The 56,907-nt window shown below is 67.7% G+C and carries 51 protein-coding genes (2 of these 51 only partly in view); 29 read left to right on the plus strand and 22 right to left on the minus strand.

From position 1 onward, the window contains the following. On the plus strand, window positions 1–1,744 hold the 3' portion of the coding sequence (locus tag K7711_RS14655) for an ATP-dependent DNA ligase (protein WP_222969750.1). The gene continues 512 nt to the left of window position 1, outside the view; only the last 1,744 of its 2,256 coding nucleotides appear in the window; its start codon lies beyond the left edge, outside the window; it ends in the stop codon at window positions 1,742–1,744. Here the strand turns inward: K7711_RS14655 and K7711_RS14660 are convergent, their stop codons facing one another. Then, window positions 1,745–2,389, minus strand: a complete 645-nt coding sequence (locus tag K7711_RS14660) for a cysteine hydrolase family protein (RefSeq protein ID WP_222969752.1) — start codon at window positions 2,387–2,389, stop codon at window positions 1,745–1,747. Window positions 2,390–2,583: 194 nt separating this feature from the next. On the opposite strand from K7711_RS14660, the gene K7711_RS14665 reads away from it, so the two are divergent. Next, complete coding sequence (locus tag K7711_RS14665; protein ID WP_222969754.1) at window positions 2,584–3,828, plus strand: lipase family protein; 1,245 nt, start codon at window positions 2,584–2,586, stop codon at window positions 3,826–3,828. 9 nt (window positions 3,829–3,837) lie between these two features. On the opposite strand, the gene K7711_RS14670 is transcribed toward K7711_RS14665, so the two are convergent. From K7711_RS14670 to K7711_RS14685, 4 genes are all read right to left on the minus strand, one after another. Next, window positions 3,838–4,470, minus strand: coding sequence for a DUF8020 domain-containing protein (locus K7711_RS14670; protein ID WP_222969756.1), 633 nt, complete (start codon window positions 4,468–4,470; stop codon window positions 3,838–3,840). Window positions 4,471–4,746: 276 nt separating this feature from the next. Continuing rightward, the gene (locus tag K7711_RS14675; protein ID WP_222969758.1) at window positions 4,747–5,484 is read right to left on the minus strand and encodes an energy-coupling factor transporter transmembrane component T family protein; all 738 of its coding nucleotides are present in this window, start codon (window positions 5,482–5,484) and stop codon (window positions 4,747–4,749) included. Window positions 5,485–5,533: 49 nt separating this feature from the next. Further along, a complete protein-coding gene (locus K7711_RS14680; protein WP_222969760.1) occupies window positions 5,534–7,663 on the minus strand; it encodes a DUF2232 domain-containing protein in 2,130 nt (709 codons plus the stop codon). Between the two features lie 149 nt (window positions 7,664–7,812). Then, window positions 7,813–9,276: a flavin-containing monooxygenase gene (locus tag K7711_RS14685; RefSeq protein ID WP_222969762.1), complete on the minus strand. Its 1,464-nt coding sequence runs from the start codon at window positions 9,274–9,276 to the stop codon at window positions 7,813–7,815. An 86-nt stretch (window positions 9,277–9,362) separates the two neighbouring features. Between K7711_RS14685 and K7711_RS14690 the strand changes: the two genes are divergently transcribed. After that, window positions 9,363–10,424: an AraC family transcriptional regulator gene (locus tag K7711_RS14690; protein WP_222969764.1), complete on the plus strand. Its 1,062-nt coding sequence runs from the start codon at window positions 9,363–9,365 to the stop codon at window positions 10,422–10,424. Window positions 10,425–10,432: 8 nt separating this feature from the next. Here the strand turns inward: K7711_RS14690 and K7711_RS14695 are convergent, their stop codons facing one another. The 6 genes from K7711_RS14695 to K7711_RS14720 all read right to left on the minus strand — a co-directional run bounded on the left by K7711_RS14695 (window position 10,433) and on the right by K7711_RS14720 (window position 17,429). Continuing rightward, window positions 10,433–11,209, minus strand: a complete 777-nt coding sequence (locus K7711_RS14695; protein ID WP_222969766.1) for a metallophosphoesterase — start codon at window positions 11,207–11,209, stop codon at window positions 10,433–10,435. A gap of 156 nt (window positions 11,210–11,365) precedes the next feature. Then, the gene (locus tag K7711_RS14700; RefSeq protein WP_222969768.1) at window positions 11,366–12,136 is read right to left on the minus strand and encodes an RluA family pseudouridine synthase; all 771 of its coding nucleotides are present in this window, start codon (window positions 12,134–12,136) and stop codon (window positions 11,366–11,368) included. Between the two features lie 56 nt (window positions 12,137–12,192). Next, window positions 12,193–13,542: a WS/DGAT/MGAT family O-acyltransferase gene (locus K7711_RS14705; RefSeq protein ID WP_222969770.1), complete on the minus strand. Its 1,350-nt coding sequence runs from the start codon at window positions 13,540–13,542 to the stop codon at window positions 12,193–12,195. Window positions 13,543–13,647: 105 nt separating this feature from the next. Beyond that, window positions 13,648–15,441: an acyl-CoA dehydrogenase gene (locus tag K7711_RS14710; RefSeq protein WP_222969772.1), complete on the minus strand. Its 1,794-nt coding sequence runs from the start codon at window positions 15,439–15,441 to the stop codon at window positions 13,648–13,650. Window positions 15,442–15,575: 134 nt separating this feature from the next. Beyond that, on the minus strand, window positions 15,576–16,166 hold the full coding sequence (locus K7711_RS14715) for a TetR/AcrR family transcriptional regulator (protein ID WP_222969774.1): 591 nt from the start codon (window positions 16,164–16,166) through the stop codon (window positions 15,576–15,578). Between the two features lie 27 nt (window positions 16,167–16,193). Further along, window positions 16,194–17,429 (minus strand): cytochrome P450, encoded by a 1,236-nt coding sequence (locus K7711_RS14720; RefSeq protein ID WP_222969776.1) that lies wholly within the window; start codon window positions 17,427–17,429, stop codon window positions 16,194–16,196. 275 nt (window positions 17,430–17,704) lie between these two features. Between K7711_RS14720 and K7711_RS14725 the strand changes: the two genes are divergently transcribed. The 8 genes from K7711_RS14725 to K7711_RS14760 all read left to right on the plus strand — a co-directional run bounded on the left by K7711_RS14725 (window position 17,705) and on the right by K7711_RS14760 (window position 28,184). Continuing rightward, window positions 17,705–18,976 (plus strand): GlnX family signal transduction membrane protein, encoded by a 1,272-nt coding sequence (locus tag K7711_RS14725; protein WP_235747192.1) that lies wholly within the window; start codon window positions 17,705–17,707, stop codon window positions 18,974–18,976. Continuing rightward, window positions 18,973–19,941 (plus strand): glutamate ABC transporter substrate-binding protein, encoded by a 969-nt coding sequence (locus K7711_RS14730; protein WP_222969778.1) that lies wholly within the window; start codon window positions 18,973–18,975, stop codon window positions 19,939–19,941. Before K7711_RS14725 ends, K7711_RS14730 begins: the two co-directional genes overlap by 4 nt. An 8-nt stretch (window positions 19,942–19,949) precedes the next feature. Next, window positions 19,950–21,128 (plus strand): hypothetical protein, encoded by a 1,179-nt coding sequence (locus tag K7711_RS14735; protein WP_222969780.1) that lies wholly within the window; start codon window positions 19,950–19,952, stop codon window positions 21,126–21,128. A gap of 314 nt (window positions 21,129–21,442) precedes the next feature. Then, complete coding sequence (locus K7711_RS14740; RefSeq protein WP_443678092.1) at window positions 21,443–23,563, plus strand: serine/threonine-protein kinase; 2,121 nt, start codon at window positions 21,443–21,445, stop codon at window positions 23,561–23,563. Next, a complete protein-coding gene (locus tag K7711_RS14745; protein ID WP_222969784.1) occupies window positions 23,560–24,600 on the plus strand; it encodes a protein phosphatase 2C domain-containing protein in 1,041 nt (346 codons plus the stop codon). Before K7711_RS14740 ends, K7711_RS14745 begins: the two co-directional genes overlap by 4 nt. Further along, on the plus strand, window positions 24,597–25,883 hold the full coding sequence (locus K7711_RS14750; protein WP_222969787.1) for a vWA domain-containing protein: 1,287 nt from the start codon (window positions 24,597–24,599) through the stop codon (window positions 25,881–25,883). The genes K7711_RS14745 and K7711_RS14750 overlap by 4 nt, the downstream gene beginning before the upstream one ends. Further along, window positions 25,883–26,593 (plus strand): FHA domain-containing protein, encoded by a 711-nt coding sequence (locus K7711_RS14755; protein ID WP_222969789.1) that lies wholly within the window; start codon window positions 25,883–25,885, stop codon window positions 26,591–26,593. The genes K7711_RS14750 and K7711_RS14755 overlap by 1 nt, the downstream gene beginning before the upstream one ends. A gap of 154 nt (window positions 26,594–26,747) precedes the next feature. Further along, window positions 26,748–28,184, plus strand: a complete 1,437-nt coding sequence (locus K7711_RS14760; RefSeq protein ID WP_222969791.1) for an amino acid permease — start codon at window positions 26,748–26,750, stop codon at window positions 28,182–28,184. A 78-nt stretch (window positions 28,185–28,262) separates the two neighbouring features. Here K7711_RS14760 and K7711_RS14765 read toward each other — a convergent pair whose 3' ends face one another. Beyond that, entirely contained in the window at window positions 28,263–29,381 is a 1,119-nt protein-coding gene (locus K7711_RS14765) for an amidase family protein (RefSeq protein ID WP_222969793.1), read from the minus strand. Beyond that, the gene (locus K7711_RS14770) at window positions 29,378–30,460 is read right to left on the minus strand and encodes an acetamidase/formamidase family protein (protein ID WP_222969795.1); all 1,083 of its coding nucleotides are present in this window, start codon (window positions 30,458–30,460) and stop codon (window positions 29,378–29,380) included. Before K7711_RS14770 ends, K7711_RS14765 begins: the two co-directional genes overlap by 4 nt. 323 nt (window positions 30,461–30,783) lie before the next feature. Here K7711_RS14770 and K7711_RS14775 point away from each other — a divergent pair, with 323 nt between their 5' ends. Together K7711_RS14775 and K7711_RS14780 are read left to right on the plus strand one after the other, a co-directional pair. Next, complete coding sequence (locus K7711_RS14775) at window positions 30,784–32,079, plus strand: amidohydrolase family protein (protein WP_222969797.1); 1,296 nt, start codon at window positions 30,784–30,786, stop codon at window positions 32,077–32,079. After that, entirely contained in the window at window positions 32,072–32,614 is a 543-nt protein-coding gene (locus tag K7711_RS14780) for a DUF1097 domain-containing protein (protein WP_222969798.1), read from the plus strand. The genes K7711_RS14775 and K7711_RS14780 overlap by 8 nt, the downstream gene beginning before the upstream one ends. A gap of 91 nt (window positions 32,615–32,705) precedes the next feature. Here K7711_RS14780 and K7711_RS14785 read toward each other — a convergent pair whose 3' ends face one another. Beyond that, window positions 32,706–33,602: a DMT family transporter gene (locus tag K7711_RS14785; RefSeq protein ID WP_222969800.1), complete on the minus strand. Its 897-nt coding sequence runs from the start codon at window positions 33,600–33,602 to the stop codon at window positions 32,706–32,708. A 339-nt stretch (window positions 33,603–33,941) separates the two neighbouring features. Between K7711_RS14785 and K7711_RS14790 the strand changes: the two genes are divergently transcribed. The 3 genes from K7711_RS14790 (at window position 33,942) to K7711_RS49295 (ending at window position 36,971) form a co-directional block, all read left to right on the plus strand. Next, entirely contained in the window at window positions 33,942–34,667 is a 726-nt protein-coding gene (locus tag K7711_RS14790; RefSeq protein ID WP_372460138.1) for a ParA family protein, read from the plus strand. Then, a complete protein-coding gene (locus K7711_RS14795; RefSeq protein WP_222969804.1) occupies window positions 34,667–35,509 on the plus strand; it encodes a hypothetical protein in 843 nt (280 codons plus the stop codon). Before K7711_RS14790 ends, K7711_RS14795 begins: the two co-directional genes overlap by 1 nt. Before the next feature lie 289 nt (window positions 35,510–35,798). Further along, window positions 35,799–36,971, plus strand: coding sequence for a C40 family peptidase (locus K7711_RS49295; protein WP_372460139.1), 1,173 nt, complete (start codon window positions 35,799–35,801; stop codon window positions 36,969–36,971). Between the two features lie 11 nt (window positions 36,972–36,982). Here the strand turns inward: K7711_RS49295 and K7711_RS14805 are convergent, their stop codons facing one another. The 3 genes from K7711_RS14805 to K7711_RS14815 form a co-directional block, all read right to left on the minus strand. Beyond that, complete coding sequence (locus tag K7711_RS14805; RefSeq protein ID WP_235747193.1) at window positions 36,983–38,257, minus strand: amidohydrolase; 1,275 nt, start codon at window positions 38,255–38,257, stop codon at window positions 36,983–36,985. 162 nt (window positions 38,258–38,419) lie between these two features. Further along, window positions 38,420–38,926, minus strand: a complete 507-nt coding sequence (locus tag K7711_RS14810) for a MerR family transcriptional regulator (RefSeq protein ID WP_222969806.1) — start codon at window positions 38,924–38,926, stop codon at window positions 38,420–38,422. 427 nt (window positions 38,927–39,353) lie between these two features. Continuing rightward, on the minus strand, window positions 39,354–39,722 hold the full coding sequence (locus tag K7711_RS14815; RefSeq protein WP_222969808.1) for a VOC family protein: 369 nt from the start codon (window positions 39,720–39,722) through the stop codon (window positions 39,354–39,356). A 127-nt stretch (window positions 39,723–39,849) separates the two neighbouring features. Here K7711_RS14815 and K7711_RS14820 point away from each other — a divergent pair, with 127 nt between their 5' ends. Then, window positions 39,850–40,050 carry a hypothetical protein gene (locus K7711_RS14820; RefSeq protein ID WP_222969810.1) on the plus strand — a complete coding sequence of 67 codons (201 nt, stop codon included), beginning with the start codon at window positions 39,850–39,852 and terminating at the stop codon, window positions 40,048–40,050. Window positions 40,051–40,067: 17 nt separating this feature from the next. Here K7711_RS14820 and K7711_RS14825 read toward each other — a convergent pair whose 3' ends face one another. Then, entirely contained in the window at window positions 40,068–40,559 is a 492-nt protein-coding gene (locus tag K7711_RS14825; protein WP_222969812.1) for a SixA phosphatase family protein, read from the minus strand. Between the two features lie 235 nt (window positions 40,560–40,794). Here K7711_RS14825 and K7711_RS14830 point away from each other — a divergent pair, with 235 nt between their 5' ends. Then, on the plus strand, window positions 40,795–42,462 hold the full coding sequence (locus K7711_RS14830; RefSeq protein ID WP_222970352.1) for an FAD-dependent oxidoreductase: 1,668 nt from the start codon (window positions 40,795–40,797) through the stop codon (window positions 42,460–42,462). A gap of 70 nt (window positions 42,463–42,532) precedes the next feature. On the opposite strand, the gene K7711_RS14835 is transcribed toward K7711_RS14830, so the two are convergent. Beyond that, window positions 42,533–43,306 (minus strand): acyl-[acyl-carrier-protein] thioesterase, encoded by a 774-nt coding sequence (locus K7711_RS14835; protein WP_040818923.1) that lies wholly within the window; start codon window positions 43,304–43,306, stop codon window positions 42,533–42,535. Between the two features lie 211 nt (window positions 43,307–43,517). On the opposite strand from K7711_RS14835, the gene K7711_RS14840 reads away from it, so the two are divergent. The 3 genes from K7711_RS14840 to K7711_RS14850 are packed head-to-tail and all read left to right on the plus strand — an operon-like array spanning window position 43,518 to window position 48,543. Continuing rightward, window positions 43,518–45,371 (plus strand): serine/threonine-protein kinase, encoded by a 1,854-nt coding sequence (locus tag K7711_RS14840; RefSeq protein WP_222969814.1) that lies wholly within the window; start codon window positions 43,518–43,520, stop codon window positions 45,369–45,371. Then, window positions 45,371–47,317 carry a serine/threonine-protein kinase gene (locus K7711_RS14845; RefSeq protein ID WP_222969816.1) on the plus strand — a complete coding sequence of 649 codons (1,947 nt, stop codon included), beginning with the start codon at window positions 45,371–45,373 and terminating at the stop codon, window positions 47,315–47,317. The genes K7711_RS14840 and K7711_RS14845 overlap by 1 nt, the downstream gene beginning before the upstream one ends. Then, window positions 47,314–48,543, plus strand: a complete 1,230-nt coding sequence (locus K7711_RS14850) for a DUF7373 family lipoprotein (protein WP_222969818.1) — start codon at window positions 47,314–47,316, stop codon at window positions 48,541–48,543. Before K7711_RS14845 ends, K7711_RS14850 begins: the two co-directional genes overlap by 4 nt. A 3-nt stretch (window positions 48,544–48,546) precedes the next feature. On the opposite strand, the gene K7711_RS14855 is transcribed toward K7711_RS14850, so the two are convergent. Further along, window positions 48,547–49,686 carry a lytic transglycosylase domain-containing protein gene (locus tag K7711_RS14855; protein ID WP_235747195.1) on the minus strand — a complete coding sequence of 380 codons (1,140 nt, stop codon included), beginning with the start codon at window positions 49,684–49,686 and terminating at the stop codon, window positions 48,547–48,549. Continuing rightward, window positions 49,683–49,970, minus strand: coding sequence for a hypothetical protein (locus tag K7711_RS14860; RefSeq protein ID WP_222969820.1), 288 nt, complete (start codon window positions 49,968–49,970; stop codon window positions 49,683–49,685). The genes K7711_RS14855 and K7711_RS14860 overlap by 4 nt, the downstream gene beginning before the upstream one ends. Before the next feature lie 140 nt (window positions 49,971–50,110). On the opposite strand from K7711_RS14860, the gene K7711_RS14865 reads away from it, so the two are divergent. Beyond that, window positions 50,111–51,085, plus strand: coding sequence for an NADPH:quinone oxidoreductase family protein (locus K7711_RS14865; protein ID WP_222969822.1), 975 nt, complete (start codon window positions 50,111–50,113; stop codon window positions 51,083–51,085). Between the two features lie 131 nt (window positions 51,086–51,216). Further along, on the plus strand, window positions 51,217–52,332 hold the full coding sequence (locus K7711_RS14870) for a winged helix DNA-binding domain-containing protein (RefSeq protein WP_222969824.1): 1,116 nt from the start codon (window positions 51,217–51,219) through the stop codon (window positions 52,330–52,332). Window positions 52,333–52,340: 8 nt separating this feature from the next. On the opposite strand, the gene K7711_RS14875 is transcribed toward K7711_RS14870, so the two are convergent. Further along, window positions 52,341–52,856 carry an Lrp/AsnC family transcriptional regulator gene (locus K7711_RS14875; RefSeq protein ID WP_222969826.1) on the minus strand — a complete coding sequence of 172 codons (516 nt, stop codon included), beginning with the start codon at window positions 52,854–52,856 and terminating at the stop codon, window positions 52,341–52,343. 136 nt (window positions 52,857–52,992) lie between these two features. Here K7711_RS14875 and hppD point away from each other — a divergent pair, with 136 nt between their 5' ends. The 6 genes from hppD to fusA all read left to right on the plus strand — a co-directional run. Next, on the plus strand, window positions 52,993–54,183 hold the full coding sequence (gene hppD, locus K7711_RS14880) for a 4-hydroxyphenylpyruvate dioxygenase (protein ID WP_222969828.1): 1,191 nt from the start codon (window positions 52,993–52,995) through the stop codon (window positions 54,181–54,183). Between the two features lie 39 nt (window positions 54,184–54,222). Next, window positions 54,223–54,756, plus strand: coding sequence for a DUF3558 domain-containing protein (locus K7711_RS14885; protein ID WP_222969830.1), 534 nt, complete (start codon window positions 54,223–54,225; stop codon window positions 54,754–54,756). A gap of 8 nt (window positions 54,757–54,764) precedes the next feature. Then, window positions 54,765–55,301 (plus strand): DUF3558 domain-containing protein, encoded by a 537-nt coding sequence (locus tag K7711_RS14890; RefSeq protein ID WP_222969832.1) that lies wholly within the window; start codon window positions 54,765–54,767, stop codon window positions 55,299–55,301. A 292-nt stretch (window positions 55,302–55,593) separates the two neighbouring features. Continuing rightward, a complete protein-coding gene (rpsL, locus tag K7711_RS14895) occupies window positions 55,594–55,968 on the plus strand; it encodes a 30S ribosomal protein S12 (protein WP_014353064.1) in 375 nt (124 codons plus the stop codon). A 1-nt stretch (window position 55,969) separates the two neighbouring features. Continuing rightward, window positions 55,970–56,440, plus strand: a complete 471-nt coding sequence (rpsG, locus tag K7711_RS14900) for a 30S ribosomal protein S7 (protein ID WP_067673427.1) — start codon at window positions 55,970–55,972, stop codon at window positions 56,438–56,440. Between the two features lie 186 nt (window positions 56,441–56,626). Further along, window positions 56,627–56,907, plus strand: the beginning of a protein-coding gene (gene fusA / locus K7711_RS14905) for an elongation factor G (RefSeq protein ID WP_222969834.1). It continues 1,822 nt past the right edge of the window; only the first 281 of its 2,103 coding nucleotides appear in the window; its start codon is at window positions 56,627–56,629; its stop codon lies beyond the right edge, outside the window.

Consider the following 56,907-nt stretch of genomic DNA (forward strand, 5'->3'; position numbering starts at 1 on the left):
CAAGGGGATTCACGTCTACGTGCCGTTGGCGCGCGTGCTCGATCCGTCCGGGGCCTCCACGGTCGCCAAGCAGGTCGCGGTGGGCTTGGAGAAGGTGTATCCGGAGCTGGTGACCGCGACCATGGCGAAGGCGGCCCGGCCCGGCAAGGTCTTCCTGGACTGGAGTCAGAACAATCCGTCCAAGACCACGATCGCCCCGTACTCGCTGCGCGGGCGCACCTCGCCGATGGTTGCCGCTCCGCGCGCCTGGGACGAGATCGAGGACCGGGAAAGCTTGCGGCACTTGACCTTCGAGGAGGCGCTGGTTCGCTGGCGTGAGCACGGCGACCTGCTGGCCGGACTGGATGCCTCGCATCGAGCCGGTGCGCCGGATCCGCTGGCCACCTATCGCTCGATGCGCGATCCCGAGCGGACTCCGGAACCTGTTCCGTCGCAACCTCCTACGCCCGGCGCGGGCAATCGGTTCGTCGTGCAGGAACATCACGCCCGCCGTCTGCACTGGGACGTGCGGCTCGAGCGCGACGGGGTGCTGGCGTCCTGGGCGGTGCCGAAGGGGCCGCCGACATCCTCGGCGGAGAATCGGCTCGCCGTGCGGACCGAGGATCATCCGTTGGAATACCTGGACTTTCACGGTTCGATCCCGCGGGGAGAGTACGGCGCGGGTGCGATGACGATCTGGGATTCGGGCACCTACGAGGCCGAGAAGTGGCGCGAGGACGAGGTGATCGTGCGGTTTCGCGGCACTCGCCTGGACGGCCGGTACGCGCTGATCCGAACCCGGGGCGACCAATGGCTCATGCATCTGATGAAGTCGGAACCTGTTGCAGCGCAATCGGTATCGAACGGTCAGCGGCGTCCGGTCGAGCTGCCCCGCGATCTGAGCCCGATGCTGGCCACCGCCGGTGACGTGGCGACCCTGGATGCGACGGACTGGGCTTTCGAGACGAAATGGGACGGCTTCCGGTTGATCGTCGAGATCGCCGACGGCGTGGTCACCGCACGCAGCCGGGCCGGAAATACCGTGACCGAACGGTATCCGCGCCTGGCCGCACTCGGTGAGGAGCTCGACGAGCATCGTGTGGTGCTCGATGGCGAGGCGGTCGTCTTCGATGCCGACGGAATAGCGAACCTCGCTCTGCTACAGGCGGATTCGGTGCGAGCCGAATTCGTCGCCTTCGATGTGCTGTATCTGGACGGCACATCCCTGGTCCGCAAACGCTATTCGGATCGCCGTCGGGTGCTCGAGGCGTTGGCCGCTCGCGCGCCCGCGCTCCTGGTGCCGCCTCGGCTGGACGGTTCCGGTGCGCAGGCATTGGACTACAGCCGCGAACACGGGATGGAGGGTGTGGTCGCCAAACGACTGGACTCGGTCTACCTGCCCGGACGACGCGGGCAGTCCTGGATCAAGACCCGCAACTGGCGCACCCAGCAGGTGGTCGTCGGCGGCTGGCGACGCAGCACCGCGCGGCCGTTCGCCTCTCTGCTGGTCGGGGTGCGGCACGAGGGCGAGCTGATCTACGCCGGGCGGGTCGGCACCGGATTCGACGAGCGGGAGATGGCGGATCTGGCCGCCCGCATGCGCCGCCTGGAACGCAAGACCAGCCCGTTCGACAACGACCTGACTCCCGCCGAACGCGAGGACGCCGTCTGGGTGACGCCGAAGCTCACCGGCGCCGTGCGCTATATGAACTGGACCGAATCCGGCCGCCTGTGGCATCCGGGCTGGCTCGGATCCAGTACTTGATCAGGCGTTTCCGGTCAGCAGCGGGACGATCGTGGACACATCGGTGACGATCGCGTTGCCCTGGAAGGCGAAATCGTCCAGCGCCCGGCCCATCGCCGCTTCGTCCCGGCCGCCGCAGGCGTCACCGACGACGACCGGGATGAAGCCCAGGTCGGTGGAGTGCGTGACGGTCGGTGCGATGCCGATCTCCAATGCCACACCTGTGATGGCGTAGGAGACGATGCCCAGGTCGCGCAGCGTCGCGGTGAGCGGGGTGCCCTCGAATGCGGACATCGTCGTCTTGTCGAAGACGATCTCGTCCGGTCCCGGGCGCAATTCCGGCACCAGTTCGAAGCCCGGCGTGTCGCGCAACAGGATCGGCTGCAGGTCCTCGACCGCATCGACGCCCTGCCAGTTCATCGCCATACGCAGGGCGAATACGCCGCTGAGGCGGGGAGGAAGGAACATGTGCCGCAAGAACACGACCGGATATCCGCCCTGGCGCGCCGCCTGCACCACGCGCACCACCTGTGCGACGATCGCGTCGGCGTGCTCGAGCTGGGACAGCACTCCCACCTGCATGTCGTAGACGATCACCGCCATCCGGTGCGGGTCACAGACGTCGGCGAGTCCGTCCGGAATGTCGAGCCCATTGCCCTGTCGCACCGAACTCTCCTTCTGTCGCATGCGGTTTCGACCCACAGTACCGGGCGTCGGCGTGTCGCGGAAACGTTCGCCGACCGGCCGCGGACATCGTTGACCTGGGTATTCGGGACCGATAGCGTGCTGTCTCGGTGGTGAGGTGCGGTCGGGGTGATCGGTGCTCGCGGTACCTCGTGCGGCGACGTGGGAGGTAACGGATGGGATTCGGGTGGCTCGCGGGTGCACACGCCTCGCGTCGGCGGACAGGCGTGGTCCTGTCCGTGGCGATCGCCATGGTGCTGGGCCTGCTGTCGACGCAGCCGACCAGCGCCGATGCGCGCTCTCCCGACGACGACCCGTTCTACGCCGCGCCCGCGGATCTGGCCGCCCAACCGGACGGTGCGGTGCTCGGCACCCGCGCGATCGACGTCTTCGGCCTGCCGCTGCCGATCTCGGCATGGCAATTGCGGTACCGCACAACGGATTCGGTGGATCGACCGATTGTGGGTGTGGCCACGGTGCTGGCGCCGACCACCTCGTGGGACAAGGGTCCGCGGCCGCTGCTGAGCTATCAGGTGCCCGAGGACAGCCTCGGCACCCGATGCTCGCCGTCCTTCGCTTTTTCCGGCGGACGTGATCCCGGCGTGGTGAACACACTGCTGGACGTGCCGTTCATGACCGCCGCGCTGTTGCGTGGCTGGGGGTTGGTGATCAGCGATTACGAGGGTCCGTACTCGCGGTTCCTGGACGGTCCGGGTGCGGGCCGGTCGGTGCTGGACGGCGTGCGGGCGGCGCTGTCCTTCGCGCACGGCGGTGTGCAGGCGACGAGTCCCGTTGGGGCTTGGGGATATTCGGGTGGTGCGTTCGCCACGCTGTGGGCGGCGCAGATGCGCGCGACCTATGCGCCGCAGGTGCGGTTCGCTGGGATCAGCACCGGCGGCGTTCCGGCCGACCTTCCCGCGATCGCCCGGCGCGTGGACGGCGGGCTCCAGGCCGGGCTGGCCCTGCTGATCGTGATGGCGCTGACTCGCAATCACCCCGAGTCGGGACTGTCCGGCATGCTCAACGATCGCGGGCGGGCGTTCCTGGCCGCGAACGCCACCGCCTGTGGATCCGATCTGGTGCCGCAAAACGTCAACGCGCATGTCGACGACTACACGAATGATCCGAATCTGTTGGACAGCAAAGTATTTCGCAATGTAGCCGCGGCCAATGAACTGGGCGTGAACGCACCGGACGTGCCGCTGTACATGTATCACAGCAACTCCGACGACGTGATTCCAGTGACGGGATTCAGTGCCCTGGTCGACCGGTACTGCGCGTCGGGCGCGACTGTCACCGCGATCCATTCACCGTTTCCCACACACAACGGCGCGGCGGCCGGAGAGGCTCTGGGGGGGATGAATTTCCTCGCCGACCGCTTCGCCGGGCGGCCCGTCACACCGGGCTGCACCATTCGATGAATGCCGTGATCACTGATTCCACTTGGTGGTGCCGGGTGCGGCGCCGAGGGTGTTGACCAGGTCCAGACCCGCGATGACCAGCGCCGGGCCGCCGACGGCGATCGTGCCGATGATGCCGCCGAGCGCGGCTCCCGCCAGGACGCTCGCCACCACGCCGGGGCCGCTGACGATGCCGGTGAGCCCGATCAGTGCGCCCAGGGTCGTGCCGATGAATCCGCCGATCGCGGTGGCGATGCCGAACTGGGTCGAGAAGGCTTCCAGCGCATGCTGATTCTCCGTCAACGAGGCCACCGGAAGCGCCCGTGCCGGCCGGGCCGCGGCCACATCCTTCACCGCGGTCAGGTCCAGTTCGCGCGAATCGGCGCTGATCCGGTGCGGCAGTGGGTATTCCGTGCCGTTCTGCCGGATCGACAGCGGCAGTGTGACGACGGTGTTGCCGTCGGTGTCGCGGATGTCGACGGTGCGCTGATCGGCCGCCGTTCGGAACGATCCACCGGTGAGTGTGGTCTGCACGGTATTGCCCACCAACTTCGTGGCATAGTGCACCACCGGCATGGCGGGATCGGCGTGCACGGTACCGGCGCCGAGGCCGAGGGCGATCGCCACCGGTACGACGGTAGCGATGAACTTGCGCAGGAGCATTCGCCTGTTCCAATCTTGATCAGGTTCGTCGGAGAACAAGGGCGCGCGCAGGCAGAGACTCCCGCTAATCGACCGGGTGCGCGCGGGTTCGTGTAGCGAAGTGGTAACTGCTGCACGTTCGCGCAATCCTAGAGATTGCGAGGATTGCCATTCCCGAATCTTGGCTAATCCCTCGAGATTCGGCCGTGATTGGATGATTCCGGGGTGCGAAAAAGACCCCGGGTCGGTTGATTCCCGGGACTATTCGTGCGAATCGGAGGATTCCTACCGAGCGGTCTAGAGCGCGAGGTTGATCGCCACTGCCGCAACGCCTATCGCGATCACGACGAGTAGTGCGACCACATCGCGACGTCCCGGGGCGCTCGGATACGCGGTGAGTTGCCCGGTGCCGCCGCGCGCGGTGATCGCCTCGCCGAGTTCGCCCGCGCGGCGCGTGGACACCGCCATCGCCGCGGTCAGGATGTCCATGATCGCGTTGTCGGTGGCGCGTTGCAGCAGACCGCCGTTCGGGCGCAGTTTGCGTGCGGCGCGCAGGATGCGCATCTCGTCCAGCAGGAGCGGAAGGCCGCGCAACGTCAGCGCGACCACCACGGCCCATTCGTCCACCGGCACCCGCAGCAGACGCAGTGGCGCACCGAGTTTCGCCAGGGCGGGCGCGATCTCGCCCATCGGGGTGGTCCACGCGATCAGGAAGGAGGAGATGACCAGCAGCAGCGCGAACGTCATGGTCTGCGCGTAGTGCAGCACCGCCGCCCAACCGGCAGGCAGGGAGGTGAAGGCGCCGACGCTCAGCAGCGCCCAGAACGGCCACGGCAGTCGCGGCAGGGTGCCCGGCGGCAGATGCGCCACCGCGCCGACGGCGATCAGGAAGACCACCACCAGGCCCAGCACCGGCCAGGAGGGCTCGAACAGCACGATCATGCTGAGCAGGAAGACCGCGATCATCTTCGTCCCGGCCCACAGCCGGTGCACCGGGCTCTGTACCGGAACCTCGCGGAGCAGCACCATGGTCATCGCGGGACTCCCGCACTGCCGGACGGAATGCGTTGTGCGCAAGTCGGTCTCATCGGTTACCTCCGGTCGCGCCGGGTCGCTTCGGGGTGAGCCGGGTCAGGCTTCGCGCCGCGAGTCCGGGAGTGTGGGCGGGTTCGGTCGTCGGCTGCACCGCGGTCTCCGGGATCAGGCCGTGCCGCAGGTGCACGGTCCGGTCGCAGACGCCCGTCATATCGTCCACGTCGTGTGAGATGACGATCAGGGTCAGGCCCGAATCCCGCAGGCGGGCAAGGAGTTCCACCACCTCGGCGCGGCCCTGCGGATCCAGTCCGGCCAGCGGCTCGTCGAGCACCACCACCTGCGGATGGCTGGCCACGATCGCCGCGAGCACCACGCGTTTGGCCTGGCCGCCGGAGAGTTCCTCGATCGAGTGCGAGGCCAGCGCGCGATCCAGGCCGACCGCGTCCAGCGCCCGGCCGACCGCGGCCGAGCCGGTACCGCTGCCGCCCCAGTCCTCGATCTCGGCGGCCACCGTCTGCCGCTGCAGTTGCAGCCGGGAATGCTGAAAGGCCAACGCCACCGTGCCGATTCGGGTCGAGACCCGGCGGGTGCCCGTGCCCTCGTGCAGTTCGCAACTACCGTGACTCGGTTCGACCAGTCCGGCCATGATCCAGGCCAGGGTGGATTTGCCCGATCCGTTCCCGCCCACGATCAGCAGCGCCTCGCCGCGCCGCACGGTGAGATCGACGCCGTGTAGAGCCGTTGCAGCCCAAGGGGTTCCGTGGTTGTAGGTGTGGCGGACACCGCGCAGCTCCAGGATCGGCTCGCCCATCGGACGGCGTCGCACGTCGCGGGCGGGGCGCGGCCAAGCGGGCAGCCGATCCACCTGCCGCCCGCCGGACAGATGCACCACGCGGTCCGCGGCCGCGGCATCGGCCTCGTGATGGGTGACCAGGACGACCGCCATCGGATGCCGCCGGGGCAGTTCGGCCAGCAGGGCGACCAGATCGCGGCGGCCGTCGGGATCGATCATCGAGGTGGCCTCGTCGGCGATCAGCAGCGCCGGTCTGCGGGCCAGCGCGGCGGCCACGGCCAGACGCTGCTGCTGACCGCCGGACAACGTGGCGGTCTCCGACTTGCCCATTCCGCCGAGCCCGACCTCGGCGAGCAGCGATTCCACCTCCACCTGCTCGGCCAGTTCCGGGGACAGACCCCACACCACGTCGTCGGCCACCTGCACGCCCAGGGTCTGGCTCTCCGGGCGTTGCAGGACCAGCGCGGTGCCGCCGAGTCGGCCCAGTCCGGCCGAGCCGGGACGTTCGACCGTGCCCGCGCTGGGCGGTCGTCCGGCCAGCAGCCTGGTCAGCGTCGATTTACCCGAACCGTTGTGTCCGACGACGGCCACGAACTCCCCGACGTCCACGGTGAGCGAGACCGCGGTGAGCGCATCGGTGCGCGCGCCCGGATAGCGGAACGACGCCCCGTGCAGGGTGACCGGCAGCGGCGCGATGGGACGGTCGTCGGGCGGGGCGTCCAACAGGTCGCGGCCGGGCAGCCAGGTCAGCCGGTCCAGGACCGAACCCAGGGCGAACCAGGAGAACACCGCGGTGGCGACCAGGCCGACGAGGATGCCGCCGCCGACATAGGCCCACCACCAGTGCAGTACCTCGTCGGTGAGCGAGCCCAGCGCCCGCCCCAGCGGCGCGAGCTGGGGTTGCTGTTCGGCGAGCCGCTGCACGCCCTTGGAAAGATTGCGGATGGTCTCGAACAACAGCTGTCGCGTGGCGGTGAACACCACCAGCATCCCGACCGAGAACAGCGAGGAGGCCAGACCGGCCAGGATCGAGAGTCCGATCACCGCGGGCAGACCGCCGCCGCGACGTTTGACGATGCCGACGATTCCGCCGATGATCGCCATCCCCACCGTGGTGAACGCGGAAAACATGCCCGCCACCACGAAGGTCACCAGGGTGGCCGCGGCCCCCGCGGTGAACACCGCGCGCAACCGGTGCCGATGCGCGAGCAGACCCATCGGCACCGCCGCGATCAGCATCAGCGCGGTGGCGATCGGCAGGACCGTGCCGACGGTCACCAATCCCACCGTGACACCGGCCAGGACCGCCCCGGTGGCCAATTCGATCGGGCGCAACGGCCCCTGCCCCAGCCGGGGCCGTTCGCTGCCTGTGGAAAGAGCGGTCACGATATCAAGTCTGCCAGGCCGGTCCGAGCGCCGTCCGGTGTGCGCGCTGTGAAACCCGTACGGCGGCTGTGTGTGGCGGCGGAGCACCTGTGGACGGCTGGGGATGACTGCGCGGTGGTCGTGCCACGGGTGTCCTCGGCGGGATGGGATCAGCCGATGCGGGCGAGGGTGTAGTCGGTGGGGTGGAGGGTTCGGGTGCGCAGGCGGTAGGCGGTGACCGTGCCGGGCCAGTTGTTGGTGATGCGGCCGGTCGCGTCGCGGTACCAGCTCGAACAGCTGGACCAGGGGGTGCGGCGGAGTCGGTGCTGGGTGTGGGCGTCGAAGTCGCGGGCGGCCTGCTCGGTGACCTCGAGGGTGTGGCCGGGGTGGGTGGTCAGGTGGGTCAGCGCCTGGCGGATGTAGCGGGACTGGCATTCGATCATGTACACGATCGAGCCGATGCCCAGATTCGTGTTGGGGCCGTACAGCAGGAACATGTTCGGGAAGTGCGGCACCGTCATGCCCAGGTAGGCGCGGGCGCCGCCGGTCCAGGCGTCGGCCAGATCCTGACCGTCGCGGCCGAGAATTCGCATGGGCCAGAGGAATTCGCTGCCCTTGAAACCGGTGCCGTAGACGATCACGTCGGCGGGGTGCACGACGCCGTCGGTCGTGCGCACTCCTTCGGGGACGATTTCGGCGATCGCGGTGGTGACCACGTCGACGTTGGGCTGCACGAGGGCGGGGTAGTAGTCGTTCGAGAACAGCACCCGCTTGCACAGCACCGGATAGTCCGGGGTGAGCGCGGCGCGCAGGTCCGGATCGCGGACTTCGCGGTGCAGGCTGGCGCGGCACAGCGATGCCACCAGACGTCGCAGGAACGGCAGATCGGCCAATCCCAGGGCGAAGAATTCCAGGAAGCACCACACCCAGAGGCGTTGTGCCAGACGCAATCCCGGTACGTGTCGGAACAGTGCGTGGTGGAACGGGCGGTATTCCCGGTCGGTGCGGCTGACCACCCACGCCGCGGTGCGTTGGAAGACCGTCAGCCGGGCGACCCGCGGCTGGATGGCCGGGACGAATTGGATCGCGCTCGCCCCCGTGCCGATCACGGCGACGCGTTTGCCGGACAGGTCGACCGAGTGATCCCACTGCGCGGAATGGAAGGACGGGCCCTCGAAGCGCTCGCGGCCGGGGATGGTGGGCAGTTGTGGCCGGGAGAGCTGCCCGACCGCGGAGATCAGCACGTCGGCGGTGTAGTGCGTGCCGTCGGCGATGCGCACGGTCCAGGTTCCGGTGGATTCGTCGTAGGCGGCCTCGGTGACGTCCGCGCCGAATCGGATCCGTTCGAGCAGGTCGTTCTCGGCGGCGAGGCTCTCCAGATAGTTCAGGATGTCGGCCGCGCCCGAGTAGCGGTGCGGCCAGTCCGGCTTGGGTGCGTAGGAGTACGAGTACAGCGGTGAGGGCACGTCGCAGGCCGCGCCCGGATAGGTGTTCTCCCGCCAGACCCCGCCCGGTTCGGCGGCTCGCTCCAGGATGGTGAAGTCGTCGAAACCGTTGCGACGCAGTTCCATCGCCATGCCGAGGCCACTGAATCCTGCGCCGATGATGATGATCGACGGTGCCGTCGTTGACATTGTGGCGCTCCTCACATCTGCGGGTGTAGCCTCCACTTTAAAGAGCGGGAGCGCTGGTGATCGAGATATTCGGCCATAATCGGAGTATGGCAACGGAGCAGCATCCCGCGATTCGCAATTGGGATTTCCCGCGAGGGATGGCGAGCGTGGCCCTCATGGTCGGCTACGCCCGTGAATACGGGGTAGCTGCCGAGGCCATGCTGCGCGGCACCGCCCTGACCGAGCGCACCCTCGCCGATCCGGACGCGCAGATCGATGCCCGGACCGAGTTGGCGGTGATCCGCAATCTGGTGCGCGCGCTCGGCACGGAACGTCCGGCGCTGGGCGTGGAAGTGGGGCGGCGCTATCACATCACCACCTTCGGCATCTTCGGGTTCGCGTGCGTCAGCAGCCCGACCCTGGGGGAGACGATCGCGTTCGCGCTGCGCTACCTGGAGTTGAGTTTCACCTTCTGCCTGCCGGTAACCCGTTGGGAGCCCGGACAATTCGTCGCCGATATCCACGACGAACTGGTCCCCCCGGACGTGCGGCGCTTCCTGGTGGAACGCGATGTGCTGGCCATGCATCAGGTGATGAGCGATCTGCTGGGCCGCTCGCTGACGCTGCTGCGCGCCGAATTCGATTATCCGGAGCCGGAATACGCCGACCGCCTCGCCGAGATCGTCGGTGTGCGGCCGCGTTTCGGGCAGCCCCAGAATCTGTTCGCACTCGATCCCGCCGTGCTGGAACAACCGCTGCCGCAGGCCAACGAGTACACCTGGGCGATGTGTCTGGCCCAGTGCCGGGAGCTGGTGCACCGTCGTCGCGCCCGCACCGGCATCGCCGCCGAGGTGCGCGAACGTCTGGTGCCGCGCGGCGGCGTCGACGGCTACGCCGCACCCCTGGGCATCGACGCGGTCGCCCGCGACCTGAACATGAGCACCCGCACTTTGCGTCGTCACCTCGACGCGGTGGGCACCAGTTACCGGGCGCTGCTGGACGAGGTCCGCCGCACCCTGGCCGAGGAAATGCTCACCGCCACACCGCTGTCGGTCAGCGACGTCGCCATTCGGCTCGGCTACGCCGAAGCCTCCACCTTCATCTACGCCTTCAAACGCTGGACCGGAACCACCCCTGCCTCCTACCGTCGCGAGCGGGTGCGCAAGTAGGAGCCGGACTACACCGCGGCGATGCGGCCGCCCATCGGGACCGGGCGCAGCAGGGTGGTCAGGCGGCCCTCGTCGATGACGTGCAGCAGGACCGCGGGGTCGGGCGCGTAGTCGATGGGGACCTCGCCCGGAGCGGTGACCTCCCAGGCGCCGCCGATGGTGGAGGCGACGCTGGGGGCTACGACCAGGGGTTTGCCGCCGAACAGGGTGGTGCCCATAGTGTGCATGTGGCCGGTGAGGACGCCGAGGATGCGGTGGTCGGCGGAGACGATCTGCTCGAGCCACTGCGGGTTGGCCAGGCGGATCGGGTCCACGACCGTGCTGTACATCGGCATCGTCGGATGATGCAGCGCGATCAGCACCGCGTCGTCGGGCGGGGTCGCGCGCAGCAGATCGGTGAGCCAGGCGAAGGTGTCGTCGCCGAGTTCACCGCCGCCGGTGCCGGGCACGGTGGAATCGAGCAGGGCCACCGTCAGCCCGTCCAGGCGCATCGCCCGATCGAGCGGTTCGGCCGAGGCCGCCTCGCCCAGGAGCACCCGGCGCAGCGCGGCACGGTCGTCGTGATTACCGGGCAGCACCCACAGTGGGATCGTGGCGGACCGCAGCGTGGCCAGCGCCTGTTCGTACTCCTGCGGCCGGCCCGCATCGGTGATATCACCGGTGAGCAGGATCGCATCGGGTTGCCGCGGCAGCGCGGCCAGATAGGCCAGCACCCGTTCGACTCGTTCGGCGTTTCGGGTTTTCAGGTCGAAATGTGTGTCGCTGAGCTGAGCCAGCAAAATCATCGGCGGGTGCCTTCTCGTGAGATCGCGCCGTTGCGCCCGAGCGTGCCTGGACGGCACCCCATCAGGCTAGATGTCCGGTTGGGGTTGCGTCTTCATGAGACGCGCCACCGAATATAGCGGAGATGCATGACCGCTCGGTCGCTGCCGCCGGGCGGGTCATGCGTCGGCGGCCAGTGCGAGCAGTGCGTCGGGATCCTCGGTGAGCCGGGTCGTGCCCGCGGTCCAGAAGTCCGGGCCCGGCGCGGCCGTGAGTGCCAGTTCGGCGGGGTCGCGCCACGGTGCGTCCAGGTGCAACCGCCACGAATGCAGGTGGGTGCGCGGGTAGGCGCCGGTTCGGTCGAACAGCGGATCACCGGCGATCGGATGTCCGATCCAGGCCAGATGCACCCGGATCTGGTGGCGGCGTCCGGTGATCGGGCGGACCGCGAGCACCGTGTGTGCCTCGCCGCGCAGCACCGTGGTGAATTCGGTGCGGGACGGATAGTTCTTGCCCGCCAGCACATCTCGTTGCGCGACCGACCAGGTGGCGCCGGCCGGACCGTCGTCGGTGCGCGCGATGCTCTCGCGCGGGGCGGCGATCCGCACCCGATTCTTGCGGCCCACACTCAGCGGCAGATCGATGACGCCGTGATCGGGCAGTCCGGTGGACGCGGTGACGGCCAGATAGCACTTCTCGGCGGTCCGCTTGTTGAACTGCCTGGTCAGCTGGCCGTGCGCGGCGAGATCCTTGGCCAGCAGCACCAGCCCGGAGGTCACCTTGTCGATCCGGTGCACCGGATACAGGGTTTCCCCGTCCTGTTCGGCGAGCTGCACGATATCGGTATCGTGCCGCTCCCCGGTCACGGAGATTCCGGCGGGTTTGTTCAGTGCCAGGATGGCCGCATCCTCCTCGAGGCGGCATTGTGCGCGTAGTTCCGGCCAGTGCATACCTGTAATAGTGGCGTCCGGCGCGTCGCGGCGGATGTGCGGCCCCCGGGCTGGCCTCAGGACGTCGCGTGTTCGAGTTCGGTGAGGGCCGTGTCGAGGTGGTCGATGAGGGTGGGCAGTTGGGGGACCGCGCGGCGGCAGCCGACTATGCCGACGTCGAAACTGTCGGCGGTGCTGGTGACGGTGATGTTCATGGCCTGGCCGTCGAACGGGATGGACAGCGGATAGTTGTGCTCGAGCCGGGCGCCCTGCAGATAGACGGGTTTGCGCGGGCCGGGCACATTGGAGATGACGAGGTTGAACGGGACTCGGGGCAGTGCCTGGAAGCCGGGTAGGAAGGTCAGCCCGAGCGGGGACATCAGCAGTGCGGACAACGCCAGCGCCTGCAGCCGCGGCAGTTCGGTGAACACGCGCTTGGATTCGCGCATCGAGGTGCTGATCGCGGCCAGCCGCTGCGCCGGATCCTCGATATCGGTGCCGAGATCACACAGCAGGGCGGCGACCAGGTTCCCGTCGGATTCGGCATCGCCGGTGCGGCGCAGGTTCACCGGGACCATGGCGATGAGTGGCTTGTCCGGCAAGGCATTTCGTTTCAGCAGATATTCCCGCAGGGCGGCGGCGGACAGCGCCAGGACCACGTCGTTGACGGTGGTTCCGGTGGCCCGGCGCACGGCGTGGACGCGTTCCATCGGCCAGGAGCCGACCGCGATACTGCGCGCACCGCCGATCGGGACGTTGAACATCGTCGGGGGTGCGGACAACGGCAATGCGAGCTTGCCCTCGCTCAGCGCGCGCACCGCACTGCGTACGCCGCCGACCTCGGTGGCCAAGCGCGGCAACGCATGCCGCACCTGCTGCCACAGGCTCTCGGGGGCGTCGGTTTCGGGTTCGGTGTGACTCACCGTCCACGGCGCGCTGATCCGGGTGCTGAACGGATCGTCGGTGAGGCTGCGCTGTAGCAGCCGCTGCGCGGAGACCCCGTCGATGAGGGCGTGATGCATCTTGACGTAGAGGGCGAGCCGATCCCGTGCCATCCCCTCGATGATCCGGCCCTCCCACAGCGGGCGGTGCCGGTCCAGCAGGGCGCCGTGCAGGTGCTCGATCAGGTCGAGCAGTTCGGCCGTGCCGCCGGGCTGGGGCAGTGCGCACCGTCGCAGGTGGTATTCCAGATCGATCTCGCCGTGCGCCCAGACCGCACTGGAGAAGTTGCCCAGGATGCGTCGTTGCCGTCGGCGGAAGCGCGGCCGCACGGGCGTGGCCGACATCAACTCCGCGTAGAGCGAGCGCACGAAATCGGTGCCCTGTTCGGCGGGCCGCTCGAAGATCTGCAGGCTCCCCACGTGCATGGGATGTTCCCGCGATTCGGCCGTGAGGAAGAGAGCGTCGATCGGGTTGAGAAGTTCCATCGAATCCGCCTATACCGGGTGGGTGTAGCCCTTGCGTGTACGGTGCGGCGTCGTTGCCCCCGTCCGGACGAATGCGACCTGATCCTGGTGCAGCCTTCGGCGCGATTACAGCGACGCCGGGTCCAGGTCCAGGGTGGTGCGATCGAGCGAGTCGAGCAGATCGAACAGCGGTGTGGTGCGCGGTAGTTCCCACCGATAGAAATAGCGTGCCGCGGCGCGTTTGCCGTCGTGGAAGGCGCTGGTGTGTCCATGCGCGGCAATGGCTTGTTCGAGCCAGATCCAGGCCACGACTACATGTCCGAAGGCCTCGAGGTAGGCCGCCGAATTCGCCAGCGCGATCTGCGGATCCCCGGACTTCCACAGCAGTGCGGTGCTGGTGGCGATGCGCTGGGTGGCCAGCGCCAGATCGTCGCCGAAATGGCCGAGTTCGGCATCGCCGGTGGCGCCGGCCGCGGCGACGGTTTCGCCGATGGTGTCCAGCAGCAGCGACAACGCGGCCCCGTTGTCAGCGGTGACCGCGCGCCCGAGCAGGTCCAGGCTCTGAATGCCGTGGGTGCCTTCGTGAATCGGATTGAGCCGGTTGTCCCGGTAGTGCTGCTCGACGTCGTAGTCGCGGGTGTAACCGGCGCCGCCGTGCACCTGGATCGCCAGATCGTTGGCGGCCAGACACCACTGGCTGGGCCAGCTCTTGGCGATCGGGGTGAGTACGCGCAGCAGTGTCTCCGCGCGGGTGCGCACGGAATCGGTTGTGGCGCTGCGCAGATCGTCGATCAGGGTGGCGCAGAACAGTTGCAGTGCCAGCGCGCCCTCGGCATAGGACTTCTGGGCCAGCAGCATGCGGCGCACATCGGGATGGTCCACGATCGGCACCTGCGGACCGTCTTTGGCGCCGGTCGGGCGGCCCTGCGGACGGCTGCGAGCGTAGTCCAGCGCCTTGAGATATCCGGTGTAACCGAGGGCGGTCGCCGCGAGCCCGATACCGAGCCGGGCCTCGTTCATCATGTGGAACATGTAGGCCAGCCCGCGATGTGGTTCGCCGACCAGATAACCCACTGCCCCGGGCCGCCCGCCCGGGGTGAACGCGCCGTCGCCGAAGATCGGCGCGGTGTTGACCGTGCCGCGCCAGCCCATCTTGTGATTGATTCCGGCCAGCACCACATCGTTGTGCTGGGTGCCCGAACCCTCTTGCGCCGGAAGGAATTTGGGCACGATGAACAGTGAGATGCCGCGGGTGCCCGCCGCTCCGCCCGGAATTTTGGCCAGCACCAGGTGGATGATGTTCTCCGACAGTTCGTGATCACCGCCGGAGATCCACATCTTGCGGCCGAACAGCCGGTATGTGCCGTCCTCCTGCGGTTCGGCGCGGGTGGTGATATCGGCCAGATTGGACCCCGCCTGCGGTTCGGACAGCGCCATCGTGCCGAAATAGCGGCCCTCGATCATCGGCGTGACGAACTGTTCGATCTGCTCCGGCGAGGCGTGTGCGGCGAGCAGATTCGCATTGCCCATGGTGAGCATGGGATAGCTGGTGGTCGCGACGTTGGCGGCGTAGAACCAGGCCATACACGCGGTGAACACGGTGTGCGGCAACTGCATACCGCCGACCCGCTCACTCATGGCCGCGCCGATCAGCCCGGCCTCGGCGAATGCCTTCAGCGCCCGCTCGACCTCCGGCAGCACGTGCACCTTCTCCCCGTCGAAGGTGGGCTCGTGCAGATCGTTGGCCCGGTTGTGCGGGGCGAAGTATTCGGTCGCCAGATCCTGTGCCAGTTCCAGGACCTGATCGAAGGTCTCCCGGGAGTGTTCCCGGTAATACTCGCGCTCGGTCAGCCGCGCGGTGTCCAACCACTCGTACAGCAGGAACTCGAGGTCCCGCGCAGACATGATGAGCGAATTCATGGACTCCACCCTTGCGATCCGCGAGCCCGCGCGCAACCCATTCCGGGTAGACGCACCCGGTGCATGAATACGCACCCCGTGCAGGGCCCGCTGCGGGTGCGAATCCGAGCTCGGGGTGCGCCCGAAAACTCGAATCAGCGGCGAGCGGAGGCGAACAGCGGCGCGATGAAGCGGTGCAGCATCTGCGACTCCTCGTCCTCGTCGCGACCCGGGACGGTCAGCAGTGAGACGATCGCGCGAGTCAGCCAGCGGGCCAGCAGCGTCGCGTCCCCGTCCGGCGCGGCGCCGGTCACCGATCCGGCAATGGCCTCGATGACCTGCGAAGTCTGGGCGATCTCGATGGCCAGCCCCGCATCTCCCGGACGGAACCAGGCGATCAGCAGCGGATCGGCGCGCACCGCCCGCAGACTGGCCAGCACACCGGCGACCACGCGCTCACCCGGATCGGCGATTCCGGCGATCTCGGCGGTGATCCGCGCCCCGATGCGCCGGGCCTCGCGGTGGACGAAGGCCAGCTGCACCGCCTGGCGACTCTCGAAATAGCGGTACAGCGTGGCCCGCGAACAGCCCGCGGCCTTCGCGATATCGCCCATCTGCGTGGCGGCCACCCCGCGCTCGGCGAACAGCCGCGCCGCGGCGTCCAGGATCCGTTCGGCGGCGCTCAACGAGCGCTCCTCACCCAGCCAATCACTCACAACTCTCCCGCCGCCGCTCGTCTCCGGCATGCGCCTCGGCGCCGGGCCCGAACTCGCTCACGCCGCCGGGCCCCGGACACCGAACGGCACACTGACCGGCCAGCGCACATAGCTGCCGTCGGTGTATCGCACGTTGTCCATGTCGACGGTGAACTCCGGACAGCGGGCCAGCAACTCCTGCAGGGCGATGGTCGCCTGCATCCGCGCCGCGGCCGCACCGAGGCAGTGGTGATTGCCGTTGCCGAAGGTCATGATGTTCCGCGGGCTCCGGGTGACATCGAGTTCTGCTGCGTCCGGCCCGAATTCGCGCTCGTCGCGATTGGCCGAGCCGTACAGCAGCAGCACGCGACGACCTTCGGGGATGACGCCCCCGTCGAGTTCGACATCGCGAGTGGCGGTGCGCGCCAGACCTTGTACGGGCGAGGTGAGTCGCAGGAATTCGTCCACCGAGCCGGGAATCAGATCCGGATCCTCGACCAGCCGCCGGCGCTGGCGCGGGTTCTGGGCCAGCAATTGCACCGCGCCGCCGAGGTTTCCGGTGGTGGTGTCGTTGCCGCCGGTGATCATGGTGAAGGCGAAACCGAGGATCTGCAGAATCTCCCCGACGTCGCCGTCCGCGCCCAACCCGGAAGCCACCAGATGGGAGATGGTGTCCTCACCCGGTGCGGCCCGGCGCTTCTCGATCAGTCCGGTGAAGTACTGCATCAGTTCGGTCACCGCGGTCTGCGCCTGCATGACCCCGCCGGCGCCGGTGGCCGAGGCCGCGACGATCGCCTCGCTCCAGCCGTCGAAGGCGGCCCGATCCTCTTCGGGCACACCGAGATAGTGCGCGACGACCATGGTCGGCAGCGGTTTGAACAGCTCCACGGTGATGTCGCCGCCGCCCGCCGCGCGCAGCCGCTCGATCCGTTCGACGACGAATTCCCGTACCGCCGGGCTGATCTCCTGCACCTGCCGCGGGGTGAACCCCTTGGCCACCCGACGCCGGAAGATCGTGTGATCCGGCGGATCGGTGAAGACGAACGGCCGATTCTCGCCCAGGCCGATCGCGCTCAGATCGGTGTAGTCGACCGTCAAACCCTGTGCGGAGGAGAAGGTTTCGGGATCACGCACGGCCTCGTAGACGTCGCGATACCGGGACAGCACGTAATAGTCCTGGTCCTCGCGCCCCTCGGGGACGACGTGGTGCACCGGATCGTGCTCCCGCAGCGCGGCGTACATCCCCCACGGATCGCGCCAGCTGTCCCCGGATCGCAGCTCGAACCGAGCCTCGCGAGACAAAGTATCGCTCATGTCTCAACGGTAAGTCAGATTGCTTCCTATGTCCAGAGTCGATGCGGACGCCCGATCGATCCGTCGCGGGGGCGCGCATGCCGATCGGTTGCCGAGATTGCCTGCGGCGGCGCGAGGATCACGATCCGCTCGCCGGACGGTCTCGATTTCGCGGTGCGTCCGGCCTGCGGTGGCCGGAAATCTAATCGCTCGGCGAACCCATAACCGCTCCCGTACGATCGCGTTCGAGACCCCGGCGTGCCGGAGTCCCGAACGGCCTGCAGGAGGGGGAGGAGTTGAGACTTCGTCTACCGGCGACCGTCCGTCAGGGCGCGGACTGGTTGCGGCGTCTGGCCGCCACCACGCCCGGCGCGATCGCCGCGATCGCCGTCGCGGCCGTGGTGCTGTGCCTGATATCGGGTCTGGTCTGCGCGAACGAGTTGAGCGACAAGACCACTCGCCGCGACAACGCGCTGACCCGCTCGGAGCCGCTGAACAACGCGGCGCAGAGCCTGTATGTCGCGCTGTCCCAGGCCGATGCGAGTGCGGCCACCGCATTCCTGTCCGGCGGTGTCGAATCGCCGCAGATCAGATCGCAGTATCAGCAGGCGCTGGCCGACGCGGCCGGCGCACTGGCCACCGCGACCGCCGGGGCGAACGACCCGCAGAGCCGCCGGATCGTCGCGAACATCTCCGCGGATCTACCCGCCTACACCGGACTCGTCGAGTCGGCGCGGGCCAACAACCGGCAGGGCTTTCCGGTCGGCTCGGCCTATCTGCGCGAAGCCTCGGGTCTGATGCAGAAGTCGTTGCTGCCCAGCGCGGCTCAGCTCGCCACCGAACGCGCCGCCGCCCTGCGCGCGGATCAGCGCGCGATCACCGGGCCGCCGTGGCTGGCGATCGTGCTGTTGTTGCTGGTGCTGGCGGGTGCGGGCGCGGCGTCGCGAATTCTGCTGCGGCGCACCAACCGGCTGTTCAATCTCGGCATCGTCACCGCCGCGGGCGCGGCGCTGGTGGCACTGGTGTGGGTCGTGGTCTCCGCGATCACCTCGGCCGGTGCGATCGATACCGGCGCGGGCGGTCCGACCACGCGTTCGGAGAATCTCGCCCAGGCGCGGATTCTCGGGCAGCAGGCGCGCACCGACGAGATGCTCGAATTGATCACCCGCGGCGACACCACCGGTACCGAGGCCGATTTCTCGGCCAAGACCGGTCAGTTGCACGATCGGTTGTCCGGCGTGGTGCGAGCCGATTCTCCGGTGCTGCTGCAGTTCTCGCAGTGGGTGGCGGGACATCGCAAACAGGTGGGCTACTACGACGCCGCGAATTATCCCGCGGCGGTGGAGCAGGCCATCGGCACCGCACCCACCGATTCGTCCGGAATCTTCACCGTCCTGGACGATTCGGTGCGCGCGGATCTCACGCAGACCCGGGTTCAGGTGCGCGAGCAGATCGCCTCGGCCGGTGACAGCTGGATCGGCGCCGCCGCGGGCACACTGGTACTGCTGGTGTTCGCGGCCGGCGCCGCGGTCATCGGACTCTGGCCGCGGCTGAAGGAGTTCCAGTGAGGCGCACCCGGTTGTTGCGATCGCTGGTCGTCCTGGCGACGACCGCACTTCTGGCGGGCTGCGGAGCCGATGCGGCCGTGCCGGGGTCCGAACCGGTCTCGCCGGTCCGGCCACTTCCGCCCGATTCGCAGACGATAAAGCCCAGTACGACGCCCGCCGCCCAGTGCGGCGATCTGACCACCAGCCTGACACCGAGTTCCGGTGCGTTCGCGCCGGATTCGACGATGGCGCGGATCAAGGCCAAGGGCCGCCTGACGGTCGGCGTCGATCAGAACACCTATCTGTTCGGCTTCCGCGATCCGTCCACCGGGCAGCTGGAGGGCTTCGACATCGATCTGGCGCGCGAGATCGCCCGTGACCTGTTCGGCGACCCGAACCGGATCGAACTGCGCTCGGTCTCCACCGCCGAGCGGGTGCCCGTGTTGACCGACAACCGGGTGGACATGGTGGTGCGCACCTTCTCGGTGACCTGTGAGCGTCGTCGTGACGTCGCCTTCTCCAGTGCGTATTTCACTGCGGCACAACGCATTCTGGCTGCCAAGACATCCGGTATCCGGTCCGCGGCCGATCTGGACGGCAAGCGGGTGTGCGTCACGGTCGGCGCGGATTCGGCCGACCGGCTGTTCGCCCTGAACCTGCCGCATCCACCGACCGTCCTGGGTGTGACGAACTGGACCGACTGCCTGGTGGCGCTGCAACAGGGACAGGTGGACGCGGTCAGCACCGATGAGCCGATTCTGGCCGGTCTGGCCGCGCAGGACGCCAATCTCCAGGTGGTCGGCGGTCCGCTGGGATACGAGTACTACGCGGTCGGATTGCCGCACGGCCAGGACGATATGGTCCGCTTCGTCAACGGCGTACTCGACCGCATCCGCGCCGACGGCACCTGGCAGCGGCTCTACAACGCCGGCCTGGGTTCGCTCGGTCCCTCGACCGGACCCCCGGCCGCGCACTACAGCGGATGAGGTCGCAGATGCATGCGCTCACCGCCCTCGAGATCGACAGCGAGCTGGCCTCGCGCGGACGGGAGATCGACGCGGTCACCGCCACGCTGCTGGAGCTGGATCGGCATCCCGGCCTGGTATTGCTGCGCGGATTCCCGCCGACGGGCGGCACCGCGCAGCAGTGGCGTCCGATCGAACAGTTGCTGGATCTGATGTGGGAGGACTTCGGCCGGATCCAGGCGATTCTGGATCAGGCGCGGGTCGTGCGGGCACAGCGCACCAAACTCACCGATGCCGATCGCGCCGAACTCACCAGACTGCTGCGCGATCGTCCGCACGAGGCCGCGCGGACCGCGATCCCGATGGCTCAGCGCTCGCTGACCGGACCCGGTGAGCAGGTGCTGTTCGTGGGTATCGCGGATACCCTGGAACGGATGCGCACCGCGTTCCCGCAGATCGCGAGGTTTCTCGACGCCGTGGACGCGGCGAATACCCGGGTGCTCGCGGCGCTGAAACCGGTGCAGGCCGAATTGACGCGGCTCGGCGGCATCACCCCGGAACTGCGAGCGATCGCCGACGCGGTCACCGATATGCTGAGCCGCTCGGCGACCGATCCGCTGTCCCTGAACACGTCCGAGATCGACTCTCGCGCCGCGGAATTGGTCCGCAGGATCGAACGCGAATCACACGATCTGGCCGAACTGCGGGTGCTGAGTGAGCAGTGGCCGACAGCGATCGAGCAGACCCGCGACCGGCTCGGGGCGATCGGGAAGGTCGTCGATCGGGGCGCACTCGCGCGGGAGCAGGTACAGGAGAAGATCCACACCGCCCCCCTGCCCGCCCATCGGGACGAGACCGGACCGCTGCGCCGCGAACTCGACGCCCTCGCCGACGGCCCCCCGGACACCCGCGCCGCCTTCGCCCTGCGGGAGTTGCGCCGCCGGATCGCCGCGGCGCACACCCGTGCCGAACAGGCGCTCGAACTGGCCCAGGGTCTGCTGGACCGTCGCGCGGAACTGCGCGGCAGATTGGCGGCGTACCAGGCCAAGGCGGCTCGTCTCGGTGTGAGCGAGGAACAGGATGTGTTGTCCGCCAACCGGATCGCCACGGGCCTGCTCGGCCGCGTGCCGTGCGATCTGGCGGCGGTCACCCGGGCGATCACGGACTATCAGCAGGTCGTCGCGGAAGTGTCGGGGAGGCGGGGATGAGTGGTACGGCGGGACCGGGTGGGCAGTGTGCCGAAACCGGATGCACCGGGACGATCGTCGAGGGCTACTGCGATACCTGTGGCACGGCGCCGCAGGTGACCGCGCCGCCCGGTGTCGCGTCATCGGCGGAGGCCGCCGCTCTGTGCGGTGAATCTGATTGCAGCGGAACAATTTCCGGCGGCTACTGCGATACGTGCGGGACCGCGCCCGTGCCGGTACAGCCGAGCGGTTCCGGTATCGCGACGGCAGGGAGCGCACTCCCGGGGACGCAGCCGGTCGCGACCGTAGGGACGGCTCGCACCGGATCTCGTTCGGTGCGTACGCGATCCACCTCGTCCCGGGCCCGCCGGGGCAGTCTCGGGGCGGGGATGGTCGAGGTGCCCCGGGTAGCGCGGGTGGATCCGGCCAGCGCGGTGCTGACCGATCCGAGCGTTCCGGAGAATAAGCGATTCTGCGCCAATTGCGAACGGCCGGTGGGGCGTTCGCGCGACAACACCGCTGGGCGCCCCGAAGGGTTCTGTCCGCACTGCGGCAGCCGGTTCTCCTTCACGCCCAAGCTTGTGCGCGGTGAGCTGGTCGGCGGGCAATACGAGGTGGTCGGGCCGATCGCGCACGGCGGGCTGGGCTGGCTGTATCTGGCCGTGGACCGCAATGTCAACGATCGCTGGGTGGTGCTCAAGGGCTTGCTGAACACCGCGGATCCGGATGCGATGGCCGCGGCGGTGGCCGAGCGCCGGTTCCTGGCCCAGGTCGAACACCCCAATATCGTCAAGATCTTCAACTTCGTCGAACATGCCGGGGCGGACGGGATTCCGGTCGGCTACATCGTGATGGAGTACGTCGGCGGCACCTCGCTCAAACAGGTGCTGCGCCGTCATCGCGACAGCGCCGGCGCGCATCTGCCGCCGGGACAGGCCATCGCCTACGTCCTGGAGATGCTGCCCGCACTGGGATATCTGCACTCGCTGGGTCTGGCCTACTGTGATTTCAAGCCGGACAACGTGATGCAGTCCGACGAGCAACTCGAATTGATCGATCTCGGTGCGGTCATCGCGATGGACGATCTGGACAGCCCCATCTACGGTACGGCCGGATATCAGGCCCCCGAGATCGCCCAGACCGGCCCCACCGTGGCGACCGAGGTGTACACCGTGGGCCGCACGCTGGCCGTGCTGATGATGCCCCTGCCCGAGCGCGACGGGCATTTCGCCGAACTCCCGGATCGGACGACCGAACCACTTCTGGCGCAGCATGATTCGCTGTACCGATTCCTGCTGCGCGCCACCGACGCCGATCCGGACGCGCGCTTCGCCTCGATGGAGGAGACGGCCGATCAGCTGACCGGGGTGCTGCGCACGGTGCTGTCCACCCAGGACGACGTGCCGCATCCGGGGCTGTCGGTGAATTTCGGTCCGCCGCGCGGGGTGTTCGGCGTGGGCACGCCGGGGAATCCGGTGATGCTCCCGGCGAACGGTTCGTTCCGGCTCGACCCGCGTGACGTCGTCGCCGCGTTGCCGGTGCCGCTGGTCGATCCCGCCGATACCGGCGCGGCGCTGCTGGCCACGACCAGCGGCACCAGTCCGGCCGAACTCGAACCGGCGTTCGCGGCGGGACTGCGCGCGGTGGTCACCGGTGCGGCCCGATCGGTGGAAATCCCGTTGCGGCTGATCCGCGCGGCTCTGGAGACTGGTGACGCCGCCGATGCCCAGCGCCGTATCGACGAGGTGGCTGCCGAACTGGGCGAGGATTGGCGACTGAGCTGGTATCGCGGCCTGGCCCGGCTACTGGTCGGCGAATTCGACTCGGCCGCAGTGGAATTCGAGACTGTGTATGCGACGCTGCCCGGCGAGTCGGCTCCGCAGCTGGCGCTCGCGGTCGCCGCGGAGTTGTCGACCCGCCTGCCCGGCGTCGATCCGAAAATTGAATTGCACAGGGCCGCAATGTATTACAGCATGGTGTGGCAGACCGACCGGAGTTTCGTGAGTGCGGCCTTCGGTTTGGCCAGGCTGCGTCGTGCGGCCGGAGAGCATGTGGGTGCGGTCGCGGTCCTGGATCAGGTCGATCCGGCCTCGGCGCGGCACACCGAAGCCGCGATCACCGCGGTGGAGGTCCTGTTGGCGGGTCGGAGTACGACCGAAATCACCGAGGAGCTGTTGCGCGAGGGCGGCAGCCGGATCGAAAGGCTCGTCATCGAATCGAAATATCGTGCCGCACAGGTCCGCACGGTCGTGCTGGACGCCGCCCTGGCCTGGCTGTCCGCCGGTCACGCCGCTACCGCGGCCGATCCGCTCCTGGGGCGCGATCTGGATCCGGCCGGTGTGCGCTCGGGGCTGGAGAACTGCTTCCGTGACCTCGCCCGGGACGCCGGAGATCTGTGGGGGCGGATCGAATTGGTCGATCACGCCAACCGGATCCGTCCGAGGACGGTCCTGTGAGCGGCGACGCGGGTCGGCACTGCCCGGGATGCCAGGCCGACGTCGGCGCCGCCGACCGCTTCTGCGAGCAGTGCGGGCGTGAGCTGGCCATCACCCGCGCGGTGCTGCCGGACGTCACGATCGATCCGGCGGCGGTGTGCGACGACTGCGGTGCGGCGGATTTCGACGTCGACGGCTACTGCGTGGCCTGCGGCGGACTGCGCCGCCCGCCCGATCGCAGCGAGGCCGATCTCGGTGCGGTGCAACTGGTCACCGATCGCGGCTTGGTGCACGCCCGCAACGAGGACGCGGTAGCCGCGGCGCTGCTGGACGACACGTCCGGCCCGGCGATCGTGATCGCCGTCTGCGACGGCGTGTCCACCTCGGAGGATCCGCAACTGGCGGCGCGGGCCGGGGCGCGCGGCGGGGTGGATGCCTGCTTGTCCGCCCTGGCGGCCGACCGCACCACCATCGATGCGGTCAAGGCCGGTCTGGAGGCCGCGTTCCAGGCGGTGCGGGATGTGTCCACCGGGGTGGGGCACTCGCCGTCGTGCACCTATGTGGCCGCGGTCCTGCGTGCCTGCGAGGACGGTGAAGTCGAGATCACGGTCGCGAATGTCGGTGACAGCCGGGCGTATTGGCTGTCCCCGGACGAGGCGCACGGGACGCCGCCGTCGCAGCGCCTGACCATCGACGACTCCTGGGCGCAGGCGCTGGTCGACGCGGGGGTGATGAACGAGGAGGCGGCCATGCAGGATCCGCGCGCGCATGCGCTGGTGCGCTGGCTGGGCGCGGATTCCGAGCACAAGGCCGCCGATACCCGGGTGCGGTCGTTCCGGGTGCGCGGCCCCGGTGTGCTGCTGCTGTGCAGTGACGGGCTCTGGAACTATCTGCCCGATCCGGTGGCCATCGCATCGGTCGCCACCGCGACGGCGCCCCAGGGGACTCAGGCCGCCCGCGAACTGGTCGAATACGCCCTGGCCGCCGGTGGCGGCGACAACATCACCGTCGCGCTGGCGCCGGTGGGCATGCCTTGGGGACGAGGAGGCGAAGTATGAGTTCACCGGCAGTGGAGGGGATTTCGGTCGTCGTCGACCAGAATCAGTATCTGGCCGAGGGCGCGGACACCGTGGATGCGGTCGTCACGGTGGAGAGCGGTGCGCAGTTCGCGGTGGCCGCGCCGGCGCGCGAGCGCGTGGAGATCATCATCATCGACTGTTCGGGGTCGATGGCGGCGGGTGACCGGTTCGCCGGGGCGCGTGCGGCCACGCTCGCCGCACTGGACGAAATGCCCGACGGCACCCTGTTCGCGATCGTGAAGGGTACCCACGTCGGTGAGGTGGTCTTCCCCGCGCGCGGGCCGCTGCAACGCGCCGATCCCGAATCACGCACCGCCGCACGGCATGCCCTGGACACGTTGCGCCCCTACGGCGGCACCGCGATGGGGATGTGGCTGGGTGTGGCGCGACAGATCGCCGGGCAGTATCCGGGGGCGATGGCGCACGCCATTCTGCTCACCGACGGCAAGAACGAGCACGAGGAACCTGCTCACCTGCTGGACGAGATCCGGCAGTCCGCGGGCCTGTTCACCTGCGACTGCCGCGGCGTGGGCACCAATTACGTGGTGGCGGAACTGCGTACCGTCGCCTCCGGACTGCTCGGCTCGGTCGATGTGGTCAAACAGGGTTCGGAGCTGACCGCCGACTTCCAGGCGCTGACCCAGGCGTCGATGGGCCGCACGATTCCCGAACTGACGCTGCGGGTCTGGACGCCCGCGGGCGCGGCGGTGCGCTTCGTCAAGCAGGTCGCGCCGACCATCGAGGATCTGTCCGATCGACGGCGCGAGACCGCCGCGCAGGTGGGGGAATACCCGCTGGGTTCCTGGGGTGCGGAGGAGCGCGACTATCACGTGCAGGTTCGCCTCGATCCGGCCGCGCCCGGCCGGGAGAAGCTGGCCGCCCGGATCAGTGTGGTGGCCGGGGAAGAGGTCGTGGGTCAGGGGTTGGTGAAGGCGGTGTGGACCACCGACAACGAATTGTCGGCCCGGATCAGCCGCCGTGTCGCGCACTACACCGGTCAAGCCGAACTCGCCGAGGCGGTGCAGGAGGGTTTGTCCGCTCGCAAAGAGGGCGATGTGCACACCGCGACGGCCAAACTGCAGCGGGCGGTGGAACTGGCCGCCGAGTCCGGGAACGAGGGCACCGCGAAGCTGCTGCGCGGTGTCGTGGAGGTCGACGACCACACCGGTACGGTCCGGCTGCGCAGCGATGTCGACACCTTCGACGAGATGGCCCTGGACGCGCGTTCGACCAAGACCGCCCGGGTGCGGAAGGAGTCCTAGTGCTCACCTGCCCCGACGGTCACCTGTCCGCCGCCACCGATTACTGCGACGTCTGCGGCGCGGCGTTGAGCAGCGGTGCTGCTCCCGTTCCGCCCGCGGCGGCCCCGCTGCCGTGTCCGGCGTGCGGCGCGCCGATCTCGGCGCGGTTCTGTGAGGTGTGCGGCCATGATTCGGCGCTGCCCGCGCCCGGTCGTGCGGCCGGGCCGGTCGCGGGGCGGGCCGATCTCACGGCGGTGCCGCCGGAATCTGCCGCTCCTACAGTGGAATTCGGCAAGCCGGAGCCGAACAGTGCGGTGGGAGGGGCGGTGTGGGTGGCGACCGTCGCGGCGGATCACGATCTCTACCAGCGGATGCTGGCTCGCAAGGGGCCGGACGCCGAGCGGGTGGAATTTCCGGGCTATTATCCGGAGCGCCGGATTCCCCTGCGGGGCAATGATTTCCTGGTAGGCAAACGCAGTGTGTCGCAGGGTGTGCTGCCCGATATCGATCTCGGCATCGCTCCGGTGGACATCGGCGTATCCCGGTCGCACGCGCGTATCCACGTCGACCGGGACGTTCTCACCGTCACCGATCTGGGCTCCACGAACGGCACGAGTATCAACGGCGTCGACGACCTGATCCCACCGGGGACGCCGGTTCCGCTGCACAGTGGTGATCGGATCCACGTCGGGGGATGGACCACCATCACCGTCACCTTCGAACCGGTCTGAATCGCTGGCCGCACGATCGGCGGGATGCAGATCCGATCGACGATCTGCTTGTCCGATCCGACGAAATCGCCCGAATTCATTCATGAAAGCGGACAATCTGGGTGTTACCGCTCACATTTACACTGCCCCGATCAGGTAGTACAAGGAGCAGCACATGCCAGCTAGTCCAGTCTTGCGTGAATTCTTCCGGCGCAAACCCATCGACCAGATCGAGGAGCACGAATCCGGCGGCCTGAAACGGGTATTGGGCCTGTGGCAGCTGACCACGATCGGCATCGGCGGCATCATCGGCGCGGGGATCTTCAGTCTCGCGGGTGAGGTCGCGAACAAGAATGCCGGACCGGCGGTGCTGGTCTCCTTCCTCATCGCCGGTGTCGCGAGTGCGGCCGCGGCCCTGTCCTATGCCGAATTCGCGGGCCTGATCCCGAAGGCAGGTTCGGCGTACACCTACGGGTACGCGGTACTGGGCGAGCCGGTCGGCTGGTTCATCGGCTGGGATCTGCTGCTGGAGTACACCGCGATCGTCGCGGTGGTCGCCATCGGCATCTCCGGCTATATCGAATATCTGCTCGAGCAGCTGAATCTGCATCTGCCGGTGTGGATGCTCGGCGCGCCGGGAACCGGTGCGGGCCACAAGGTGGATCTGTTCGCCGCGGTGCTGTGCCTGCTCATCGCACTGCTGCTGAATCTGGGGATGAAGGCGGCGGCCCGGTTCGAGACGGCCGTGGTCGCCATCAAGATCGTGGTCGTGCTGATCGTGATCGTGGTCGGCTTCTTCTACATCAAGTCCGGCAACTTCCACCCGTACTTCCCGTTCGGATTCGGCGGTGCGGTGACCGGCGCCTCGACGGTGTTCTTCGCGGTGTTCGGCTACGACGCGATGTCCACCGCCGCCGAGGAGTCCATCGACGCCAAACGTCATCTGCCCAAGGCGATTCTGTACTCGCTGGCCATCGCGATGGTGCTGTACGTGCTGGTCTGTCTGGTGCTGACCGGCATGCAGCACTACTCCGAGATCAATCCCAAGAGCGGGTTGTCCACGGCCTTCAAGTCCGTGGGACTGCCGGGGCTGGGCAGTCTGATCGCGGCGGGCGCGATCATCGGCATCACGACGGTGCTGTTCACCTTCATGCTGGGCGTCACCCGGATCTGGTTCTCCATGAGCCGGGACGGGTTGTTGCCCAAGTGGTTCGCCAAGACCCATCCCACCCGGCACGTGCCGACCCGGATCACCTGGATCGCGGGCGCGGTGTCCGCGGCGATCGCCGGATTCATGCCGATCGGGTCGGCGGCCGAGCTGACCAATATCGGCATTCTGCTGGCCTTCGTGGTGGTGTGTGCCGCGGTGATCGTATTGCGTTACCGCTCACCGGAGTTGCCGCGTTCGTTCCGTACGCCGCTGATGCCGGTGGTGCCGCTGGTCGGGATCGGTTTCTCGATCTGGCTGATCACCTTCCTGCAGCCGATCACCTGGTTGCGGTTCGCGATCTGGTTCGTGATCGGCATGGTCATCTACTTCGGTTACAGCCGAAAGCATTCGCTCCTGGCGACCGGGGCGCGTCCGGATGCGAGCGAGGCCGCGAACGCCTGATCCCGCGAGCGGTCCATCGAGCGAATTCCTTTCGTTCGATGGGCCGTTCGCCGCTGTGGCGAGCAGGAGGCGGATCGATCAGCGCAGCAGTTCGGCTGTGGCCAGCAGGGATTCGTCGCATCCGGGTGCGGCGATGAGTGAAAGTCCCAGTGGCAGACCATCGATACGGGCGACCGGCAGGCTCAGCGCGGGTGCGCCCAGTATCGGCGCGAGACAGGTGAGCCGGACCACCGCGGCGCGCCCGGCACCCGAATCCTCCAGTAGTGGTGCGGGATACGGGGTGGCGGGCAGGGCGAGTACCCGGTCGTCCGCGAATGCGCGCAGGATGCGATCCGATGCCGTGCGCAGCACCGATCGCGCCTCGGCGGCCATGCGCGGGGTGACCTCGGCAGCCAGTTCCAGACGCGCGGAGACGTTGCGGCCGAAGATCGGCCGTTCCCGGCGCACCCATTCCCCGTGCTGCTCCCAGACCTGCGCGGCCTGGGCGGTGCTGAACGCCGCGCGCAGCCGGTCCCAGCCCCCGGCCTCGAACAGCGGTGCGGTGGTGAGTTCGAAACCCGCCCCGACCAGGCGGGTCAGCGTGCTGCGCAGGACCTGTCGCACCGGTTCGGCGACCGGGATGTCGGCGGGCCACCAGATCGTGCGCGGGCGCGCATCGGTGCCGACGCCGTCGAGCATCAGCCGCGCCCCGGCACGCAGGGTCGCCAGATCTCGGGCCAGCAGTGCCGGGACGTCGAAAGACGGTGCCAGCGGTACGATTCCGTCGTGCGGCGCGCGAGAATGCGTGGGGCGCAATCCGAAGATGCCGGTGTAGGACGCCGGGACCCGAATCGATCCGGCGGTATCGGTGCCCAGTCCGAGATCTGCCAGTCCGGCGGCGATCACCGCGGCGGTTCCGCTCGACGATCCGCCCGGCATACGTTCCGGTGCAACGGGATTCACCGGGGTTCCGTAGTGGGCGTTGGTGCCGGTCAGACTGTAGGCCAGCTCGTCGGTATGGGTCTTGCCGACAACGGTGAACTCGGCCCGCAGCGCCCGCACGACCGCCGCGTCGTGCTGGGGAATCGAATGCGTGGCCAGCCAGCGCGGATTTCCCGCGCCGGTCGGCATACCCGCGACATCGATGACGTCCTTCACGGCCAGTCGCAGGCCCGCGGGTGCGTCCAGGACGGGCAGCCAGGATACGAAGCCGTTCACAGCCCCTCCAGATCGCTCTTGCGGATGCAGCAGTGCACACCCTTGACGATGTCGACGACCTGGGAGATGCGGAAGTCCGCGGTCGCCGACAGATAGGCCAGTGCGATCGGAGCCGGAATCCGGTGTCGTGCACCGAGATACGCGATCGCATTGCGGGTGGCCTGCGCGACCGCGGCGTCCAGGTCGCGGTCCAGGCCGATCAGCAGATGGTCCTGCGGGGTCTCGGCGAACGGCGTCGCGAGCACCTCGGCGAGGTTACGCATCTGCGGATCGGTGTGCAGGCGCAGCCGCAGCGTGGCCCGCAGCGGAGCCTCGAACGCGGTCAGGGCCACCTCGCCGTCGCCCATCGCGAAATGCGGATCACCGGCGTAGAACAGCGCGCCGGGGACCTGGACCGGCAGATACAGTCGCGCGCCGACCCCGAGCATGCGGATGTCGAGATTCCCGCCGTGCGGGCCCGGCGGCACCGAATGCACCGGCTCCTCGGTGGCGGCGGCCACGCCCATGATGCCCAGGAACGGGTTGAGCGGGAAGCGCAGCGAGCGCCCGTCGCCGACCGCGATGACGCCGCGTTCGGCCTCGTCGACGGTGGCGATCGTGCAGACCGGCGGCACCGGTTCACCCGCTGGGTGGCCCGGCGGCGGGGCCGGATATTCGCCCGGCAGCGCACCCCGGCCGTGCCGATTGCTGATCACCCCGTAGCCGGTGCGGCGACGCAGCTCGAGCACCTCGACCTCGAGGACGTCACCGGGCAGCGCGCCGGTGACCGCGATCGGCCCGGTGAGCACATGTGGCCCCTGAGTACTCGGATCGTGACTGCCCGAAGCCGCGACAAGTGCTGTGTCGGAGAGTATTTCGCCGATTCCGGCCGGAGCGAAGAACCCCGCCGGATCGCGGCCCTGATCCTCGAGGATGCCCTCGTGACTGATCGTGTCGAGGCAGACGGTGGCGCCCGAGCCGACGGTCAGCACCGGCTCGCTGACCGCATTGGGCAGCAGGCCCCAGGAGATCCGGTCCGGATCCGCCGGGAGGTATACCTCGCCCGAGAGCGGGCCGGAGTGGGGCTGCAGCAGATTCATCGACCATCCTTCGAGTGCGACCGGAGAGTGGTTCCGTATACAACCACCGCGCGAGGCGTGCCGCCAGGGTGTAGCGCGAACCTGTGGGAAATGCCACGCGAGCCCGGAATAGCGGAAATAAGACGTTAGCTGACAGATTGCTGTGAGGTGAGAAGTCTGCGGAGGCATGACATATGGCCAGGTAGATGTCGACAGGATTGGATCTGGGCAACGGATCAGCATGTCCTGCGAGGATTCGGTAACGCGCCGGAAAAATTTCCTGAGGGCAGGCGCAACACGGCATTTCTATACAGATTGTGCCCCTGCTCTTCCTGGAGGTACTCATGGCGGATCTGGTTCTCCGCAACGCCCGCATCTCGGACGACGCCGGTCTCGTCGATATCGCCGTCACGGCCGGATGCATCACGGAAATTGCTGCGGCACAGTCGATTTCCGGCGTCGACGAGATCGACTGCGATGGCCGCGTGGTCATCCCGGGACTCGTCGAGGCGCATGTGCACGTGGACAAGGCGATGCTCGACCGCGAGCGTACCGATCCGGACGGAACCCTGGCCGGCGCGATCGCGGTCACCGGCGAGCTCAAGCGCGGCTTCACCGCCGAATCGGTCCGGATCCGCGCGCGGCAGGTGCTGGATATGGCAATCCTCAACGGCACCACCATGATTCGAGCGCATCCGGATGTGGATCCGATCGTCGGACTGCTCGGCGTGCGGGTTCTGCTCGAACTGCGCGAGGAATACCGCGATCGGATCGATCTGCAGATCGTCGCCTTTCCGCAGGAGGGCATCCTGAAGGCGCCGGGCACCTTGGAACTGCTGCGTGAGGCTCTGCGCCTGGGTGCGGACGTCATCGGCGGCTGCTCCTACAACGAGGCCGATCTGGCCGATTGCCACCGGCACATCGATGCGGTCTTCGATCTGGCGGCCGAATTCGGTGTCCCGGTGGACATCCACGCCGATTTCGCCGACGACGCGGCCGATCCGCGATTCGCCCTGGCCGACCGGATCGCCGAGGTCACCGCCCGAACCGGGATGGGCGGGCGGGTCACGCTCGGGCATGTGACCTCCCTGGCGGGACGGCCCGTCGCCGAACGCCGGGCCACGATGCGACGGCTCGCCGCTGCGGGCGTGGCCGTCGTGCCGTTGCCCGCGACGGATATGCACCTGGGCGGCCGGGCCGATTCGGTGGCCGTGCGTCGCGGCGTCGCGCCGGTCCGCGAGTTGTGGGAGGCCGGGGTGCAGGCCGCGGTGTCCTCCAACAACGTGCGAAATGCGTTCACCCCCTTCGGAAATGCCGATCTACTCGATATCGGCCTGTTCCTCGCGCAGACCGGCCACCTCTCGGGTGAACGGGACCTCGCGCGGGTGCTGACCATGCTCACCGAGGCTCCGGCGCGGATCGTCGGGATCGCCGATCGTTACGGGCTGCGTCCCGGGGCCGCCGCCGATCTGGTGGTGCTGTCCACCCGCAGGGTCGCCGACGTGCTGCTGGATCGGCCGGATCGCTGCTACGTCCTCAAACGCGGCCGGGTGGTGGCCCGCACCACCCGCCATCGAGAACTGCTGCACCCCGGCACCTCCCACTCTCCCGCCGAAATCGGAGTCCTGTCCCATGCGTGAGCTCGTACCCCACGAAATAGTCGCCTCCATCCTCGCCGGACTCACCGCCTTCATCGGCGGCACCGCGTTGAATCTGCCGCCCTGGGCGATCTTCATCGGCTGGGCCGGGACGTTCCTGGCCGGCGGTCCGTCGATGGCGGTCGCGCGCAAACTCTGGGCCGCGATGCCCGCCGGATCGACCTTCGCGATGGTGATCGTGCTGATCGACCAGCACATCGGCACCGCCTTCGGACAATCCCGCCTGGCGCAGGACGCCGTACTGGCCCTGATCATCCTGGTCGTCAACACCGCGCTGATGTACACCGGCCGGATCGGCTACTTCTCCCTGATTCCGGGCATGTTCTTCGGCTTCGCCTCGTATTTCGCCACCTACTTCGGCGGGTTCGGCTTCCATCCGGGCAATCTGCTCGCCGTGTGGGTATCGGTGGTCGCGATGAACGCCCTCGGCCCGGTCTTCGCCTATCTCTCACGCAGACTCGCCTTCCCGCGTCCTGTTGCCACACCGGTGCCCGCCGCGGTGCCCGACGCGGCGTGAGTGCACAGCTGCTCGGCCGCAGTCATGAGGGGACTGCGGCCGAGCCGGGCGGTCCTCGCGGCCACGGTCGAGCGGACCGCGCCGTCGTCGGTCATCTGCGGTTGCTCACCCCCAGTGCGACGATCAGCAGCGCGGCGCCACACCATCCGGCCACCGAAAGACGTTCACCGAGAACGACTACCGACAGCAGTGCCGCGGTGAGTGGCTCGAGGAGTGCGGCGATGGCGGCGAAAATCGGTGCGGCAGTGCGTAGTCCGCGGAAATAGGCGGTGTAGGCGACGGCCGTGGGCACGCTGCCCAGATAGGCGGCCGTGGCGAGGGTCGCCGGTCGCAGGGGTAGGGACATGCCGCTGGTCAGGGCGATGGGCATGAGTAGTAGTCCGCCGGTGAGCATGCCGAAGGCGGTGGTGCGCAGCGGGTCCAGGCCCTCGACCACGCGGGTGGTGAGCAGGGTGAGAGTCGCGAACCCCGCGGCGGCCAGCAGCGCGAAGCCGACGCCCGCGGCCAGTCGCCACCCGGTCGTCACGCCGTTCGGTGACCAGGTGAGCAGGATCAGTCCGGTGACCGCTCCGGCGATCGCGGTGAGCGTCGCGGTATCGGGCCTGCGCCGGGTGCGCAGTACGGTGCCGAGGGCGACGAAGACGGGCAGCATCCCGATCGTGGCCATCGTCGCGATGCTCACCGAAATATATTGCACCGCAAGGAAATAGCTGCCCTGAAAGAATCCCAGCAGGCCGCCGGTGAGCAGCACCCGGCCCAGCGCGGCCCGGGTGCGCGGCAGACCGCGCAACCCGCCGGATACGGCCAGCAGGGCGATCGCTAGACCACCGCCGATGAGCAGCCGGTAGGCCGCGACCGGCAGCGGCGCCAGATGTGCCTCACGGGCGAGGATGGAACCGGACAAACCTCCTGTGCCCCAAAGGATTCCGGCTGTGATGAGAGACAGTGCGGATCGGTCGCGCGTGGGCGCGACGACGTCGACGGACATGGGTGTTGGTACTCCTGCGTCGAAGAAGAAGGGGACGACGACGCGAGGCAGTTGCCGATGATGTTCGCACCGGGAGACGGGTATCCGAACTCAACCGAGCGCTACCGCCACCCGGCCCGTGAAACCACCTCGCTCAGGAGGCGGGCGGCGGAGTGACGGTGAAGATTCGGTGCATACCGGAGATGCTACCCGGTATCGGCGCGTGCCCGGCATGCGGAGCGGGTGTGCAGATCGGCTGTGTCCAATTGGACACGCCGTGTCCGTCGAACGGTTTCGGAGTTATATCCGTGCAACACTGGCCACCGCACAGTTTTACTCCTCACTATGGGAGGACCGTCCATGACGAATTCTGTTGCATCACTGGATCTGCCCCGTCCCCTGGTTATCACATTGGGGAATCTGAAGGGTGGTGTCGGGAAGACCACCTCCGCCTTCTTTCTCGCCGCCTATTTCGCCCGGGTGCACGAGTTGCGCGTACTCGTGATCGATGCCGACCCGCTCAGTCAGACCGGATATTCCTGGCATCGCAGGCTGGTCCGGGCAGAGGTGGACATCCCGTTCACCCTGATCGCATTTCCATCGAGACACGTCGGCGATTGCATTGCCGACAATGCCGCCGACTACGACGTCGTGATCGTGGACGCCGGAGGTGAGTCGGCGGATATCTTCAAAGCTGCCATTCCCGCGACCGATGAGCTCGTCCTGCTGACGAGCGTGAGTCCCTCGGAGGTGAAACGAGTGCCCAGCACCTATAGAGCCGCCGAGGAGGCGGCTGTCGGCGCGGACCGGGAAATTCGGGTCCGAGTCCTCATGACCAAGGTTCCGGTCACCATGAAGAACGGCGTCAACATATCCACCGAATACCGCTCTCAGCGGGCTTGTCTGGAGAACGCCGATTACGACGTGTTCGAATCCAGTGTCAGTGCCTGGAAATGGTACCGCGAAGCCGCCGATGGGGAAGTCGGCGAGGGCGCGGAGAATCCGCTCCAGGATCTCGGCGAATATCGGCAGGTGGGCGATGAACTCGTCGCGCCCTACCGTGCCGCATTGGGGGTGCCTGCCTGATGCCTCCGCAACGTAGGAAATCGACGATCGGTGGTGCGCACGCGCAGGTGACCAATCCGCTGGACGATTCGGCCGAGCACACGCCCGCGGTCTCGCCACTGCGCGACGCGGAGTGGAATCGTCCGGAGCGTTCGGGACGGGCGCTGGCGGTCGTTTCGCCCTCCGGTGCACCGCAGTCGGTGAACGTGCTCACCGTCCCGCTGCCCGATGCGGGTGCGGGCCCGCTCAGCGATGGCGAGCAGATGCAGTTGTCGGCCTGTGAATCCTCGATCAGCACCCTGCGCATGGCCTTCTGGGCGGCCGGGCGGGCGCTGCAGATCGTGCGTGACGGGCGGCTGTATCGCAATTCCCACGCAAGTTTCGACGACTATGTCGAACAGCGCTGGGATATGCAGCGTTCCTACGCGCACAAGCTGATCCGCGCGTGGCCGCTGGCCGCCAAACTGCATCCGCTGGCCCCGGGGATCAACGAGGGGCAGATACGGGAATTGCTGCCGGTGGCCGCCGAGCACGGCGAAGAGGCCGCGGTCACCGTCTACGCCACGCTCGTGGCCGGTGATGTGAAAGTCACCGCGGGCAAACTGCGCGAAGCGGTGGCGGTGCTGCCCGGTGAATTCGATCGCGATCGAGTGGTGCAGCGTCTGCAGGCGTGGCTGCGCGGTGAGGTCATCGAGGATCCACACGAACGTCCCGTGGATCTGTTCAGTTCGGCCGAGACCAGGCTGGCCGCACTGACGCGCCGGATCGTCAAGGGATCCGGTGGCGACCCGGCCGCGGCCCGTGAATTCGCCGCGAAGTTGCGCGGTCTGGCCGAGCAGATCGAGCAGCAGATCAGCGCCTGAGATATTCCGGCAATGCCCCGCAGTGCAGAAAATTGCATTGCGGGGCATTGTCGTGATATCAGTTGTTTTTCGATACTTTATCGTCTCGTTATCGTATTTCGGTGCGGTTGTATTTGCGATTCAACATTCTCCGGCGAATGATTGCGCCTCGGATCCGCTCGACTGACCGCAACACCGTGATGTTTTTCGAATCTATTTCGAGGAGCTCGACGGAGTCGGCCGCGTCAACGGGACGCGGCGTCGTAAGGCCCCGATCGACCCTCGATGACAGGATCGTAAGGAGCACATCATGAGCGCAGGAAACGACGAGGTCCGATATACCCGCCTGCTGCGGCGGGTGCTCTGGTTCGCACTCGGGGTAGCCGCGGCGACTCTCGGAATGGTCTGGGCGACGGTCCTGGCCACCGGCCAGGCGGCTGCCCAGCCCGTGAACGTCCCGGCCGTCGGTGTGATCGATGTGCCGGACCAGGTCGGGATCTCCCGGGGCGTCGAACCGGGACTGCATCTGGCTCCGGCTGGGCCGCAGCAGAATTCGAGCATCGTGCCGCGCGTCGCGATCAGCGCGCCGTCCGCTCCCGCAATTGTGCGGCCCGCCGTCGGGCTCGCACTTACGCCTGCGATCGCACACCCCGCGGCGACGCCTGTTCCCCGCGCGGTCGAGTTCGCACCTGATCTTGGCATCGCACTCCCCGCTGCGCCGTCCGTTCCCGATGTCGTGCGCACTGCGGTCGGGTTCGCACCGGCCCTCGGAATCGGGCACCCTGCTGTCGCGACAGCAATACCCGCGGTGATGCCTTCTGCTGTCGCGTCCGTACCTATCCCGGGAATTGTGCGCTCGGCTGTCGCACCCGCGCCCGGTGTCGCGCACCCCGCAGTCCCGACGACATCCGATCAGGCGCCGGTAGTCGCACGAGCGTTCACATTCACACCGGCGCCTGCACCTGTACCTGAAGCCGGGGCCACGCAACCCGATCTGCCCGGCCTGCCGCCGGTGCTCGATATTCCGCAGGTCCGGCAATTCCTGTCGGCGCCTCAGTTCCGTGGGCTGTCGCTGCCCGGCCTGAACCTGCCCACGCCGCAGGCGCAGTCCACACCGCAGGCTGTGCCCACGCCGCGCGAGACAACCGGCGAACGCGCTCTCGATGCCGCTCGCTCCAAGCTCGGACACGCCTATCGATACGGTTCGGCGGGGCCCGACGCATTCGACTGCTCCGGCCTCGTGCAGTGGTCCTATCGGCAAGCCGGGGTCACCGTGCCGCGCACCAGCTACGGCCAACTCGACTCCGGAACCCCTGTTCCGCTGAACCAGTTGCAGCCCGGTGATGTGGTGTCCTTCTACGGTGGCGGTCACTCGGCCATCTACGAGGGCGGCGGGCGCGTCATCCACGCCTCGACCGACCGCACCGGGGTGATCGAATCCCCGATCGGGCAGATGCCGGTGACCGGCGCCCGCCGATTCTGATGAGCGGGCGATCAGCTCCGGGCGAGCTCGCTGCTCGCCGCCACGACCATCGCGTTGATCGCCGGTGGCAGGGTCTGCTCCGGGTCCGGCGCGAAGCGGGGGGAGTGGTTCGAGGCCGTCCCGGCGGGCAGTGCCATCTCCTGGTGCAATCCGATCCAATCCTCGGCGGTGTACCGATCCGCGGAGAATCCGCCGACGTACCAGAACACCGATGCGCAGTTCGCGGCAGTGGCGAAGGCGCCGAAATCCTCACTGCCGGTGATCGGTCCGGGCAGTGGGAAGGCCGGGAATCCGTTGGCGGCGAACGTCGTCAGCAGGCGGTCGGTATCGGCGGCGGAGTTCACCGTGACCGGGAAGCTGTCGAATATCTCGATCGCCGGATCCTTGTGTGCGCCAGCGGATTCGGCCTCGGCTGCGGCCATCCGGCGCACGCCCTTCAGGATCGTCTCGCGCGAGCCGGCGGTGAATGTCCGCAGACTCAGCAGCATTTCGGCATGCTCGGCGATCACGTTCGGCCGGTCGCCGACGTGCAGCGCGGCGGGGGTGAGCACCGGTGCGGAGGGCAGTGCGGAATGCTGGGCGGCCAGGCCCTGCAGCCGTTGCACCAGGGACGCGGCCATGGTCAGCGGATTCACCGCGGCATGTGGCATGGACGCGTGTCCGCCCGAACCGGTCAGCTCGATCCGGATCGAATCCGACGCGGCCATCAGCACCCCGCCGCGACTGAGGAGCAGTCCGGCCGGAACCGGGCCGACATGCTGGCCCAGCACGATGCGCGGATGCGGAAAGCGGTCCAGCAGGCCGTCATCGAGCATGCTGCGCGCGCCGAAACCGGTCTCCTCGGCGGGCTGGAAGATCGCCACGATCGTGCCCGGCAGATCGGGTCGCGCGGCCAGGCGCGCACAGGCCCCGAGCAGGGCCGTGACATGGACATCGTGCCCGCACGCGTGCATCACGCCTGGAATCCGCGACGCGTAGTCCAGTCCGGTCTCCTCCTGCACCGGCAGCGCGTCCATATCCGCGCGCAACCAGACCACAGGGCCCGGACCACCACTCAGCACGCCGACCACACCCGTGCCGCCGATGCCTTCGGTGACCTCCCAGCCGGGCATCGCCCGCAATTCGTCCGCGACCAGACGGCCCGTGGCGACCTCTGCTCCGGACAGTTCGGGATTCGCGTGCAGGTGCCGGTAGACCTCCAGCCAGTGCTCGTCCACTGCGGGCATCGCAGCGACGGCGGCCAGACCGGCGCGCACCGCGCTTTCGATATCGGCGGGGGAGGTCATCGGGCAGCTCCTTCAGGGCGGGAGATCAGGCAGGTTCGCGTCCCGCGCACCCGAACTCACCCATCTCCGGACCGGGATCCGCTGGGCCGGGCACCGTGCGCATCGTCGAGCATATGAGCAGTCGCGACTCCCGGAGTGCCGAGCCGGGTGAACGCTCGGCGATCAGACCGGTGCGCCCTGATCGATCCGCTCGTGATCGACCGCCTCGTCCTGGCTCGGGCGTGAGCCCACGCCCACGGTCCGCCAGTCGGCCGCGGCCGAATTGCCCTCGTACAGCGAGATCTTGCAGTCCAGCACCGCCACGGTCTGCCGCAGCTCCTCGATCTGGGCCAGTACGTCGGCCCGGGTGCGCTGGAACATCGCCAGGCGCTCCGGATAGGTCGACTCCCCGGCGCGTACGAGTTCGGCGTATCGGATCATGTCCGCCACGGACATTCCGGTGCGCCGCAACTTGCCGATCAGTGCCAGCCAATCCATGTCCCGATCGCTGAACCGACGTTTACCGGCGTGATCACGGCCCACCGAATCCAGCAGCCCGATCCGCTCGTACCAGCGCAGGGTGTCTCGGGTCAGGCCGGACAGCTCGGAGACCTCGCCGATCGAATAACGCGCGCGCTCGTAGTCGGGATCGTCCCTATCAGTGATCCGATCCCATGCAGCCGTACCCATATTCTCCTGCCTCCGCTTCGCTCCGGCGGGTTCGCCGTGTTCGATTGCCTCCGCTTCGCTTCGGCGGTTCGCGGCCCCGGGGTCTCGCCGGTCGGCCCCGTGTCGGGTACTCGTTCCTCGCACCCGCCACGCGTCCGACCGGCGAGACGGGCCGCGAACTGTGTTGGATTGCCTCCGCTTCGCTTCGGCTGTTCGCGGCCCCCTTGGTCTCGCCGGTCGGCCCCGTGTCGGGTACTCGTTCCTCGCACCCGCCACGCGTCCGACCGGCGAGACGGGCCGCGAACAGGTAGGCGTCATCCAGAGGTGTCGGAACCAGGTGTACGAGGTGTCGTCCACCCGCGCTCCCGGACAGTTCTCGTAATCGTCCGCAGCCCCGAACCCGCGATCCATTCTGCCCGAATTCCCCGCCGATGGCCGGGGCTGCTGATCAGGGGCGCTTCGGGATCTCCTGTACCGCCCACTTGTTCCCGTCGGGGTCGGCGAAATAGGTGAACAGCCCCCAGCCCTCGTCCTTGACCGGTGTGGCCGACACGCCCGCGGCGGTCAGTTCCTGATATGCCTGTTCGGCGCTGGCGACGACGATCTGCATGCCGACCACGCTGCCGGGTGCGGCATCGGTGATGCCCTTGCCGACGGCGATCGAACATCCCGACCCGGGCGGGGTGAGCTGAACGAAGCGGATGTCCTCGGTGGGACTCTCGTCGTAGTCGGCGTTGAAGCCGATACCGGTGTAGAACTTCTTGGCGCGATCGACGTCGGTCACGGGGATGGCGACGAGCTCTATTTTCCAGTCCATGCGCACAGGATGGCACCGGGCACCGACAAGTTTCGCCCCCCGCGCGGGGGCACGATTCCGCACCCATTCCATCAGGGCCGCAGGAAAAGGACCGGACGATCGGGACGAGTCGGCCTACGCTGAATTCATGGCCAAAGAGATCGATCGGATCCGGGCGCGATCGGCGCTCGAGACGATCAGAGAAAGTCCGCTCATCGCCGCGATCGCACTGCTGCCGGTGCTCGCGGTCCTGGGCGTCGTGTGGTGGCTGACCAACTGGTTCGTGGCCCTGGTGCTGCTGATCGTGTTCGGTGTGGTCGTCGTGGTCCGCGGGCGGATCATCAGCTAGCCGCGACCCCGCGGGAGCTACCGCGGGACGTGGAAGCGCACCAGATCACCCGTCCCGGTGTCCAACTCGGCCCAGGAGCGGTCGAATTCCAGAACCGCCAACGCCGAGGTGGGGAATTTGCGGCTGAGTTCCGCGGCCGGTTCGGAATTGCGGTTGGCGGCCAGTTCCCAAGCCGTCCACGGCATTCCGGGTGCATGCCCGACCACCAGCAGGGTCTGCACATCCGGCTCGGTGAGCTGGATCAGCTCGATCAGCGTGCGCGGCGAGGCCTCGTAGATCGAGGATTCGAACTGCACCGGGGCAGTCACGGCCGTCGCGGTGAGCGTCTCGCGGGTGCGCACCGCGGTGGAGCAGCACACCGCGTCGATGCTCGGCTGTGTCTCGCGCAGCCAGGCACCGGCCAGCGCCGCCTCGCGGCGTCCGCGCGCCGCGAGCGGCCGATCGTGATCGACGACACGTTCGGGGTAATCGGATTTGCCGTGTCGCATCAGAATCAGGGTCCGCACCATAGCCGATACCGTAGGCGGACCGGGCCGGACCGACGCTCGGGCATGCCGTGTGAGGCGGTATTCGGGTTACCGAAACGCGGTAACGACGCATCCTGATGAGAGAGACGTCTCACTCTCGAGGCACACTGAAGGTGGCGTCACAACCATTGCTCACGGGCATCGGGTGTGATGCCCGTCCCGCTCCGAGCCCCGGCGCGGGTACGGCCCCATGATTGTTTTCGAGGATCTGCGAGATATGGCCTATGTGATCACGCAGCGCTGTTGCGACGATGCCAGCTGCGTACCCGAGTGCCCGGTCGATTGCATTCGTCCGACTCCGGAGCAACCCGAGTTCGCGACGACCGAGCAGCTGTACATCGACCCCGACACCTGCATCGACTGCGGTGCCTGTGTTGATGCCTGCCCGGTGGAGGCCATCTTCTCCGAGGACGATCTGAGCGCGTCCCTGGCGCGATTCGCCGACATCAACGCCGCGTACTTCCAGCGTCATCCGCTGGAATCGAATTTCGATCCGCTGGTGACTCCGGCGCGTCCGCCGAAGGACCTCGGTACGCTGCGGGTCGCGATCGTCGGGGCCGGGCCCGCGGCCTGCTACGCCGCCGAGGAGCTGCTGCGCCGCGCGGACGTCGAGGTGGAGATGTTCGACCGCCTGCCCACGCCGTGGGGTCTGGTGCGCGCCGGAGTCGCCCCCGACCACCCGGGCACCAAGGGTGTGTCGACCATGTTCGAGAGCGCCTTCCGCCGCGACACCCTGCAGTACCACCTGAATGTCGAGGTCGGTAAACACATCTCGCACGAGGAGCTGGTGAGCCATCACCACGCGGTGATCTACGCGGTAGGGGCGTCCACCGACCGCCGCCTGGACGTGCCCGGCGAGGATCTGCCCGGCAGCCACTCCGCGACCGAGTTCGTCGCCTGGTACAACGGCCACCCCGACTACGCCGAGCGCACCTTCGATCTGTCGGGTGAGCGCGCGGTCATCGTCGGCAACGGCAACGTCGCGCTGGACGTGGCGCGCGTGCTGACCCTGGACCCCGACGAGCTGGCCAAGACCGATATCGCCGATCACGCCCTGGACGCTCTGCGGCAGAGCAACATCCGTGAGGTCGTGGTGCTGGGTCGGCGCGGTCCGCTGCAGGCCGCGTACACCTCTTCGGAATTCATGGCCCTGGGTCATCTGAAGGGGATCGACGTCATCATCGATCCGGCCGAGCTGGAGCTGGATCCGGAAAGCCAAGCGCTGCTGGACGATCCGGATATCGAGCCGTCGCAGCGGCTGAAATACGAACTGGCACAGGAGTATGCGGCCAAGACGCCGGATCCGGCCAACAAGCGCATCGTCTTCCGCTACCTGACCTCGCCCACCGCGGTCACCGGCGACGACCGTGCCGAGGCGGTCGAGATCGTGCACAACGAGCTGGTCGTCGAGGACGGCCGCGTGGTGGCGCGGGCGTCGGATCGCACCGAGACGCTGTCCGCCGCACTGGTATTGCGGTCGATCGGCTACCGCGGTCAGCCGGTGGGTGAGCTGCCCTTCGACGAGCGCACCGGCACCATCCCGAACGAGCACGGCCGGGTCGTCGCCGACGGTTCGCATCTGCCGGGCATCTACGTCTCGGGCTGGATCAAGCGCGGCCCGCGCGGGATCATCGGATCCAACCGGGTCGATGCCACCGAGACCGTCGAGCAGTTGCTCGCCGACTTCACCTCGGGCAAACTCCCTGCGCCGCAAGCTGATCGGGCCGCACTGAAGACCCTGCTGGCCCAGCGTCAGCCGGATCTGGTGGACCGCGAGGGCTGGAAGGCGATCGACACCGCCGAACGCACCGCGGGCAAGTCCGGCGGCCGCCCCCGCGTCAAACTCACCACTCGCGAGGACCTGCTCAAGGCCGCCCGGGGGTAGAAACCCTTCGGGGACAACCGAATCGAATACGCCGGAGACTCGTGTGGAGTCCTCCGGCGTATTTCGTTGCTCACTCCGGCAGTGGCCCGATCCGCACGGTCGTGGTGGTCGTGCCGCCGACCACGAACCACAGCCGCAGGGCCGCGTCCCCGGTGTGATCGCCGGCTTCGATCCGGCTGCGCACGCTGACGTGCTGCCGTGCGAGCACCGGTTCGATGTATTCGATGACCGCCCGATGCGGGCCCGCGACGAGTTTGGGGATGTCGATCAGATAGTGCTCCACCGCCTGCCAGTACACGCTGGTGCTGATGTGGTTGTAGAGGTCGATATCGGTGGCGCGCAACGGGAACGGCAGATCGGTATCCGATTCCGCGGGCGGTAGATCGGTCAGCCACGGCCGCCAGCGCAGCCGGGTCTCGGTGGTGGTGCGGGCCAGGTGGGCCAGGCCCTGATCGCTGATCCGGGTCGGCATATTGGTCGACTCGTTGAGATTGATCCAGAAGCCCTCGGTCTCGATCAGCCCGCCGTTGTCGCTGGTGATCCGCACCCGCATATTCGCCCAGCGGGTCGACATCGCCGAACACCACCGTCGCAGTTCCACCCGGTCCGGCCACAGGATCGGCCGCACCACGTCGATGACGGTGCGGCGCACGATCCACACCGGATCGGTGCGATGGAAGAAGCCGCTCTCCAATTCCTCCCAGGCGACATCCTGCAGATAACGGGCAACGGTATCCAGGCGCACGCGGTTGTACGGGTCCACATCGCCGGTGCGGACAGGCCACGACGTGGTGAAGCCGATGCCCTCCCGGGGAAGCGGGGCGAGTGGCTGATCGAGTGACACTGGTGCTCCTCGCGCTGCACGGTGTGCCGCGTTCTCGTGCGGTGCTTCTTGTGAATGACTTTACGGTGCGGGCGGTAGTCCGTTACGCGGAGATGGTCGTACCAGTGCGTAGCGTCTGCCCGTTTTGCCGGAGAATAGCGAGCTCGGGGATGGGCGGTGCGGCGGTTGGCTCGGTACGATGCCGAGAGGTACGGGGAGGGGAGCGACCGCGATGGAGCCGTTGGGGCCGAACGATCCGCGCAGCGCCGGGCGGCATCGGCTGCTCGCGGTGATCGGGCAGGGGGCGATGGGGCGGGTGCTGCTGGGACGGGCGCCGGACGGGCGGCTGGTCGCGGTCAAGATGGTGCACCGTCATCTCGCGCGGAGCCCGGAGTTCCGGGCACGTTTCCGGATGGAAGTACAAGCGTCGCAACGGGTTACCGGCGCATACACCGCCGCGGTGATGGATGCCGATCCCGAGGCTCCCGAGCCCTGGCTCGCCTCGATGTACGTCCCCGGAGCATCGCTGCAGCAGGCCGTCGAGCAGTTCGGGCCACTGCCGCTGGGCGGCCTGCGGCTGCTCACCGCGGGTCTGGCCGCGGCCCTGCTGGAGATCCATCGGGCGGGGATGATTCACCGGGACCTCAAGCCCGCCAACGTCCTGCTCGGCGCGGAAGGTCCCCGCGTCATCGATTTCGGCATCGCCCGAGCCCTCGAGACCCAGACCCAGCTGACCTCCACCGGATCCCTGATCGGCTCACCCGCCTTCATGTCGCCCGAACAGGCCGAGGGATACGACTTGACCACGGCCAGCGACGTGTTCTCCGTCGGCGGGATGCTGGTGCTGGCGGCCTCGGGACAGAATCCGTTCAGCGGTGCGTCCACACCGCAGACGCTGTACAACGTCGTGCACGGTCGTGCGGATACCAGCGCGGTGCCCGCGGCCCTGCGCCCGGTCGTGGACGCGTGCCTGGCGAAGAATCCGGCGCACCGGCCGACGGCGGAACAACTGCTGGGTGCGGTGGAGTCGGTGTCGGCGCGGGCCGCCTGGCCGTCGGAGGTGCAGCAGGCCATCGCCCGGGACGTGGCCGAGGCCCGCCGCTGGGACGAGCTGGACGGACGTTCGCCCGAACCCGCGGGCCGAGGACGTCGGCGCTGGGCGATCGCGGCGGCTGTCGTGGCCGTCGTCGTGGCCGGTGGCGCGGGAGTTCTCGCGTTGACCCACGGTAGCCCCGCCGTGCCGGATCCATTGGCGCACCGGACGCTGGCGTTATCCGATGATCAGCTGCGCCTGGTCGACACCTGCCGATTGCTGGACGCGGACGTCATCGGTTCGCTGGGGCAGCCCGCGCAGCCGGTGCCGGCGAATTCGTCCGGGTGCTCGGCGAAGGTGACGATGTCCGACGGTCGGCAATCGACGATGACGGTCGGCGTCGGTGTCGCCGCACCCGATGCGCAGCGGACCTCGGATTCGCTCGCGGGTCAACCTGTTCTCGACACCACCGCGGGCACCCGATCCTGTGGCCGGGCAGTCCCGGCGGGGGCGCAGTCGAAGGTGGCGGTGGAATTCACGGTCTCCGATGTCGATGGTGCTGCGTGCACGGCCGCGATGTCCGGGTTGAAGGCGACACTCACTCGTCTGGTGACGAATTCGCCCACCGCATCGCTGTCCAGGCAGTCCGTTGTGCGGGTGGATCCGTGCACCGCGGTGGATTCCTCGGTGAACGGCGCGGCCGTGGGCTCGGGGGTTCCCGCGGTGGAGATAGACGTGCACACCTGCCAGTGGCAGGGGGCGGCCCTGGGGGTGAAGTTGCAGACCACCGAGACCGCGCGGCTGGACAACAACCCGAGATATCAGCAGGTCGACATCGGTGGCGAGATTCAGCTCGCACCGCATCAGGCCGCCCGTCTGATCGACGCCGACGGCACCTGCTCGACCTACCTCATGGTCCAGCCGACCACCGGCGGTCGCGGGGAGACGATCGCGGCAATCGCCCATCCCACCACGTCTGCATCCTCCGGAAAAGCCTGTAGTGCAACCGAATCGGTGATCGGTTCGGTGCTCGAGCGATTGGGTTACACCTGATGGTCACACGATTGGAGGCCGGTGATCCGGCGCGGATCGGGCGATACCGGCTGCTGGGGCAACTCGGCGCCGGGGGGATGGGGCGCGTACTGCTCGGCGTCGGTCCCGACGGACGCCTGGTCGCCATCAAACAAGTCCATGCGCACCTGGTGACCGAGCGGGACTTCCTGCCGCGATTCCGGCGCGAGGTCCAGACCTCGGCGCGGGTGTCCGGCGCCTACACCGCGGCGGTCGTCGACTTCGATGTCGATTCCGAATCACCCTGGCTGGCTTCGGTTTTCGTGCCCGGCGTGCCATTGGACCGAGCGGTCGAGCAGAATGGTCCCCTCGGTTCGGAACAGATCCGCACGCTCGCGGTCGGTCTGGCCTCGGCCCTGCAGTCCATTCACGGCGCCGGGCTCATTCATCGAGATCTCAAGCCGGGCAACGTCATTCTCGCCGAGGACGGCCCCCGGGTGATCGACTTCGGCATCGCCCGCCTCGCCGACGAGCGGTCCGATCTGACCCACACCGGATCCATCATCGGCTCACCGGCGTTCATGTCCCCCGAACAGGCGCAGTCCGAACCGCTCACACCGGCCAGCGATGTGTTCTCGCTGGGGTCGGTCCTGGTGATGGCGTCCGCCGGGGCGAGCCCGTTCGCGGGCAACTCGATGCCGCATGTGCTGTACAAGATCGTCAACACCGACCCGGACCTGTCCGCGCTACCGCCGGAGATCCGCGAACTGGTCGTGCCCTGCCTGAACCGGGATCCCGCAGCGCGGCCCACTCCCGCGCAGATCCTCGATTTCCTGGGATCGCTTCCGCCGCAACAGCAGCCGTGGCCGCTGGCCGTGCATCGGGCGATCTACGAGCAGTCCCGGGAACTCTCGGCGCTGGTCTCCGACCCCGAGGCGACACAGATCCCCGGCGCAGACCAGTCGAGGGTTCCCGAACCGCCCGGGGCCGACTTCGACCGGCGCGTGGGGCAGTTTCTCGTGGCATCCCAGGCAGCCGAGACGCAGCGTCGTCGGCGTCTGCTCGCGGGGGCGTTGGCGGGCGTCGTCATCCTGGTGGGCGCGGTGATCGGCGGCGTATACGCGTTCGGCGGCAGCGATGAGCCGGCATCTGCCGGGCCCAACCCGCTCGCCGGGCTCAACCTCACCGCGCTGCGGTCGCTGGATATGTGCGCGGTCATGAAGGATCCGCTGGCGCCCTCGTTGGGACAGTGGACCACATCGCCGGTGTCGCAACAGTGGGGCAGATGCAGCGGACAGGCCGGGGGATACGAGTTCGATCTGGACATCCAACGCACCGCCGCCTACCGAAACAGCGGCCGCGCGGTGAACGGCGTGCCGATTCTCGAGCCCACCGTGCCCGTGGACGGAGGGTGCGGCCGGGCACTGACCCCGGCCACGATCGATCCGCAGTTCGGGATCACCCTCATCGTGAAGAACGGTAAGTCGGCGGATCAGCGGTGCGTGGTAGCCGATGAGGCCCTGGGCCGTCTGGTCACCGATGTGGAGCACGGGCCGAGGCTCGCGGATGTCCGGAACTCGCTGGCACATCACGACCCCTGTGCGCTCGTCGATCCGGACGAGACCAAATTGTCGATCGGCGACAAGGTCCGCGGCACCCCGAATCTGCTGCATTCCTGTGACTGGGTCGGCACGAACACCTTGACCGTCACCTTCGAACATACGAAGCCTTTCGCTTCGCCCGCCCATCCGATCCACATCGATTTCGGCGGTGGCAACGTGGTCGACGCCGACGGCGCCGAATTGAACAGCACCGTCTGCGTCCGGCGCGGCGTCTATCGGACGGTCACCGACGATGCCGTCGAAGCGGTGACCGTCCAGGTCACAACCCCGACGGTCGGTACCGGCACGGCGCAGGCGGGCAAATGTCTGACCGCGCAGACGACCCTGAACCATATTCTCGACGACCTTCCGGCGGTGACGCGATGAGTTCGTATGTGGGGCGGCTGGTTCGAGGACTGGGCGCGTTCGCCATGGTGACACTGGTGGCCGGGTGTTCTTCGGTGTTGCATCCGAATGCGGTTGCGGGAGAAGTGGATGTGCGCACCCTCGACATCGATGCGGACTCCTCGACGAAACCTCCCGCTCTGCCGAGCTACCTGGGTATTCGCGGATATATGCAGTTGGAGGCCGCCAGGCTGGCCGATGCCGTGCTGAGTCCCTACGAGGTGGAGCCGAAATATTTCTGGGGCGCCACCGCCAGTGCACAGGTCACGCCGGAATCGGTTACCCAGTATCTCGCCGATCCCGTGGTGAAAGTGCTGTACGACAACGGATTCGTCGTGGGATTCTCGACCGGTGCGGCGGATTCGGTGACGCCGCTGACCAAAGCCGTGTACGGAACCCATGATCACGAGGGCATCCGGGTGACGGTACTTCGCTTCCGCGACGCGGCGTCGGCCCGTTCCGCCGCCCAGCAGACGGACGCCGCCGACATGGCGCTGAACCCGCAGAACACGCCGGTGAAATTACCGAAATACACCGATGCGTTCGCGCATTGGCGTCCCACGGTTCCCACCCTGGGCAGCACGCTCGCCCACGGTGTGTTCGTCGTGAACATCCTGGCCGACGCACGGACGACGGACCTGACGCGGCTCACCGAGATGACCCAGCAGTATCTCGCCGCGGAACTGCCCGTGCTGGACAGGTTCGTTCCGACACCGGAGGCGAAAATCCCTACGCTGCAGCAGGATCCGGACCACATCCTGGTGCGAGCCCTGCACCAGGGCGCGGCGGCGTCCCCGCCCGACGGCGGCAGCGAGATCGTGTACACCCTGCGGGCCTATCTGAATTACGTGCAGGATCAGGGCACGAGATATCCGGTGATGGGGCGTGCGGGGATCGACCGTGTCGCGGTCGCCCCGGCGGCTTACGTGTTCAGAGCCCGTGATGCTGCCGCGGCCGTGCAATTCGTCGCCGACTCGGCTCATCTGGGTGATGCCGATGCCCGACGCGATGTCGATCCACCCGAAGGGGTGCCGAACACGATGTGCGTCGAGAACTACACCGCGCCGGCGGCGGCCCGGTTCCGTTGCTTCGTCGCGTATCGGCGCTATGCGGCACTGGTTCTGGGACAGCAGCTCTGGCAGACCCAGCAGCGCGCGGCGTCGCAGTACGCGCTGCTGGCCGATGCGCAAGCCACGCTACCGAATTGAACGTCAGTAACCGACGTAGGCGCCACCGTGGCGAACGGCGACCACGCCCGGAACATCGCTCAGCGAACCATATCTGTTGATCGCGTATCTGCTCGCCGCCACGATGTTGTCGACCGGATTCAAGATATCCGTATGGCCCGGTACCGCATAGGAATTGAAGGTGCTGTCGATGGTCTGCATGAGCCCCTTCGACGGGTGCCCGGCCGCGGCATTGCTGTCCCAGTCGTTGACGATCGACGGATTTCCGCCCGATTCGTGCTCGATGATCGTCGCGATGGCCTTGTCATCGATCTGATCGGCCGGAACGCCTTCCTGGATGAGGATTTCTCGTGCCTGGGCGATCCACTCGGCGACATTCCCGGACGGTTGCGAGAGATTGGATTCGTTGCGATCGCTCATCGAGGCATTGCTGTAGTGGCTGCTGCCATTGTGCGATGACGTGCCGTTGCTGTGCGAGGTATTACTCGTCGACTGATAGTGCGGCGTCGAGGAATTCGAGCTGAGCGCGGCGGGGTTGGTGTTCGTCGGGGCGGAAGGCGCCGCGGTGACGCCCAGTTTCGGGTCACCGAGTCCGGCGTAGGCCGCGTCTACTTTCCCCTTCGCGGTGTTCACCGCGGTGATGAGGTCGGTGGCGGCGGACTCGGCCTGCGCGAGTGCGCCCGTGATCTTGGACTGATGGTTGGCGGCCAGCAGATCCTGGATGCATTTGTGCCAGGTTTTCTCGCCGTCGTTCAGACCCTGCAGTTTGTCGATGTAGTCCTTGCGCTTGGTCGCGGTGACCACGCCGTTGTCCGCTATCTCGAACGGATCCGGTGGTGTGGCTTCCGGGCCGGTCGGATGTAGTGCGGGTTCGCGTGCGTCCAGGACCGCCTGCCGGGTGTTGGTCAGGTTCTCGACGTGCGTGCTCAAGGCCTTCTGGAGTTCCAGCAGCGCTCCGCTCACCGCCGAGGCTCGGGTTTTCTCGGTGCTCATGCGGGTGCGGGCGGCCTTGGCGGCGTTGCCGTCCCAGGTCAGATTGCTGATCGTGGTGTCGGCGTCGCTGAGGGCCTTGTCCAGGCCCGTGCTGGTGGTGTTGACGGCCGTGCCCGCGGTGGTGATCGCGGCGGGGTTCCATGCCTCGACGTTCGAGATGTTGAGCGTCATGCGTGCATCCCGATCTTCTCCAGGTCGGCGGCGAACTGCTCATCGGTCATCGTGAGCACCTTGCCCGCGTGATCGACCGAGTCCGCGAGTGTGTTCACGCGGTCCGAGATGCGTTGCAGGGCATTGTCGACCGAGGTCTTGGTCTGCTGGCAGGTGTTCTGCCAGTCGGTACCGGGTAGGGCAGTGACCGCGTCGCCGAGTCCGGGATTCAGCTTGCCGATCGCGGCTGCCTCGTCGGTGAGGGCCTTGGCGAAATTGGCCAGCGCTCCGACGTCGACGTTCATCGATGGTTCCGGTGCCAAGACGATCCCCCTTGCTCATGAGTCCAGCGGGCACAAGCGTAGCAAGACATACACCCGTGGACAGCTCGCCGCGAAGACCGGTTAACTTGTTCGAACAGGTGTCGGACGACAGGAGTCGATTCATGCGTGCAGCCCAGGTGAGCAAGCTCGAGGGGCCGGAGTCCATCGAGGTCGTCGATATTCCGGAACCGCAGCCGTTTACCGGTGGGGTGGTGATCGATGTGCACGCGGCCGGTGTGGCCTTCCCGGACGTGCTGATGACTCGGGGGTTGTACCAGCTCAAACCGCAGATGCCGTATGTCGTGGGCGGTGAGGTCGCCGGTGTGGTGCGCTCCGCGCCCCAGGACGCGCATGTGCGGCCGGGTGACCGGGTGGTGGCGTTGACCATGCTCGGCAACGCCCTGGCCGAGGTCGCGGTGACGCCCGTGCAGATGGTGTTCCCGCTGCCGGACAACATCCCCCTCGAGGCCGGTGCGGGCATCGTGTTCAACGATCTGACCGTGCACTTCTGCCTGCGCAACCGTGGCCGTCTGGCCGAAGGCGAGTCGGTGCTGGTGCACGGTGCGGCCGGTGGTGTGGGCACCTCGACGTTGCGGATGGCCGCGGCGCTGGGTGCGGGCCGGGTGATCGCGGTGGTGAGCACGCCGGAGAAGGCCGAGGTGGCGCGGGCGAACGGCGCGACCGACGTGGTGCTCACCGATGGTTGGCTGGCCGCGGTGAAGGAGTTGACCGGCGGTCGCGGGGTCGACATCGTGCTGGACCCGGTGGGCGGCGACCGCTTCACCGACAGCGTCCGTTCGCTGGCCGCGGGTGGCCGTCTGCTGGTGGTCGGGTTCACCGCGGGTGAGATCCCGACGGTGAAGGTGAACCGGCTGCTGCTCAAGAACGTCGAGGTGGTCGGCGCGGCCTGGGGTGAGTGGGTCACCTCGCACCCGGGCTACCTGCAGGAACAGTGGGCCGAGGTCGGGCCGCTGCTGGCCGAGGGAAAGATCGCCCCGCCCCAGCCGGTGCTGTACCCGCTGGACCGGGCCGCGGATGCGGTTGCGTCGCTGGACAATCGGACCGCCACGGGCAAGGTCGTCGTCACCATCCGCTGAATCGGCGGAACGGAAGCGTCCGGTCCGGACGTCGTCGCCCCGGCTGCGGCTCGGGCGACGACGGCGGCTACCGCCGGACCGGGCCGATTCGTCGGATTCTTGTCGGTGCCGGCGTTTACGGTGACCGGACCATGAAACTTTCCGATCGCGTCCTGAACCGGACGCTGCTGGCCCGGCAGCATCTGCTGGCACGCTCGGCGCTGTCCGCGACGGATATGTGCGCGCACCTGGTGGGATTGCAGGCGCAGGATGTTCCGCCGCCGTATGTCGGATTGTGGAGTCGCACGGTCGATTTCGATCCGGCGGCGGTGTCTGTGGGGTTGCGGGACCGGTCGTTGGTGCGGATCACGCTGATGCGCGCGACGATCCATCTCGTCACCGCCGCCGATGCGCTGCGGATCGCGCCGCATATCCAACCGGAGCTGGAGAAGATCCCGTTTCGCAAGGGGTTCAACGCCGGCGCGATGGTCGGCCTGGATCCGGCGGAGGTGCGTCGGCGCGGGGAAGCCGTCCTGGGCGACGAGCCGATCCCCGCCGCCGAACTACGTGTGCTGGCGGCCCGGGAATTCCCAGATCGCAATCCGTCCGCGGTACTGCAGACCTGGCTCTATCAGCTCCCCGTGTTGCAGACCCCGCCGCGCGGTCTGTGGCGCAACAACGCCCGGCCGGTGTGGTCTCGCATCGAACCCTGGCTCGGTGCGCCGCTGGACTATCGATATCCGTTGCCGGAGTTGGTCATTCGTTATCTGACCGCCTTCGGTCCGGCCACCGCGGCCGATATCGCGACCTGGTCGAAACTGACCGGAGTAGCCGAAGTCATTGCGGCACTCGGGGATCGGGTCCGCACCTACACCGATGAACGCGGCCGCACGCTCTACGACCCGGTCGACGCCGAGCTGGCAGATCCGGATCTGCCCGCCCCGGTGCGGTACCTCGGCTGGTACGACAATGTCTTTCTGTCCCACAAGGATCGGGGCCGCATCGTCCCGGCAGGCGTCGCCGCACCACCCGCGCAGTATCGCGGGACGCAGGTCTCCCCGATCCTGCTGGACGGCATGGTGGCGGCCGTCTACAAGATCTTCACCGACCGCGAACGCACCCGGCTGCGAATCGTGCCCCGCCGCATCTGGTCCGTGGCCGAACGTTCCGCGGTCGAAGCGGAAGGCGCTGCGCTGCTGGGCTTTCTGGAGCCCGATCTGATTCCGAGCATCGAAATCCTGGCCCCGGAAGCCGACGTGAAAATCTGATCCGCGCGTCAGCTGTGCCGATATGCGGGGGCCTTACTGGTGCCGGTGGGCGTGAGCGTACGCAGCAGCGGCAGGGTCCGACTCGGCACGACCGTGGACAGCACGATGACGCTGTGCGAGCGCACCACCGACGCGCTGCGGTCGATACTCAGCAGCACCGACTGCAACCCGGCATGCGAATCGGCACCGATGCGGCACAGCACATCCTGCGAACCGGTGGTCGCGTACGCCTCCAGCACGCCCGCGATCGCCTCGAGATCGGCGGCGACGGCGTCGAGCGCACCCTGGGCGATCTCCAGGGTGACGAAGGCCAGCACGTCGAAGCCCGCCGCGCTGACATCGATGTGGGGATCGTAGGAGGCGATCACGCCGGCCTCCTCCATTCGCGCGATCCGCGACTGGACGGTGGCGCGCGCGACGCGGGTGCGGCGCGACAACTCCAGGATTCCGGCCTTCTGGTATTCATGCATTGCGGTCAGGATCGCCAGGTCCAGCTCGTCCAGCCTGGTCTCGGTGCGGCCCATCGGTAGTCTCCACTTCGATCCGTTGTTCTAGACAGATTGTCCAGCATGGTCGGGGTTTCGGTGGCGTAATTCGCCATCATGCCTACCGAATTTCCATGATATTGCCTAGATCGGGAACGGGCGATTACCTAGGGGAATGACTACCGAAACCGCGCCGGCGATCACCCGCGAGGAGCCGTCGGACATTCAGCTGATCGGCCTGGTCGAACACGACTCCGCACGCGATCCGTTCCCGGTCACCGGCTGGGACGCACTGGTGTGGGTGGTCGGCAACGCCACCCAGTTCGCGCACTATCTGCAGTCCGCGTTCGGGATGCGGCTCGAGGCGTACTGCGGTCCCGAGACCGGCGTGCGCGATCACAAGGGCTTCGTCCTGCGCAGCGGCAGTGCGCGTTTCGTGGTGACCGGCGCGGTGGATCCGGACAGTCCGCTGGTCGCGCACCACGATCGGCACGGCGACGGGATCATCGATGTCGCGCTCGAGGTGCCCGATGTGGACCGCTGCGTCGAGTGGGCGCGGTCGCAGGGCGCGGAGGTGCTGGTCGAACCGCACGAGGACACCGACGAATTCGGCACCGTCCGCTCGGCGACGCTGGCCGCCTACGGCGAGACCCGGCACACCCTGGTCGATCGTTCCCGCTACGCGGGCTCGTATCTGCCCGGCTACATCGCCCGCGAATCCGCCTTCGTGCCCCGGCACGACGCCCCGGTCCGGCTGTTCCAGGCGGTGGATCACGTGGTCGGCAATGTCGAGCTGGGCCAGATGGATCGGTGGGTCGACTACTACCGCCGCGTCATGGGTTTCACGAACATGGCCGAATTCGTCGGCGACGACATCGCCACGAACTATTCGGCGCTGATGAGCAAGGTCGTCGCGAGCGGCAACCATCGGGTGAAGTTTCCGCTGAACGAACCCGCTTTGGGCCGCAAGCGATCCCAGATCGACGAATACCTCGAGTTCTATCGCGGACCGGGCGTCCAGCACATCGCGTTGGCCACCGCGGACATCCTCGGTACGGTCGACATCCTGCGCCGCGAGGGGGTGGAATTCCTCGACACCCCCGACGCCTACTACTCCGACCCCGAACTGCGCGCCCGGATCGGACACGTGCGGGTGCCGGTCGAGGAACTGCAGTCGCGCGGCATCCTGGTCGACCGCGACGAGGACGGCTATCTTCTGCAGATCTTCTGCCGTCCGCTCACCGATCGCCCCACCGTCTTCTTCGAACTCATCGAGCGGCACGGATCACTCGGCTTCGGCAAAGGCAACTTCAAAGCCCTGTTCGAAGCCATCGAACGCGAGCAGGACGCCCGCGGCAACCTCTGACCCGGCAGCCGGACGGCATCAACTACTACACTTCGGCGCATGCGGAGGATGACGTCGGCAATCGTCACGGGGACTGCCATCGCGGCACTGTTGACGGCCTGCGGATCGGGGGGCGACTCCACCAGCGACAGCTCGTCGATGCGGCCGCCGATGAAGGTGGCCGCACTGGGGCCGTTCGTCGGGGAGTGCGGCGGTGTCACCGACGACGAGGTGCGCGATATCGGCGGGCTCGGTCAGGTCTCGGCGGCGTACAAGAATTCGGTCGGCTGCAACTGGCAGGCGACCGGATTGGACGGTGCGAGCGTCACATTCGCCTCCTATCGGGGCAGCCCGCTGGGCCGGGAGAAGGCGTGGGTGACCGCGCAGGGCCGCAATCCCGAGACCATCGATGTGGGCGGACACGCCGGCTTCCAGGACGCCACCCCGGACGGCAGCATCTGCGATCTGGCGGTGCAGCTCGGCGACGACTTCTTCGAATGGTCCACTTCCAGTGGCCTTTTCGGGACGGCCAACGCCACTCCGTGTGACAAGAACCGCAAGCTCGCCGAGCTGACCGTGCAGCGATTGAAATGAGGAGCTCCATGAAGGCTCGGTCCGTACTCGTCGCCACGCTCGCGGTGGTCGTGGGTGTGTCGGTCGGCGGATGCGGCAAGACCGTCTCCGGTACGGCCCAACCGGCCGGCGGCGGTGGCGGCATCAACACGAACTTCGACAAACTGCTGCGCGAATGCGATGTGGTGAAGAAGGACGACATCGTCAAGACGACCGGCGCGCAGGACGCGCAGGGTTCGTTCAACGGCGCGGTGTGCATGTGGAGTCTGGCCGGCACGCCCAGCGGCGACGGCATGGTCACGCTGAACTGGTACGAGATGGGATCGCTGACCAACGAGAAGACGACGAGCGACAAACTCGGCTACAGCTCCACCAATGTGAATGTGCAGGGCCGCCGCTCGCTGCAGATCCATCGTCCCAACGACACCGATTCGTGCGGAGTGATGACCCCGGCCGCCGATACCGGGATCGTCGGCTGGTGGGTCAACTACCACCCGGGTGGTCACGGAGATCCGTGCACCGCAGCGCAGAAGCTGGTCGAGCTGACGGTGAACCTGGCTCGATGAGGTCCCGATTCGGGCTTGCCGGGCGGTCCCCGCAGGGACCCCTTTTTGCCCCGCGCCGCGCCGACGAGTATCGTGGATCGCTGTGCCCGGAGCGTGCGGGCAAGTTTGTGTGCAGGACGTAAGCCAGCGAAAGCGGCCGAACGTTCAGACATGCCCGAAAATCGGGCCCTGATCTGCGCGCGACACGCCCGACCTCGGGACGCGAGTGACGCGATCCGGGCGAGCGGGTGAAGGCTCGACAACAGACACATGAAGTTCCAGACACCTGGTAACTAACGAGGAAAGCCGGTCTATGCCAACCATCAACCAGCTGGTCCGCAAGGGTCGCCGCGACAAGGTCGCCAAGACCAAGACTGCGGCCCTGAAGGGGAGCCCGCAGCGTCGTGGCGTGTGCACCCGCGTGTACACCACGACCCCGAAGAAGCCGAACTCCGCGCTGCGCAAGGTCGCGCGTGTTCGCCTGACCAGCGCGGTCGAGGTCACGGCCTACATCCCCGGTGAGGGCCACAACCTGCAGGAGCACTCGATGGTGCTCGTCCGCGGCGGTCGTGTGAAGGACCTTCCCGGTGTGCGCTACAAGATCATCCGCGGCTCGCTCGACACCCAGGGTGTGAAGAACCGCAAGCAGGCCCGCAGCCGCTACGGCGCCAAGAAGGAGAAGAGCTGATATGCCACGCAAGGGCCCCGCACCCAAGCGTCCGCTGATCAACGATCCGGTCTACGGGTCGCCGCTGGTCACTCAGCTGGTCAACAAGATCCTGCTGGACGGCAAGAAGTCCACCGCCGAGCGCATCGTCTACGGCGCCATGGAGCAGGCGCGCGAGAAGACCGGCACGGACCCGGTCGTCACTCTGAAGCGCGCGCTGGACAACGTCAAGCCGGCTCTCGAGGTCAAGCCCCGTCGCGTCGGTGGCGCCACCTACCAGGTGCCGGTCGAGGTTCGTCCGGGTCGCGCCAACACCCTGGCGCTGCGCTGGCTGGTGAACTACTCCCGCGCCCGTCGTGAGAAGACCATGGTCGAGCGCCTGGCCAACGAGCTCCTCGATGCCAGCAACGGCCTGGGCGCTTCGGTGAAGCGTCGCGAGGACACCCACAAGATGGCCGAGTCCAACCGGGCCTTCGCGCACTACCGCTGGTGATCCACCACCCGGCCCGCCGCTGACGGTGCCGGGAGGGTTGGTCGCTGCCGGGCGCGGCACTCGAGCGCCGCGCCCGGCGTTATACAGACAGAACCCCCGACAGAGTCGAATTTCCCGGCTCACCGCCGGGTAGTTCCCGAAAATCCCAACTAGCTGATCGCTACAAGCAGAGCGGGGAAGATTTCCGTGGCACAGGACGTGCTCACCGACCTCCACAAGGTCCGCAACATCGGCATCATGGCGCACATCGATGCCGGTAAGACCACGACAACCGAACGCATTCTCTTCTACACCGGTATCACCTACAAGATCGGTGAGGTCCACGACGGCGCGGCCACGATGGACTGGATGGCTCAGGAACAGGAGCGCGGCATCACGATCACGTCGGCCGCGACGACCTGCTTCTGGAAAGACAACCAGATCAACATCATCGACACGCCCGGACACGTCGACTTCACGGTCGAAGT

Origin of the sequence: Nocardia coffeae (assembly GCF_019890715.1) — a bacterium.
Classification (GTDB): Bacteria; Actinomycetota; Actinomycetes; order Mycobacteriales; family Mycobacteriaceae; genus Nocardia; species Nocardia jiangxiensis.

What these genes read in the sequence shown, in the direction of transcription:
- K7711_RS14815 (WP_222969808.1), bottom strand. Translation starts at nt 39,722, where the DNA reads ATGGACTGGAAAATAGAGCTCGTCGCCATCCCCGTGACCGACGTCGAT.
- K7711_RS14710 (WP_222969772.1), bottom strand. Translation starts at nt 15,441, where the DNA reads ATGAATTCGCTCATCATGTCTGCGCGGGACCTCGAGTTCCTGCTGTAC.
- K7711_RS14715 (WP_222969774.1), bottom strand. Translation starts at nt 16,166, where the DNA reads ATGCCGGAGACGAGCGGCGGCGGGAGAGTTGTGAGTGATTGGCTGGGT.
- K7711_RS14845 (WP_222969816.1), top strand. Translation starts at nt 45,371, where the DNA reads ATGGTCACACGATTGGAGGCCGGTGATCCGGCGCGGATCGGGCGATAC.
- K7711_RS14685 (WP_222969762.1), bottom strand. Translation starts at nt 9,276, where the DNA reads ATGTCAACGACGGCACCGTCGATCATCATCATCGGCGCAGGATTCAGT.
- K7711_RS14735 (WP_222969780.1), top strand. Translation starts at nt 19,950, where the DNA reads ATGCATGCGCTCACCGCCCTCGAGATCGACAGCGAGCTGGCCTCGCGC.
- rpsL (WP_014353064.1), top strand. Translation starts at nt 55,594, where the DNA reads ATGCCAACCATCAACCAGCTGGTCCGCAAGGGTCGCCGCGACAAGGTC.
- K7711_RS14890 (WP_222969832.1), top strand. Translation starts at nt 54,765, where the DNA reads ATGAAGGCTCGGTCCGTACTCGTCGCCACGCTCGCGGTGGTCGTGGGT.
- K7711_RS14780 (WP_222969798.1), top strand. Translation starts at nt 32,072, where the DNA reads ATGCGTGAGCTCGTACCCCACGAAATAGTCGCCTCCATCCTCGCCGGA.
- K7711_RS14825 (WP_222969812.1), bottom strand. Translation starts at nt 40,559, where the DNA reads ATGGTGCGGACCCTGATTCTGATGCGACACGGCAAATCCGATTACCCC.
- K7711_RS14840 (WP_222969814.1), top strand. Translation starts at nt 43,518, where the DNA reads ATGGAGCCGTTGGGGCCGAACGATCCGCGCAGCGCCGGGCGGCATCGG.
- K7711_RS14860 (WP_222969820.1), bottom strand. Translation starts at nt 49,970, where the DNA reads ATGAACGTCGACGTCGGAGCGCTGGCCAATTTCGCCAAGGCCCTCACC.
- K7711_RS14705 (WP_222969770.1), bottom strand. Translation starts at nt 13,542, where the DNA reads ATGGAACTTCTCAACCCGATCGACGCTCTCTTCCTCACGGCCGAATCG.
- hppD (WP_222969828.1), top strand. Translation starts at nt 52,993, where the DNA reads ATGACTACCGAAACCGCGCCGGCGATCACCCGCGAGGAGCCGTCGGAC.
- K7711_RS14720 (WP_222969776.1), bottom strand. Translation starts at nt 17,429, where the DNA reads ATGAGCGATACTTTGTCTCGCGAGGCTCGGTTCGAGCTGCGATCCGGG.
- K7711_RS14795 (WP_222969804.1), top strand. Translation starts at nt 34,667, where the DNA reads ATGCCTCCGCAACGTAGGAAATCGACGATCGGTGGTGCGCACGCGCAG.
- K7711_RS14700 (WP_222969768.1), bottom strand. Translation starts at nt 12,136, where the DNA reads ATGCACTGGCCGGAACTACGCGCACAATGCCGCCTCGAGGAGGATGCG.
- K7711_RS14875 (WP_222969826.1), bottom strand. Translation starts at nt 52,856, where the DNA reads ATGGGCCGCACCGAGACCAGGCTGGACGAGCTGGACCTGGCGATCCTG.
- K7711_RS14790 (WP_372460138.1), top strand. Translation starts at nt 33,942, where the DNA reads ATGACGAATTCTGTTGCATCACTGGATCTGCCCCGTCCCCTGGTTATC.
- K7711_RS14820 (WP_222969810.1), top strand. Translation starts at nt 39,850, where the DNA reads ATGGCCAAAGAGATCGATCGGATCCGGGCGCGATCGGCGCTCGAGACG.
- K7711_RS14855 (WP_235747195.1), bottom strand. Translation starts at nt 49,686, where the DNA reads ATGACGCTCAACATCTCGAACGTCGAGGCATGGAACCCCGCCGCGATC.
- K7711_RS14675 (WP_222969758.1), bottom strand. Translation starts at nt 5,484, where the DNA reads ATGACCATGGTGCTGCTCCGCGAGGTTCCGGTACAGAGCCCGGTGCAC.
- K7711_RS14690 (WP_222969764.1), top strand. Translation starts at nt 9,363, where the DNA reads ATGGCAACGGAGCAGCATCCCGCGATTCGCAATTGGGATTTCCCGCGA.
- K7711_RS14865 (WP_222969822.1), top strand. Translation starts at nt 50,111, where the DNA reads ATGCGTGCAGCCCAGGTGAGCAAGCTCGAGGGGCCGGAGTCCATCGAG.
- K7711_RS49295 (WP_372460139.1), top strand. Translation starts at nt 35,799, where the DNA reads ATGAGCGCAGGAAACGACGAGGTCCGATATACCCGCCTGCTGCGGCGG.
- K7711_RS14850 (WP_222969818.1), top strand. Translation starts at nt 47,314, where the DNA reads ATGAGTTCGTATGTGGGGCGGCTGGTTCGAGGACTGGGCGCGTTCGCC.
- K7711_RS14785 (WP_222969800.1), bottom strand. Translation starts at nt 33,602, where the DNA reads ATGTCCGTCGACGTCGTCGCGCCCACGCGCGACCGATCCGCACTGTCT.
- K7711_RS14810 (WP_222969806.1), bottom strand. Translation starts at nt 38,926, where the DNA reads ATGGGTACGGCTGCATGGGATCGGATCACTGATAGGGACGATCCCGAC.
- K7711_RS14805 (WP_235747193.1), bottom strand. Translation starts at nt 38,257, where the DNA reads ATGACCTCCCCCGCCGATATCGAAAGCGCGGTGCGCGCCGGTCTGGCC.
- K7711_RS14695 (WP_222969766.1), bottom strand. Translation starts at nt 11,209, where the DNA reads ATGATTTTGCTGGCTCAGCTCAGCGACACACATTTCGACCTGAAAACC.
- K7711_RS14830 (WP_222970352.1), top strand. Translation starts at nt 40,795, where the DNA reads ATGGCCTATGTGATCACGCAGCGCTGTTGCGACGATGCCAGCTGCGTA.
- K7711_RS14750 (WP_222969787.1), top strand. Translation starts at nt 24,597, where the DNA reads ATGAGTTCACCGGCAGTGGAGGGGATTTCGGTCGTCGTCGACCAGAAT.
- rpsG (WP_067673427.1), top strand. Translation starts at nt 55,970, where the DNA reads ATGCCACGCAAGGGCCCCGCACCCAAGCGTCCGCTGATCAACGATCCG.
- K7711_RS14665 (WP_222969754.1), top strand. Translation starts at nt 2,584, where the DNA reads ATGGGATTCGGGTGGCTCGCGGGTGCACACGCCTCGCGTCGGCGGACA.
- K7711_RS14885 (WP_222969830.1), top strand. Translation starts at nt 54,223, where the DNA reads ATGCGGAGGATGACGTCGGCAATCGTCACGGGGACTGCCATCGCGGCA.
- K7711_RS14670 (WP_222969756.1), bottom strand. Translation starts at nt 4,470, where the DNA reads ATGCTCCTGCGCAAGTTCATCGCTACCGTCGTACCGGTGGCGATCGCC.
- K7711_RS14775 (WP_222969797.1), top strand. Translation starts at nt 30,784, where the DNA reads ATGGCGGATCTGGTTCTCCGCAACGCCCGCATCTCGGACGACGCCGGT.
- K7711_RS14770 (WP_222969795.1), bottom strand. Translation starts at nt 30,460, where the DNA reads ATGAATCTGCTGCAGCCCCACTCCGGCCCGCTCTCGGGCGAGGTATAC.
- K7711_RS14870 (WP_222969824.1), top strand. Translation starts at nt 51,217, where the DNA reads ATGAAACTTTCCGATCGCGTCCTGAACCGGACGCTGCTGGCCCGGCAG.
- K7711_RS14760 (WP_222969791.1), top strand. Translation starts at nt 26,748, where the DNA reads ATGCCAGCTAGTCCAGTCTTGCGTGAATTCTTCCGGCGCAAACCCATC.